This is a genomic window from Streptomyces sp. NPDC048192, from assembly GCF_043202415.1.
Classification (GTDB): domain Bacteria; phylum Actinomycetota; class Actinomycetes; order Streptomycetales; family Streptomycetaceae; genus Streptomyces.
This window is the reverse complement of sequence record NZ_JBIDAL010000021.1, coordinates 56,813-112,425: the sequence shown is the minus strand read 5'-3', so window position 1 is coordinate 112,425 and position 55,613 is coordinate 56,813. Positions and strand designations below refer to the sequence as shown.

The 55,613-nt window shown below is 70.3% G+C and carries 48 protein-coding genes and 5 pseudogenes (1 of these 53 cut by a window edge); 23 read left to right on the top strand and 30 right to left on the bottom strand.

Annotated features, from left to right (window positions below; genetic code table 11):
- Positions 1 to 5: 5 nt before the first annotated feature.
- Both ACGFZN_RS34860 and ACGFZN_RS34855 read right to left on the bottom strand, forming a co-directional pair.
- Entirely contained in the window at positions 6 to 1,094 is a 1,089-nt protein-coding gene (locus tag ACGFZN_RS34860; RefSeq protein ID WP_393862469.1) for an aromatic acid exporter family protein, read from the bottom strand.
- A gap of 98 nt (positions 1,095 to 1,192) precedes the next feature.
- A pseudogene (locus ACGFZN_RS34855) lies at positions 1,193 to 1,528 on the bottom strand (MFS transporter); the annotation flags it as partial.
- Between ACGFZN_RS34855 and ACGFZN_RS34850 the strand changes: the two are divergent.
- From ACGFZN_RS34850 to ACGFZN_RS34840, 3 genes are all read left to right on the top strand, one after another.
- Positions 1,518 to 2,585: an amino acid permease gene (locus ACGFZN_RS34850; RefSeq protein ID WP_393862468.1), complete on the top strand. Its 1,068-nt coding sequence runs from the start codon at positions 1,518 to 1,520 to the stop codon at positions 2,583 to 2,585. The pseudogene ACGFZN_RS34855 and the gene ACGFZN_RS34850 overlap by 11 nt on opposite strands.
- Before the next feature lie 231 nt (positions 2,586 to 2,816).
- Positions 2,817 to 3,491, top strand: coding sequence for an HAD family hydrolase (locus tag ACGFZN_RS34845; RefSeq protein WP_393862467.1), 675 nt, complete (start codon positions 2,817 to 2,819; stop codon positions 3,489 to 3,491).
- 105 nt (positions 3,492 to 3,596) lie between these two features.
- Entirely contained in the window at positions 3,597 to 4,169 is a 573-nt protein-coding gene (locus tag ACGFZN_RS34840) for an NADPH-dependent FMN reductase (protein ID WP_393862466.1), read from the top strand.
- Positions 4,170 to 4,826: 657 nt separating this feature from the next.
- Here ACGFZN_RS34840 and ACGFZN_RS34835 read toward each other — a convergent pair.
- The 3 genes from ACGFZN_RS34835 to ACGFZN_RS34825 form a co-directional block, all read right to left on the bottom strand.
- Positions 4,827 to 6,104 carry a hypothetical protein gene (locus ACGFZN_RS34835; protein ID WP_393862465.1) on the bottom strand — a complete coding sequence of 426 codons (1,278 nt, stop codon included), beginning with the start codon at positions 6,102 to 6,104 and terminating at the stop codon, positions 4,827 to 4,829.
- Positions 6,105 to 6,196: 92 nt separating this feature from the next.
- Complete coding sequence (locus ACGFZN_RS34830) at positions 6,197 to 6,502, bottom strand: hypothetical protein (protein ID WP_393862464.1); 306 nt, start codon at positions 6,500 to 6,502, stop codon at positions 6,197 to 6,199.
- On the bottom strand, positions 6,499 to 6,675 hold the full coding sequence (locus ACGFZN_RS34825; RefSeq protein WP_393862463.1) for a hypothetical protein: 177 nt from the start codon (positions 6,673 to 6,675) through the stop codon (positions 6,499 to 6,501). Before ACGFZN_RS34825 ends, ACGFZN_RS34830 begins: the two co-directional genes overlap by 4 nt.
- Before the next feature lie 206 nt (positions 6,676 to 6,881).
- Here ACGFZN_RS34825 and ACGFZN_RS34820 point away from each other — a divergent pair, with 206 nt between their 5' ends.
- The 3 genes from ACGFZN_RS34820 to ACGFZN_RS34810 all read left to right on the top strand — a co-directional run bounded on the left by ACGFZN_RS34820 (position 6,882) and on the right by ACGFZN_RS34810 (position 10,591).
- The gene (locus ACGFZN_RS34820) at positions 6,882 to 7,952 is read left to right on the top strand and encodes a sodium-dependent transporter (protein ID WP_393862462.1); all 1,071 of its coding nucleotides are present in this window, start codon (positions 6,882 to 6,884) and stop codon (positions 7,950 to 7,952) included.
- 594 nt (positions 7,953 to 8,546) lie between these two features.
- Positions 8,547 to 9,209 (top strand): response regulator transcription factor, encoded by a 663-nt coding sequence (locus ACGFZN_RS34815; protein ID WP_393862461.1) that lies wholly within the window; start codon positions 8,547 to 8,549, stop codon positions 9,207 to 9,209.
- Complete coding sequence (locus ACGFZN_RS34810; RefSeq protein WP_393862460.1) at positions 9,206 to 10,591, top strand: sensor histidine kinase; 1,386 nt, start codon at positions 9,206 to 9,208, stop codon at positions 10,589 to 10,591. Before ACGFZN_RS34815 ends, ACGFZN_RS34810 begins: the two co-directional genes overlap by 4 nt.
- Positions 10,592 to 10,768: 177 nt before the next feature.
- Here the strand turns inward: ACGFZN_RS34810 and ACGFZN_RS34805 are convergent, their stop codons facing one another.
- Entirely contained in the window at positions 10,769 to 12,235 is a 1,467-nt protein-coding gene (locus ACGFZN_RS34805) for a PHB depolymerase family esterase (protein WP_393862459.1), read from the bottom strand.
- Positions 12,236 to 12,671: 436 nt separating this feature from the next.
- Here ACGFZN_RS34805 and ACGFZN_RS34800 point away from each other — a divergent pair, with 436 nt between their 5' ends.
- The 3 genes from ACGFZN_RS34800 to ACGFZN_RS34790 all read left to right on the top strand — a co-directional run bounded on the left by ACGFZN_RS34800 (position 12,672) and on the right by ACGFZN_RS34790 (position 17,136).
- On the top strand, positions 12,672 to 13,499 hold the full coding sequence (locus tag ACGFZN_RS34800; RefSeq protein ID WP_393862458.1) for a 3-hydroxybutyrate dehydrogenase: 828 nt from the start codon (positions 12,672 to 12,674) through the stop codon (positions 13,497 to 13,499).
- 133 nt (positions 13,500 to 13,632) lie between these two features.
- Complete coding sequence (locus ACGFZN_RS34795; protein ID WP_393862457.1) at positions 13,633 to 15,030, top strand: MFS transporter; 1,398 nt, start codon at positions 13,633 to 13,635, stop codon at positions 15,028 to 15,030.
- A 153-nt stretch (positions 15,031 to 15,183) separates the two neighbouring features.
- Positions 15,184 to 17,136 (top strand): helix-turn-helix domain-containing protein, encoded by a 1,953-nt coding sequence (locus ACGFZN_RS34790; RefSeq protein WP_393862456.1) that lies wholly within the window; start codon positions 15,184 to 15,186, stop codon positions 17,134 to 17,136.
- 180 nt (positions 17,137 to 17,316) lie between these two features.
- Here ACGFZN_RS34790 and ACGFZN_RS34785 read toward each other — a convergent pair whose 3' ends face one another.
- From ACGFZN_RS34785 to ACGFZN_RS34760, 6 genes are read right to left on the bottom strand one after another with little or no spacing between them, the layout of a single operon-like run.
- On the bottom strand, positions 17,317 to 18,261 hold the full coding sequence (locus ACGFZN_RS34785) for an alpha/beta fold hydrolase (protein WP_393862455.1): 945 nt from the start codon (positions 18,259 to 18,261) through the stop codon (positions 17,317 to 17,319).
- Positions 18,258 to 19,391 carry a branched-chain amino acid ABC transporter permease gene (locus ACGFZN_RS34780; RefSeq protein WP_393862454.1) on the bottom strand — a complete coding sequence of 378 codons (1,134 nt, stop codon included), beginning with the start codon at positions 19,389 to 19,391 and terminating at the stop codon, positions 18,258 to 18,260. Before ACGFZN_RS34780 ends, ACGFZN_RS34785 begins: the two co-directional genes overlap by 4 nt.
- Positions 19,388 to 20,275: a branched-chain amino acid ABC transporter permease gene (locus tag ACGFZN_RS34775; protein ID WP_393862453.1), complete on the bottom strand. Its 888-nt coding sequence runs from the start codon at positions 20,273 to 20,275 to the stop codon at positions 19,388 to 19,390. Before ACGFZN_RS34775 ends, ACGFZN_RS34780 begins: the two co-directional genes overlap by 4 nt.
- Positions 20,275 to 21,078, bottom strand: coding sequence for an ABC transporter ATP-binding protein (locus ACGFZN_RS34770; protein WP_393862452.1), 804 nt, complete (start codon positions 21,076 to 21,078; stop codon positions 20,275 to 20,277). Before ACGFZN_RS34770 ends, ACGFZN_RS34775 begins: the two co-directional genes overlap by 1 nt.
- The gene (locus tag ACGFZN_RS34765; RefSeq protein WP_393862451.1) at positions 21,075 to 21,887 is read right to left on the bottom strand and encodes an ABC transporter ATP-binding protein; all 813 of its coding nucleotides are present in this window, start codon (positions 21,885 to 21,887) and stop codon (positions 21,075 to 21,077) included. Before ACGFZN_RS34765 ends, ACGFZN_RS34770 begins: the two co-directional genes overlap by 4 nt.
- A 4-nt stretch (positions 21,888 to 21,891) precedes the next feature.
- On the bottom strand, positions 21,892 to 23,127 hold the full coding sequence (locus tag ACGFZN_RS34760; protein WP_393862450.1) for a substrate-binding domain-containing protein: 1,236 nt from the start codon (positions 23,125 to 23,127) through the stop codon (positions 21,892 to 21,894).
- A gap of 293 nt (positions 23,128 to 23,420) precedes the next feature.
- On the opposite strand from ACGFZN_RS34760, the gene ACGFZN_RS34755 reads away from it, so the two are divergent.
- Positions 23,421 to 24,221, top strand: a complete 801-nt coding sequence (locus ACGFZN_RS34755; RefSeq protein ID WP_393862449.1) for a CoA transferase subunit A — start codon at positions 23,421 to 23,423, stop codon at positions 24,219 to 24,221.
- A gap of 2 nt (positions 24,222 to 24,223) precedes the next feature.
- Positions 24,224 to 24,901, top strand: coding sequence for a CoA transferase subunit B (locus ACGFZN_RS34750; protein WP_393862448.1), 678 nt, complete (start codon positions 24,224 to 24,226; stop codon positions 24,899 to 24,901).
- Positions 24,902 to 25,025: 124 nt separating this feature from the next.
- Here ACGFZN_RS34750 and ACGFZN_RS34745 read toward each other — a convergent pair.
- Positions 25,026 to 25,409: pseudogene (locus ACGFZN_RS34745) on the bottom strand (hypothetical protein); the annotation flags it as partial.
- Between the two features lie 8 nt (positions 25,410 to 25,417).
- Between ACGFZN_RS34745 and ACGFZN_RS34740 the strand changes: the two are divergent.
- Complete coding sequence (locus tag ACGFZN_RS34740; protein WP_393862447.1) at positions 25,418 to 25,591, top strand: hypothetical protein; 174 nt, start codon at positions 25,418 to 25,420, stop codon at positions 25,589 to 25,591.
- A 124-nt stretch (positions 25,592 to 25,715) separates the two neighbouring features.
- Positions 25,716 to 26,423: a hypothetical protein gene (locus ACGFZN_RS34735; protein WP_393862446.1), complete on the top strand. Its 708-nt coding sequence runs from the start codon at positions 25,716 to 25,718 to the stop codon at positions 26,421 to 26,423.
- A 4-nt stretch (positions 26,424 to 26,427) separates the two neighbouring features.
- Here the strand turns inward: ACGFZN_RS34735 and ACGFZN_RS34730 are convergent, their stop codons facing one another.
- The 4 genes from ACGFZN_RS34730 to ACGFZN_RS34715 form a co-directional block, all read right to left on the bottom strand.
- Positions 26,428 to 27,117, bottom strand: a complete 690-nt coding sequence (locus ACGFZN_RS34730; RefSeq protein ID WP_393862445.1) for a GNAT family N-acetyltransferase — start codon at positions 27,115 to 27,117, stop codon at positions 26,428 to 26,430.
- A 798-nt stretch (positions 27,118 to 27,915) separates the two neighbouring features.
- The gene (locus ACGFZN_RS34725; RefSeq protein ID WP_393862444.1) at positions 27,916 to 28,812 is read right to left on the bottom strand and encodes a carbohydrate ABC transporter permease; all 897 of its coding nucleotides are present in this window, start codon (positions 28,810 to 28,812) and stop codon (positions 27,916 to 27,918) included.
- Positions 28,812 to 29,834, bottom strand: a complete 1,023-nt coding sequence (locus ACGFZN_RS34720) for a carbohydrate ABC transporter permease (protein WP_393862443.1) — start codon at positions 29,832 to 29,834, stop codon at positions 28,812 to 28,814. Before ACGFZN_RS34720 ends, ACGFZN_RS34725 begins: the two co-directional genes overlap by 1 nt.
- A gap of 11 nt (positions 29,835 to 29,845) precedes the next feature.
- Complete coding sequence (locus tag ACGFZN_RS34715) at positions 29,846 to 31,171, bottom strand: extracellular solute-binding protein (RefSeq protein WP_393862442.1); 1,326 nt, start codon at positions 31,169 to 31,171, stop codon at positions 29,846 to 29,848.
- Between the two features lie 800 nt (positions 31,172 to 31,971).
- Here ACGFZN_RS34715 and ACGFZN_RS34710 point away from each other — a divergent pair.
- The 5 genes and pseudogenes from ACGFZN_RS34710 to ACGFZN_RS34690 form a co-directional block, all read left to right on the top strand.
- Positions 31,972 to 33,402, top strand: coding sequence for a non-reducing end alpha-L-arabinofuranosidase family hydrolase (locus ACGFZN_RS34710; protein ID WP_393862441.1), 1,431 nt, complete (start codon positions 31,972 to 31,974; stop codon positions 33,400 to 33,402).
- 244 nt (positions 33,403 to 33,646) lie between these two features.
- Positions 33,647 to 34,219 (top strand): TetR/AcrR family transcriptional regulator, encoded by a 573-nt coding sequence (locus ACGFZN_RS34705; protein ID WP_393862440.1) that lies wholly within the window; start codon positions 33,647 to 33,649, stop codon positions 34,217 to 34,219.
- Between the two features lie 409 nt (positions 34,220 to 34,628).
- Positions 34,629 to 35,018: a gas vesicle structural protein GvpA gene (locus tag ACGFZN_RS34700; protein ID WP_393862439.1), complete on the top strand. Its 390-nt coding sequence runs from the start codon at positions 34,629 to 34,631 to the stop codon at positions 35,016 to 35,018.
- 458 nt (positions 35,019 to 35,476) lie between these two features.
- Complete coding sequence (locus ACGFZN_RS34695; protein WP_393862438.1) at positions 35,477 to 37,762, top strand: PQQ-binding-like beta-propeller repeat protein; 2,286 nt, start codon at positions 35,477 to 35,479, stop codon at positions 37,760 to 37,762.
- A 122-nt stretch (positions 37,763 to 37,884) separates the two neighbouring features.
- Positions 37,885 to 37,980: pseudogene (locus ACGFZN_RS34690) on the top strand (hypothetical protein); the annotation flags it as partial.
- Between the two features lie 148 nt (positions 37,981 to 38,128).
- Here ACGFZN_RS34690 and ACGFZN_RS34685 read toward each other — a convergent pair.
- Genes ACGFZN_RS34685 through ACGFZN_RS34675 form a run of 3 tightly spaced genes read right to left on the bottom strand, consistent with a single transcriptional unit; the run spans position 38,129 to position 39,543 of the window.
- The gene (locus tag ACGFZN_RS34685; protein WP_393862437.1) at positions 38,129 to 38,497 is read right to left on the bottom strand and encodes a zinc-binding dehydrogenase; all 369 of its coding nucleotides are present in this window, start codon (positions 38,495 to 38,497) and stop codon (positions 38,129 to 38,131) included.
- A 4-nt stretch (positions 38,498 to 38,501) separates the two neighbouring features.
- Positions 38,502 to 39,044 carry an alcohol dehydrogenase catalytic domain-containing protein gene (locus tag ACGFZN_RS34680; protein WP_393862504.1) on the bottom strand — a complete coding sequence of 181 codons (543 nt, stop codon included), beginning with the start codon at positions 39,042 to 39,044 and terminating at the stop codon, positions 38,502 to 38,504.
- A gap of 10 nt (positions 39,045 to 39,054) precedes the next feature.
- Positions 39,055 to 39,543, bottom strand: a complete 489-nt coding sequence (locus ACGFZN_RS34675) for a nuclear transport factor 2 family protein (RefSeq protein ID WP_393862436.1) — start codon at positions 39,541 to 39,543, stop codon at positions 39,055 to 39,057.
- A gap of 193 nt (positions 39,544 to 39,736) precedes the next feature.
- On the opposite strand from ACGFZN_RS34675, the gene ACGFZN_RS34670 reads away from it, so the two are divergent.
- Positions 39,737 to 40,549 (top strand): LysR family transcriptional regulator, encoded by an 813-nt coding sequence (locus ACGFZN_RS34670; RefSeq protein WP_393862435.1) that lies wholly within the window; start codon positions 39,737 to 39,739, stop codon positions 40,547 to 40,549.
- A gap of 425 nt (positions 40,550 to 40,974) precedes the next feature.
- Positions 40,975 to 41,211, top strand: a complete 237-nt coding sequence (locus tag ACGFZN_RS34665) for an alpha-hydroxy-acid oxidizing protein (RefSeq protein WP_393862503.1) — start codon at positions 40,975 to 40,977, stop codon at positions 41,209 to 41,211.
- Here ACGFZN_RS34665 and ACGFZN_RS34660 read toward each other — a convergent pair.
- The 3 genes from ACGFZN_RS34660 to ACGFZN_RS34650 all read right to left on the bottom strand — a co-directional run bounded on the left by ACGFZN_RS34660 (position 41,196) and on the right by ACGFZN_RS34650 (position 45,148).
- On the bottom strand, positions 41,196 to 41,915 hold the full coding sequence (locus tag ACGFZN_RS34660; RefSeq protein WP_393862434.1) for a PhzF family phenazine biosynthesis protein: 720 nt from the start codon (positions 41,913 to 41,915) through the stop codon (positions 41,196 to 41,198). The two genes, ACGFZN_RS34665 and ACGFZN_RS34660, sit on opposite strands and share 16 nt — an antisense overlap.
- Before the next feature lie 515 nt (positions 41,916 to 42,430).
- The gene (locus ACGFZN_RS34655; protein ID WP_393862433.1) at positions 42,431 to 43,507 is read right to left on the bottom strand and encodes an SGNH/GDSL hydrolase family protein; all 1,077 of its coding nucleotides are present in this window, start codon (positions 43,505 to 43,507) and stop codon (positions 42,431 to 42,433) included.
- Between the two features lie 1,248 nt (positions 43,508 to 44,755).
- Entirely contained in the window at positions 44,756 to 45,148 is a 393-nt protein-coding gene (locus tag ACGFZN_RS34650; protein ID WP_393862432.1) for a transposase, read from the bottom strand.
- A 265-nt stretch (positions 45,149 to 45,413) separates the two neighbouring features.
- On the opposite strand from ACGFZN_RS34650, the gene ACGFZN_RS34645 reads away from it, so the two are divergent.
- Entirely contained in the window at positions 45,414 to 45,782 is a 369-nt protein-coding gene (locus tag ACGFZN_RS34645) for a hypothetical protein (RefSeq protein WP_393862502.1), read from the top strand.
- Between the two features lie 5 nt (positions 45,783 to 45,787).
- Here ACGFZN_RS34645 and ACGFZN_RS34640 read toward each other — a convergent pair whose 3' ends face one another.
- The gene (locus ACGFZN_RS34640) at positions 45,788 to 46,144 is read right to left on the bottom strand and encodes a hypothetical protein (protein ID WP_393862431.1); all 357 of its coding nucleotides are present in this window, start codon (positions 46,142 to 46,144) and stop codon (positions 45,788 to 45,790) included.
- Between ACGFZN_RS34640 and ACGFZN_RS34635 the strand changes: the two are divergent.
- A pseudogene (locus tag ACGFZN_RS34635) lies at positions 46,135 to 46,281 on the top strand (transposase); the annotation flags it as partial. The gene ACGFZN_RS34640 and the pseudogene ACGFZN_RS34635 sit on opposite strands and share 10 nt — an antisense overlap.
- A gap of 111 nt (positions 46,282 to 46,392) precedes the next feature.
- On the opposite strand, the gene ACGFZN_RS34630 reads toward ACGFZN_RS34635, so the two are convergent.
- On the bottom strand, positions 46,393 to 47,298 hold the full coding sequence (locus ACGFZN_RS34630) for a tetratricopeptide repeat protein (RefSeq protein ID WP_393862430.1): 906 nt from the start codon (positions 47,296 to 47,298) through the stop codon (positions 46,393 to 46,395).
- A gap of 128 nt (positions 47,299 to 47,426) precedes the next feature.
- Here ACGFZN_RS34630 and ACGFZN_RS34625 point away from each other — a divergent pair.
- Positions 47,427 to 47,682: pseudogene (locus ACGFZN_RS34625) on the top strand (transposase family protein); the annotation flags it as partial.
- Between the two features lie 400 nt (positions 47,683 to 48,082).
- Here the strand turns inward: ACGFZN_RS34625 and ACGFZN_RS34620 are convergent.
- The 5 genes from ACGFZN_RS34620 to ACGFZN_RS34600 form a co-directional block, all read right to left on the bottom strand.
- Positions 48,083 to 49,297: an MFS transporter gene (locus ACGFZN_RS34620; RefSeq protein WP_393862429.1), complete on the bottom strand. Its 1,215-nt coding sequence runs from the start codon at positions 49,295 to 49,297 to the stop codon at positions 48,083 to 48,085.
- 32 nt (positions 49,298 to 49,329) lie between these two features.
- A complete protein-coding gene (locus ACGFZN_RS34615) occupies positions 49,330 to 51,852 on the bottom strand; it encodes an amino acid adenylation domain-containing protein (protein WP_393862428.1) in 2,523 nt (840 codons plus the stop codon).
- Positions 51,853 to 51,869: 17 nt separating this feature from the next.
- Entirely contained in the window at positions 51,870 to 53,270 is a 1,401-nt protein-coding gene (gene glyA, locus ACGFZN_RS34610) for a serine hydroxymethyltransferase (protein WP_393862427.1), read from the bottom strand.
- Between the two features lie 130 nt (positions 53,271 to 53,400).
- Positions 53,401 to 54,732 carry a condensation domain-containing protein gene (locus ACGFZN_RS34605; protein WP_393862426.1) on the bottom strand — a complete coding sequence of 444 codons (1,332 nt, stop codon included), beginning with the start codon at positions 54,730 to 54,732 and terminating at the stop codon, positions 53,401 to 53,403.
- Positions 54,719 to 55,613: the 3' end of an amino acid adenylation domain-containing protein gene (locus ACGFZN_RS34600; RefSeq protein WP_393862425.1), read on the bottom strand. It continues 953 nt past the right edge of the window; the window shows 895 of its 1,848 coding nt (coding positions 954-1,848); its start codon lies off the right edge, out of view — the gene reads right to left on this strand; it ends in the stop codon at positions 54,719 to 54,721. Before ACGFZN_RS34600 ends, ACGFZN_RS34605 begins: the two co-directional genes overlap by 14 nt.

Sequence of the window (55,613 nt, the reverse complement as noted above, 5' to 3'; positions counted from 1 at the left end):
CTCCCTTACGGGTGCGAGCCGTGCCGTCTGTTCCGCAAGCGTGCCCACAGGGTCGGCGGAGGAGCGGGGACGGCCAGTTCCCCCAGGTCAGCCTGCGCGGCCCGGGCGAGGTCTGTTGCTCGTGCCGGGTCGACACCGGCGAAGGCCATGAGGTCCGTGGCGGCCATGCGTACCGCCACCTGAAGGGCGGCGAGGCGCCCGTCCCCACCCGTTCCGGGTGCGGCACACCGGTGCACGACGTTCAGCGCGTGCCGGGCAGCGCGCCGACGGGTTTCGTGATCTCCCGGAGCGCGAGCGAGCTCTTCGAGCACGACGGCCAGCTCGCGCACGTCCGGGGCGCAGTCCGCGAGTTCGCCGCTGTCAGCCATCCGGTGGGCCGTGGCCAGACGGGCAAGCATGAGGCAGCTGCTTCCCAGCAGATCGAGTCGCTCAGCGTTGTGTCGCTCTAGCGAAATCGGAGTGACCCGCCCCCACCAGAGGGGCGAGTGCCGAATGGTGCGGCGGCTGCTCTCGCGGGCCCGAGCGAGATCCACCAGCAGGTCGCGGGCGCTCCGTAGGTGCTGAGCCACCTCACCGTCGAGCGAGTCGTCATCGCGTTCCAGGGCCTGCGCGGTGAGGCGCAGGACGCTGCTGATGCTCTCCAGGACTGCGGATTCGGCTCGGCGCAGCAGCACGACCGGTTCCGCCGGGAAGACGAGCTGGCTGAACACCAGGGCAACACCGGATCCGATCGTCGCGTCGACCAGTCGTTGCGCGCCGGCCGCGCCTCCCACTGCCACGGCGAGGATGGCGCCCACGGCCGCCTGCGCGATCACGATGCGTTCGCCCCCCAGCGCGAGCGCGACCATCATGGCCAGGAAAGCTGCTGCTGCCAGGGCTCCGTACCCGTGGTGCAGCACCGTCATCGCCAGATCCGCGGCGAGGATGCCGACAATGACTCCAAGCACCAGCCGCACCGCGTTCGTGCCCCGCTCCCCACGCGTGGCGTTCAGAGCGACGACGGCGGCGACCGGGGCAAAGAACGGCTGCCGGTGGTGAACGACGTGCCGGGCGATCAACCATGCCGTGCTCGCGGCGGCCGTCTGCTGCGCCACCGGCCATGCACCCGCAGTCACCCGTGCCCACGCCCTGGACCCGGCGCCCGCTGCACCGCGCCGCCACCGCTCCATGGCACCGAGACGTGGACGCGGCGTCAACCGGCCTCCGCTCCGGCCCGTGGGCGCGTGCGGAAGCGTGCCTGCAACGCGATGTCGACCTGCTCGAAGTCCCGGTCCCGCGTCTCGGGGACGTACCGGCCGACGAACCACAGCCCGAAGGCGCACACAGCCGCGAAGACCCAGAAAGTCTGCCCCTGGCCGATCGCGTTCGCCACCGGCAGGAAGACCAGACTGACCACGAAGTTCGAGATCCAGTTGACCGCGGTGGAGGCACTGGAGCCCGCGGCACGAGCAGGCGGGGGGAAGATCTCCCCGATCAGCACCCAGAAGACGGGACCCAGACCCACGGCGAACGCGGCGATGTACACCACCGTGCTCGGTGTGCTGCTCGGCGTCCTCCTGATCGGCCTCTCGGTGCTGATCCGCCGCGATCATGTGACACCGCACAGCGGGGTGATGATCCTGGCCCAGTTGACGGCCGCCGCGTTCGGCACCGGCTGGCCCTACTACGCCACCAGCCTCGTCATCACCCTCGTGCGGGGGCTGGCCGCGAACACCAGTTTCGGCGGGCTGCCCGTGCTGATGAGCCTGCTGGCCCAGGACAACCGGTTGCCCCACCTCTTCGCCCTGCGCGCCGAACGGCCCGTCCACCGCTACGGGGTCGTCTTCCTGGCTTTGCTGTCCCTGCTTCTGCTGATCGCCGTCAACGCCGACACACAGCGGCTGATCCCGCTCTTTGCCATCGGTGTATTCGTGGGCTTCACCATCAGCCAGCTGGGACTCGTGCGGCACTGGATGACCCGACGCCCCGAGGGGTGGGTGCCCCGAGTGCTGGTCAACGCCACGGGGGCTGTTCTCAGCGGCGTCGCGGGTGCCGTCCTGCTCGCCACGAAATTCCTCGCGGGCGCGTGGTTCGTCGTGGTGATGCTGCCGCTGCTCATGCTGCTGTTCGCCCGGATCCAGCGTTACTACACCGAAGTCGGCACGGAGCTCGCCCTGGGCAGGACTCCACGGCCCCCGACGAGGGTTCCCAGCCTGGTCATCGTCCCGTTGGGACGGGTCGACGCGGTCGCGGAACGCGCTGTTGCCGCCGCGCTCTCGCTCGGTGACGCGGTCGTCGTCGTTGCCGTCTTCTCCGATCGCACGGGGGCCGAGGCCATGCGCGCCGCCTGGGACCAGTGGAGCCCCACCGGTGTACGGCTCGACATCGTCGACAGCCCCCACCACTCCCTGGTTCACCCCGTCGTCTCGTACGTCGAGCGGGCCTGCCGCGGCGGCAGACAGGTCGCCGTGCTCGTCCCGCAGGTCGAACCCCGCCACCGTCGCTACCGCATTCTGCAGAACCAGCGGGGCATTCTGCTCGCCACGGTGCTCAGCTCCCGGACCGACGCGGTGGTCTGCCTCCTGCCGTATCGCCTCGGCCTGTGACCGGTCGACAGCGCCACACCTCCCCGCGACGGACAGACGAATCCCGTGCATCACCCGCTCCAACCGGAGTCGAGTCGCTGCCACGGTGAACAGCGTGCACCCTGGTACCGGCGGCACGAAACCGAGTGCAGAACAATCGCCATCGTGCCAGAGACGGGTCAGCCCGCACCCATGACGCTGCCCGGGCTGCAGCGGCTTGCAAAAACCGTCCGTGATCGCAGGAGAACAGATATGGCAGCACCGATCGCCGTGCTGTTCGACATCGACGAAACCCTTGTCCACACGGGAGGAGCGGGAGCGCGCAGCTGGGCGTGGGCGTTCGACCGGCTCCACGGAGTTGCCGCCGACATCGGCAAGCACACGTCAGCCGGGGAGACCGATCCCGAAGTCGGCTGGCAAACCTTCCGTGCCGTACTCGGCCGCGATCCGACCCATGACGAGATGGCCCGGCTGTACGCCGCATACCTGTGGCACCTGGCGGACGACATCCGGACGTCGGAGCACTACCGAGTCCTGGACGGCGTCGAAGAGACGCTGACGCGGATCGCGGACGCCGGGGTGATCCTGGGCGTCCTGTCCGGAGCCATGGAAGGTGCCGCACGGACCAAGCTGGAGCCCGCGAATCTGGGCCGCTACTTCGTCTTCGGCGCCTACGGCTCGGACTCCCCGGACCGGGCGGAAGTGACCCGGTTGGCCATCGCCAAGGCAGCCCGGCTGCACGGAAGCGACTTGGCGGTCCAAGACGTGTACGTCGTCGGCGACACCCCGCTCGACGTGCAGGCCGCACACGCCGCGAACGCCACAGCTGTCGCAGTGGCCAGCGGTCACTACAGCGCTCAGGCCCTGCAGGTGGTGAAGCCGGACCACGTGCTGGGCTCCCTGCGCGAACCGTTCCCCGGCCTGTGACAGAACTCCGAGGAGGAGTGTCAGAGGTAAGTCAGGCCTCTCGTGGTTCGAGCACTGGATACGAAGAGAACGAGGAAAGTGGATGAGCAAAGAAACGAGGCACCGATGACTAAGTACTCCGTCGGCTACTTCGTGGGAAGCCTGGCAACTCATTCCATCAACCGGACGCTCTCGAAGGCTCTGATCCGGCTGGCCCCGCCTGATCTGGAGTTCTTCGAGATCCCGATCAAGGATCTCCCTCTCTACAGCTACGACTACGACAGCGACTACCCTGCCGAAGGCAAGGCACTCAAGGACGCCATCGCGTCCGCCGATGCCATCCTCTTCGTGACTCCGGAATACAATCGATCTATTCCAGGTGCTCTGAAGAACGCGATCGACTGGGCCAGTCGCCCCTGGGGGAGCAACTCATTCACGCATAAACCCTCCGCTGTGATCGGAGCATCACCCGGCGCCCTCGGCACCGCCCTCGCCCAGCAGAGTCTGCGCGGCGTCCTAAGCTACTGCGACTCACCTCAAATGAATGCGCCGGAGGCGTATGTCAGATTCAACTCCGATGTCTTCACCAGCGAGGGCGAAGTCATCGACAAGAACACGGAACGCTTCCTCCGGGACTTCATGGAGGAATTCCGGGACCACGTTGTCCGGGTTCTCACGGTGCTCCCGCGAAAATCCTGACCAGCGCACTTCGGGTTCGCCGCCCTCGATGAGCAATGCAAGGAGGGGTTCATGTGGGCCGGCCACGAGTAAACGAAGAGCGGTTCTACCTCTATCCCATGAAACGTGTGGCTGCCGTTCTGGATGACGGGGAGCGGTGTTCGGCCGCCTGTCACGACCTGGAGCAAGCCGGCATCAACCTGTCTGAGGTAAACCTGCTCAAGGGGGCGGAGGGGCAGCGTCTTCTGGACAGTGAGGGAACCTCTCATGGGCGTCTCGGCCGCTTCGCACGCTGACTGCAGCACGGTGGCTGCGAGAGCGAAACGCTGGCGGCGCACTGTGCCGCTCTGAGCCGGGACAATTTGCTGGTTTTCCTACCGGCCCGAGGCACGAGCGAGACCAGGCAGGTGGTCGAGACCCTACGCTCGCATGGAGGATGCCAGATTTTTCACTTCCGCCGGTGGGCCGTGCAGTTCTTTCCCTGGAATTATCGATTGAATCCGTAAGCGCGACCCCATCGCAGGGACGATGCCGGCCTGGCCAAGCGTGCGAGCCGCGGCCCGGTCGGCGCGGTCGGCCATCCACCGCGCCGACGATCAGCGGACCTGGAGGCGCGCCTCGTCGCCGAGGGTTGCCGCGCGCCGACGGCGACCGCGGTCCCGGCGCCGATCAGGTATGTCAGCGCATATCTGTGAGGAGGGTGGTGAGTTCGGCTTCCTGCCGGGCCGGCGACATCGGCGGGTTGGAGTGGTCGATGCCGAAGGTCTTCAGGACTTGGTCCATCTGGGCGTCGATGAACGTCCATCCGGTGTTGTCCAGCGGCTGCAACGATGCCTGGTCGGCATCCCAGAGATCACGCAGGGACTGGGCGGCGGCGTGGGCCCCGGCCGCGTTGCCCGACCGTGCGTCCTTGAGCGAGGTGGATGCGAGTGCCTTCAGCGCGTCGACCTTCGCGGGCGGGAACTTCTTCACGGCCTGGCCGGGGGCGAGCTGAACGGTTGATGTGGCGTCGGTTTCCGGCGCCGGGCCGACGTGCGGCTGGCTGTGGGCCCAGACCAGCAGGCCCCCGGTGGCGACGGCGAGGAGGCCGAAGCCGGCCAGCGCGATGCGCTCCCGGTGCGGGTCGGCGGTGACCTGCGGGGTGTGCGTGGCCTCGTAGGTCTCGGTCACGTCGGAGCGCGTCACCGTCAGGTAGACGACGGTCGCCAGGATCAGGCCCAGGAAGATCAGGCTGGTGGTGAAGGTGCCCAGCGCAAGACCGGTCGGGTCGCCCGGGTTCTGAGCGACCTTCGGGGAGGCGAGCCAGTCGCCGATGTTGGCGCCGAGCGGCCGGGTCAGGATGTAGGCGAGCCAGAAGGACAGCACCGGGTTCGCGCCGAACTTCCACAACACCGTGATCGCCGCGATGAGGCCGAGCGGCAGCAGGACCGAGACTCCCGGACTCCAGCCGGTGAGCTCGAGGGTCCAGTCGCCGGTCGCGGTACCGAGCGCGAAAGTGACGAGAACGGCGAGCCAGTAGAACGACTCACGAGGCAGCGTCGTGACCGAGTGGATCGAGAGGGTGCGCTCGCGCAGCCACCACACGCCGAAGACCACGGCGAGCAGGACCGAGAACACGGCAGAGCTGATCCACAGCGGCACGTTGAGGTGGTCGGTCAGGATGTCGGTGTACAGCGTGCCCGTGACACTGACAACGACCACGGTCAGCCAGTACGGGAACGGCACGTACCGCTTCAGCCGCAGCTGGACACCCAGGACCACCACGAACACCGCGGTGAAGATCCAGGCCGTGTTGACCAGGCCGACACCCAGCTTCATGTTGATCCAGTCGGCGAAACTCTCACCGACGGTCGTGCACAGGATCTTGATCACCCAGAACCAGATGGTGACCTCGGGAACCTTGTTCAGCATCAGCCGCCCGCTGCGGCGCGTGAGTGCCTCGCTTGTCGTTGTCATGCGACGAGACTGGCTCAACCAACCTGTACACATCCTGACTACGTGGGTCGCCTGGGGCAGGGGAGGTCTCGCCTCGACGTGATTGCGGCACCTCATGCCGGGGATACTTCTGCCTTCTCCGGTTCGGTGACGTCCTTGCGGGTGACGGAGAGGTGGATGATCAGGCTGATGATCACCGCCAGGAACAGGACGCTGGTGACGACGGTGCCCAGGGCCAGTCCGCCGTCGCCGGTCGGCTGGGAGAGGCAGTCGCTGAGGAAGGCTCCGAAGGGGCGGGTGAGGAGGCAGACGATCCAGAAGCTCCACACCGTGTCCAGGCCCAGCGCGAAGTGCGCGAGGGCCACCGCTGCTACGGCAGCAGCGGACAGGACGGCGGACTGCCAGTGCCCGAGGTTCACCTTCTCGTTGACCAGGCCGCCGGCGGAAGCGCCGAGGTCGAGTGGATCGTCAGGGTGCGCTCGATGCGGTACCAGGCAGCGAAAACGATCACCAGACCACTCGCGAAGACAGTGGTGGTCCCCAGCGCCATGCCCACGGTACCGGTAAGGTCGTCGCTGATCAGGGTGCCCACCTTCGGGGCGCCTGTCCCTCCGACGTTTCATGGGTCACGCTGCCCGACCGTGTCTCCCGGCACCTGAACACATCCTGACCACCGTCGTGGATCAGCCGCCTCACGTGTCGCGTACGAGCAGCATGGGGCCATGCACACGCACGCCCACCCTCCCCTCATAACGGCCCTCCGTCCCGCCCCTGCCCCCGCGACGGAAGAAGACCGCCTTGCACACCACGACTCCCGCCCCGGCGCCCACTGACAGCGCCACCGCCTGGCTACGACGCCGACTGGGCCGAGCCGTCGTCCTTTCCTACACCGCTGCCCTGTTCCTGCCGGGCCCCGGCCTGTGGCTACGCCACATCCACGCTCTGGCGCTCGGGCCACTGATCCGGCTGCCGGTGTCCACAGCTCCGTGTCTGCTGTGGCTGGTGCTGTTCTCGGCCGGCCTCCAGGTTCCCGTCCGTGAGCTGGGACGGGTGGTGCGGCGCCCGAGCGCACTGCTCGCGGGGCTCGCGCTGCACCTGGCGATCCCGCTCCTGGTCATCCCCCTCATCGCGATCCCGCTGCATGCCTCGCCCGACTCCGACGGCGGCAGTGGTCTGCTCACCGCAATGATCATGATCGTGGCCATGCCCGTCGCGGCCGGGGCCACAGTGTGGACCGGCAAGGGCGACGGCGACCAGCCCACCATGGTCGGCCTGGTCCTCGCCTCCACCCTCCTCAGCCCACTCACCACACCGCTGGTGATCGAGCTTCTGTGCCCGCTGCTGAGCAGCGACCACGCCGGCCTGCTCGCCGCGAGCGCCCGCACCGCGGGCGGCGGTTTCACCCTCGTCGGCGTGGCGCTGCCGTGCGCGGCGGGCATCCTGCTCCGCCTCACCCTGCCCCCGTCTCCGCTGGACCGGGTGCTGGGCACCGTCCTACCCGTGGCCCTGGCCGGCTCGCTGCTCCTGACGTACGTCAACGCCAGCGGCGCCCTCGGCTCCTTCGTCTCCCAGCCGCGCCCCCTGCTGCTGGGCGCCGCGCTGGTCGTCGCGGCGCTGGTCTGCCAGCTGTCGTTCGTGCTCGGCCGGGGCGCGGCGTGGCTGCTGCGTCTGGACCCGCCCGCTGCCTCCTCGCTCACCCTCGCCTGTGGCATGAACAACAGCAGCGCCAGTGCCGTACTGATCACCGCTGCGCTCCCGGACAAGCCACACCTGCTGCTCCCGGTCCTCGCCTACGGCCTGCTGCAGAAGACAGCCGCCAACCGAGCCGTACGGGGCCGACCCCCCAGGACCGCGCGTGCCGTCGTCTAGAACATCGCGGTCCTCGGCCCGATGCCGGGACTCAGGGCTCGCAGACGCGGCCCCCACACTGTGTCTGCTCACCGGCGCCTCTCGGATCTGACTCCCGTCTTCGCCCTCGGGGCGGCAGTTCGTCTACAGTTCCATAGACCGTCTACTTCCTTGTAGTCGATCGTGCCCAGGTGTTCGTTCGCCCCCTTCAGATCCACGGGAAGGCCCCTATGACCAGTCCGCCGCCGCTGACCGTCAGCGTGCTGGACGCCTCTTCAGAGTCTGCACGTGAGGACGCCGCAGTCGTATCCGGCGCCCGATGACTGGTCCTTCCTCAGCAAGCACGCGGTCCTCCCGGCCGCGGTCGCCGTGGCCCCGATGCTCGTCTCCCGTCGCTCGTGGCGGTCGCGGTTGTCGGGACGCTGATGGCACCAGTTGCGACGCGTACAGCACGGCAGCAGTGGCAGGCCGTGGCGCAACGGCTCACCGCCGGGCGCCCGGGTGCCCCGCATCTGACCTCGTCAGTAGCGGGTGTGCCACTGGGCGACAGCCGTGCGGCCTCCCCGAGTCAGTTCATCCAAGGCACGACCCCGGCCGGAAGGCCCATGGAGGATCATGCGTCCCAAAGTCCTGATTGTTGAGGACGATCACGCGCTGCGGGATGTGCTGCGCCGGGGCCTCTGTGACGAGGACTTCGAGCCCGTTCTCGCCGCCGACGGCGCCACCGCCCTGCGGCTGGCCACCGTGGACATCTCGGCTGCCGTCCTGGACGTCGGCCTGCCCGACTCGGACGGGCGCGACGTGTGCCAGGCGATGCGTGCCAACGGCTTCCTCGCCCCGGTGATCTTCCTGACCGCCAGGCAGCAGCTCGCCGATCGCCTGTCCGGCTTCTCCGCGGGCGGTGACGACTACCTGCCCAAGCCGTTCCACCTGGCGGAACTCGCCGCCAGGCTCAGAGCCGTCATCAGACGGGCCGCCCCCACGGCGGTGGCCTCGGCCGGTGACCTCGTTCTGGACGCGGTGGACCACAGCGTGACCGTGCACGGCGCGCGCATCGCCCTGTCCCCCACCGAGTTCCGGTTGCTGGCCAAGCTGCTCACTGCGGACGGCACTCTCGTGCGCCGCCGCGACCTGGTGCGGGCCGGCTGGCCCGAGGGCGCGCAGGTGAGCGACAACACCGTGGACCAGTACCTGAGCCGGCTGCGCCGCAAGCTCCGGGCGGCGGGCAGCAGTCTCACGATCAGTACGGCACGCGGGATCGGACACCGCCTGTCATGAAACGTACGGTTCGAATGTTCCACCACCTCGCCCCGCGCACCCTGCGCGGCCGGCTCTCCCTCGCGGCGCTGACGACCGCCGCCCTGCTGATGACGATTCTGACGGTGGTGTTCAACGCCGTCATGGACCGGCACCTGCAGCACCAGGCCGACGACGAACTTCGCAATCGGGCGGCAGCGGTCGCCACGACCGTCGATACCAGCGGCCGTCGGGTACGCGTCGTGGAAACCGCCAACGACCGTCTTCTCGACACCAACGTGTGGATCTTCGCCGGAACCCACCTGCTGGAAAAGCCGCCGTCCGCCTCGGACGGCAGCGCCTTGACGCAGACCGCCGACAAGCTGGCCGGACGGTCCGAGCACGCCTGCACGACCATCCAGGCCGACGGCCACTCACCCGTCAGGTTGTGCTCCCACCGCCTCCGCGGCCGCCATGCCTCCGCCACCGTCGTCACGGCCCTCGACCTGGCACCGTACCGCAGTTCGGCCGACACCCTGCTGCTGGGATCGCTGATCCTCGACGCCGTGATGCTCGGCTGCACCTATGCGCTCACCCGTCTGTCCGTCGGCCGGGCCCTTCGCCCGGTGCGGACGATGACCGACCAGGCCACCAAGTGGAGCGCCACGGGCTCCGACGAGCGTTTCGGCACAGAGGACCATCCGGTCGAACTCGCTCGTCTGGGGGCCTCGTTGGACCAGCTCCTGGACCGCATCCGCACCGTTCTGCGCCACGAGCAACAGCTGACGGGAGAGCTGTCCCACGAACTGCGCACGCCGCTGACCCGGATCATCATGGAACTCGACTGGTGGAGGACTCGCCCCCGCACCGACGCCGAGACCCGCGCGGCCCACGAGGTGATCGCCGACGCCGCCCAGTCCATGCGCACCATCTGCGACACCCTTCTCAACGAGGCCCGCGAGAACGTGCGGAACCCGTCGACGCTCCCCGGAACCACCGATGTCGTGCCCGTCCTGCACCGACTGCTCGAAACCCTTCGCACCCCGGACGCCGTGAAGACCGAAGTGGTGACTGAAGCGCCGGTTCTGGAGGCAGGGGTAGCACCCGCTCTCCTCGAACGTATCGTCAGCCCCCTGCTCACCAACGCCGCCCGCTACGCCCGCTCCCGCGTGACCGTGTCCGCCCGACGGGTTTCCGGCGCCGCGCGGATCGAGATCGTCGACGACGGCCCCGGCGTACCGGAGGCGTTCGTGGCAGAGCTGTTCCAGCCCGGCCGACGCGCCGACGTTGGCGACGGACACGACGGCGCGGGCCTGGGCCTGCCGCTCGCGCGACGCCTGGCCCGCGCCGTCAGCGGCGAGGTTTCCTACGACCCGAGGCACACGGCGGGAGCCAAGTTCACCGTCACCCTGCCCGCCGGGTGACCGGTTCCGCACTCCCTGTACCTGGCCGCCATCGGGCCGCACCTGGGGGCGAACCGCTCGCTGCGCCGCGCCGGCGGCTGCCGTAACGTCACCTCAGCCCTCGTCACACGCAGCCGCCGTCAGCCCCGCCTGCGCCGGGCTCGTCTCTCCGGCGCGGGCCTGGTGTCACCTGGCGCTTCAGCAGCCGGAGTCGGCGATGACGAAGTAGCCCGGGGAGGTCTCCTTCAGGGTGTGGGTGATGGCGACGTTGTACAGGCCCATGTTCTGGTTGGAGCCGTTGGCATAGGTGTAGCCGCCGCTCTGGTGGGCACGTCCGGCCTGTACCTGGTTGTAGTTGTTGTCGGTGTAGCACTGGGGCGCGGCACCTGTCGTCGTCGCCGTGACCGGCGCGGACGACGCGCCGACGGTGCCGGATGGGTCGACGGCGGCGACCGCGTAGGTGTAGGAGGTTCCGGCGGACAGGCCGCTGTCGGTGTACGTGGTGCCCGTGACGGAACCGACCTTCGTACCGTTGCGGTAGACGTTGTACGAGGCGGCGCCGCTGACGGAGTTCCAGGACAGTGTGGCGCCGGTGTCGGTGGTGCCGGTCACCGTGAGGCCGGACGGGGCGGGCAGCGAACCGGTGCCGCCCTGACCGCCGCTGCCGTCCAGGCCCCAGAACTTCGCGGTGTAGTAGCTGGAGCAGATGTAGTTGAGGTAGTAGGTCCCGGTGCTGCCGCACTGGTCCGCGCCGGAACCAGGGTTGACGGCGAGGCCGTGCGCCATGCCGGAGACCGAGAACAGTGCGACGGCGGGCTTGCCGGCGGAGTCGTTGTAGGTGGTTTCGGTGGTGCCGCCGGTCAGGCTCTGGGTGCTGGAGGCCGTCTGGCCGATGCCCCAGACGTTGGTCCACTGGTCGCGCAGCTCGGTGCCGTTGACCGGGGCCACGGTGGTGTCGGAAGTGCCCTGCCAGATGGCGACCCGCGGCCACGGGCCGGAGTACCCGGGATCGGAGTTGCGGACCTTGTCGCCCCACTGCGCCGGAGTGAGGTTCTGGTTGCTGTACTGGCAACCGGAGGCGGCGCTCTGGGTGGTGGCGCACTGCGCGGGGAGGCCGGAGTCGACGGCGCCGCCGGCGAACACGTCCGGGTAGTCGGCGAGGAGGTCCGCGGTCATGCCGCCGCCGGCGGAGAGGCCGGTCACGAAGATGCGGCTGCGGTCCGAGCCGTACTGCGCCACGGCCGTGTCGACCATCTGCTTGATGGAGGCCGCCTCGCCCTTGCCCCGGGTGTCCTTGGTCGAGTCGAACCAGCTGAAGCAGGACAGGCTGTTGTTGGACGAGCTGGTCTGCGGGTAGACGACGGCGAAGCCCCACTGGTCGGCGAACTTCTGCCAGCCGGAGTGGGTGTGGTAGTCGCTCGCCGACTGGGTGCAGCCGTGCAGCGCCACGACGAGCGGTGCGCCGGCGGGGAGGTTGGACGGCGCGTATTCGTACATCGCCAGGTTGCCCGGGTTCGAGCCGAAGCTCGTGACCTGCTGGAGAGTGCCTGCGGCTTCGGCGGTCGGGGCGAGGGGGGTGACGACGGTCAGTCCCGCGGCGAACGCGCCCAGTGCGGCTGCCAGTGCGGTGCGCCGGAAGAATCTGCGCCAGGTGACATGAAGCATGCGTGCGGCTCCGATGTGTGTGGGGAGACAGCAGGGGCGGGACACGGCACGGCGCCCGGCGGTCCTGACTCGTCGGTCTGACCCGTGCCGGCCCCTTTGGCCGGGCAGGACGCGCAGCCGCGCCCGGCTCGTTGGCGTTCCGACTTGCTGGAAGCGGACGGTACGACCGTCCTGCTCGTCCAGCACATGTGGGAGGCAGCCAGGAATGTGACGGCCGACGTGGCCCGCGCAACCATGGTGTCGGCGGTGACGCCGTGACACGGGCGGGCTACGCGGTGGCCCGCGCGCACCCGCGCATCGGGGGCTTAAGGTGCGCAGGGCCGCCGGGAGCGGGTGTCGGCCACCCGAACATAGCGATGGAACCCATCTGGCGTGCCACAAATGTATATGCGGACCACATGTCTCGCCCCATGGTTCCTACCTACCGTGTTCGGCCATGGACAGCGCCAAGAGTTCCCCCGAGGGCTCGCCCCAGCATCCCGGGACCGGTCACGCCACCGCGTCCGACCTGGCCCGGACCCGCTTCCTCACCGGGCGCAGAGCCCTGGTCACCGGTGCGGCCAGCGGGATAGGCCGGGCCTGCGCCGAGGCCCTCGCCGCGGCCGGTGCCGAGGTCTACGTGGTCGACCGGGCCGCGGAGGCCGCCAAGGAGGTGGCCGAGACGACCGGCGGCATCGCCGTCGTGGCCGACCTCTCCGGGGCCGACGCCGTGGACGCGTTGCCGGACGACGCCGACATCGTGGTCAACAACGCCGGCCTGCAGCACGTCGCGCCCGTGCACGAGTTTCCCCCGGAACGCTTCACGCTGATCCAGAAGGTGATGGTCGAGGCACCGTTCCGGATCCTGCGCCGCACCCTGCCGCACATGTACGCGCAAGGGTGGGGCAGGGTCGTCAACATCTCCTCGGTGCACGGCCTGAGGGCCAGCGCCTACAAATCGGCGTACGTCACGGCGAAGCACGCCCTGGAGGGGTTGAGCAAGGTGGTCGCCCTGGAGGGCGCCGCACACGGTGTGACCAGCAACTGCATCAATCCCGGCTACGTCCGCACTCCGCTGGTGGAGGAGCAGATCGCCAACCAGGCGCTCGCCCACGGCATCCCGGCGGCGGATGTGATGGACCAGGTGTTCCTGGAACGCACCGCGATCAAGCGCCTGATCGAGCCGGCCGAGGTCGCCGAGGCGGCCCTGTGGCTGTGCAGCGATCGCAGCAGTTACATCACCGGCAGCTCGATCCCCCTGGACGGCGGCTGGACGGCCCACTGACGGGCCGTCACCCACCGGCCGGCGTCCTGCCGGCGCTCCGCACCAACGAACTCCCCCGGCCTCCCCGTTCGTCCCCCAGCGTCGGCCGGTCCGGCGGCTTCCGCTCAACTCTCACTCCGAAACGGTGACAACCATGCCCAGCGCTCACAACGCCGTGAACGACACAGGCACCTCGGCAAGACCGGCCGCCCTGCGCAAGATCGTCGCGGCCAGCCTCATCGGCACCACCATCGAGTGGTACGACTACTTCCTCTACGGATCGGCCGCCGCCCTGGTCTTCGGCCACGTGTTCTTCCCCGAGTCGGACCCGCTGACCGGCACCCTGCTGTCCTTCCTCACCTATGCCATCGGCTTCGCCGCCCGCCCGATCGGCGCCGTGGTCTTCGGTCACTTCGGCGACCGCCTCGGCCGCAAGAAGCTCCTGGTGATCAGCCTGTTGATGATGGGCCTGTCCACCGCCCTGATCGGCTGCGTGCCCGGCTACGACACGATCGGCGTCGCCGCCCCGCTGCTGCTGACCACCCTGCGCCTGATCCAGGGCTTCGCCCTGGGCGGCGAGTGGGGCGGCGCCGTACTGCTGGTGTCCGAACACGGGGATGCCAACAGGCGCGGCTTCTGGGCGTCCTGGCCGCAGGGAGGCGCACCGGCCGGCAACCTGGTCGCCGTCGGAGTCCTCTCCCTGATGACCACCGTGCTCAGCGACGACGCGTTCAACTCCTGGGGCTGGCGGGTGCCCTTCCTGCTCTCGGCCGTCCTGGTCATGATCGGTCTGTGGATCCGGCTGTCCGTCGACGAGTCCCCGCTGTTCAAGGAAGCGCTCGCCAAGGCCGAGCAGCGCAAGGCGGAGCAGCGGGCCGAGCAGCTGCCGTTCGTCGCGGTCCTGCGCCACCACTGGCGGGACATCCTGGTCGCGATGGGCGCGCGGATGGCCGAGAACATCTCGTACTACGTGATCACCGCCTTCGTCCTCACCTACTGCGTCGACCACCTCAAGATCGACAAGCAGACGTCACTGAACGCGGTTCTCATCGGCTCGGCCGTGCAGTTCTGCCTGATCCCGCTGTTCGGCGCGCTCTCCGACCGGGTCGGCCGCAAGCCGGTGTACCTGGTGGGGGCGGTCGGTGTCGGCCTGTGGTCCTGGGCGTTCTTCGCGCTGCTGGACACCAGGTCGTTCCCCGCGCTCGTGCTGGCCGTCACCGTCGGGCTGATCTTCCACAGCGCCATGTACGCGCCGCAGGCGGCGTTCTTCTCCGAGCTGTTCGCCACCCGGATGCGCTACACCGGCGCCTCCATAGGCGCCCAGCTCTCCTCGGTGGCGGCCGGCGCACCGGCCCCGCTGATCGCCACCGCGCTCCTCGGCTCCTACGGCGACTCCACCCCCATCTCGGTGTACGTCGGCCTGGCCGCCCTGATCACCGTGATCGCCGTCGTCGCCGCCCGCGAGACACGCGGCCGGGACCTGGCCACGATCGACCCGGACGGCTCCGCGGTACGGCCGGTCCCGGACCAGCAGACGACCGCGTCCGCCTGACGGCCCGGCACCGCCGGCCGGCCGAAGGCCGCGGTGCCGCGCCGCTGACCGGCTGAGGAGGCCTGGGTCCCACCCCGCCCCGGGGGAAGCCCCAGACCTCCTCGGCCGCGCACCCATTCCACCGCCCACCGACGTCGCAACGGTTGCCCGCCCATGCCGCACAAGCCCACCTCAGTCACCCCCCATCTGCGCCGGCTGCTCGAGCTCCTCGCCGCAGGCGCCCCCGCCGAGGACCTCGGCGCAGTCGCCGTCGAGGCCCGCCGCAGCGGTGCCGCCGCCGAGGATCTCGCGGAGGTCGAGCAGGCCACCGAGGCGGCGCTGCGGGTACAGAGCACACTCCGGCAGCACCGGCGCAGGGAGACGGAGCTGACCGCGCTCTTCGACACCGCGGGCGACCTGGCGGCCCTGCGCGACCTCGACGCCGTGCTCCGCTCCATCGTCCGGCGGGCCAGGATGCTCCTGGGCACCGACACGGCCTACCTCACGCTGCCCGACGAGGAAGCCGGGGACACGTACATGCGCGTCACCGACGGCTCGGTGTCGGAGCTGTTCCAGAACCTGCGCCTGCAGCTGGGCGAGGGCCTGGGCGGCCTGGTCGCGCAGACCGCCCGCCCCTACGCCTCCCCGGACTACCGCACCGACGACCGCTTCCTGCACACCGGCAGCATCGACGCCGGTGTCCTCGACGAGGGCCTGGTCGCGATCCTCGGCGTGCCGCTGCTGCTGGGGTCGGGAAGCGGCGGCCAGGTCATCGGGGCGCTCTTCGCCGCGGACCGCACGCCGCGCACCTTCGCCCCGGACGAGGTCGCCCTCCTATGCTCGCTGGCCGACCACGCCGCCATCGCCATCGACACCGCCAAGGCCATGGCCGACGCACGGGCGGCGCTGGCCGAGCTGGCCGAGGCCAACGCCGTCATCCGGGAGAACTCCGCCGCCATGCAGCGCGCCGAGTCGGCCCACGACAGGCTCACCGACCTGGTGCTGCGCGGCGGCGACGTCTCGGACGTGGCCACCGCCGTGGCCGCTCTGCTGAACGGGGACGTCGCGGTCCACGACAGCTCCGGCCGGCCGCTCACCGCGGTCGGCGAGCACGGCGGCGCGGTCGCCGGCACCAGGGAGGACACGGGCCGCGCCGAAGAGGCGGCGGCACTGGTCGAAGCGGCGAAGAGCTCACGCGCCGCCGCACACGCGGTGTTCCGCGACGGCCGCTGGGTCTGCGCGGTGCTGGCCGGGCAGGAACTGCTGGGCTGTCTGGTCCTGTACGGGCGGCCCCATCTGGACGGCCCCGACCTGCGCCTGTTCGAGCGGAGCAGCGTCGTCACCTCCCTGCTGCTCCTGCTGAGGCGTTCGGTCGCGGAGACCGAGAACCGGGTCCGCGGCGACCTGATCACCGATCTGCTCACCGCACCCGGCCGCGACCCGGCCGGCCTGGTGGCCCGCGGCCGCCGCCTCGGCATCGACCTCGACCGGCCCCACATCCTGCTCGTCGCCCGGACCGGCGAGGCGGCCCGGCAGCGGCTCGCCGACGCCGCCGTGCAGTACCTGTTCGGATGCGGCGGCGTCAGCGCGGAACACGACGGCGCCGTCGTGCTGCTGCTCCCGTGCGACGGCACCGCGCCCGGCGAGGCGGCCGGCGTCGCCGCGGGACAGCTCGGCCAACTGACCGGCGCGCCGGTCACGGTGGCCGGCGCCGGGCCCGCGGCCGGGCCGCAGGCCCTCGCCGACGCGCACGCCGAGGGCCTGCGCTGTCTGCGGGCCCTGCAGGTCCTCGGCCGGGACGGACACGGGGCGAGCGTCGCCGAACTCGGCTTCCTGGGCGTGCTGTTGGGCGATCACCATGACGTGGACGGCTTCGTCACCGCCGCCCTGGGACCGCTGCTCGAGTACGACGCCCAGCGCGGCACCCAACTCGTCCGCACCCTGAGCGCCTACTTCGGCTGCGGCGGGAGCCTCACCCGGGCGAAGGAGGAACTGCACGTCCATGTGAACACCGTGGTGCAGCGTCTGGACCGCATCCAGGCGCTGCTCGGCCCCGACTGGAACACCCCCGAACAGGCCCTGGAACTCCAACTCGCCCTGCGCCTGCATCTGCTGTCGGGCACCTGACGCCCGGCCGGACGCGGGCGCACCGCTCCTCGCCGGGCCCCTGCCTCCTGGACACGTCCGGACACAGCGACTCGGCCTTGCGACAGGACAGCGCAGGGCTGCACCCGCTGTTCCGGTGCGAGGCGGGATGCGCCGGACGGGAACCGGCGCGTTTCGCCGTGACGGCGTACGGCCCGGCCCTCAGGTTCCTGCCACACCGGCCGCGGCCAGCAGGTGCTGCGCCACGACCCGGGCACCCTCGTCGCCGATGAGGATCGTGTAGTGGTTGGTGCCGGGGACGAGCCGGGTGCGCACGAGTTGCGGGTCCAGGCCGGCGGCGGCGAGCCGCTGCTCGTCGTACAGGCCCTGCGGCTCGCCCATCAGACCGCGTTCCGCCCACAGCAGTACGGCCGGGAGGGGCAGCCGGCGCACCGCGCCCGGCACCTCCCCGCCGAGTTGGTCCACGCCGTCGGTGCGCACCGCCTCCAGGCTGCAGGAGGAGCGCAGTTCGGGCTCCTCCCCCACCAGATCGCGCTGGATGTAGGCGTCCACCCACGGCGACCAGGAGCCGGCGAAGGCCGGATGCCCCTGCCAGAACGCCCGGTAGGCCGCACGGTCCGGGAACGTCATCGACAACCGCCGCATGGCCGGACCGATCACCGCGGTGATCAGCTCGTCGGGGTCGACGCCGGCCGGAACGGGGAAGCCCACACCGCCGTCCACCAGCACCAGGCCCGACAGCAGATGCGGGTGGCGCACCGCGGTCAGCGCCGCCGTGAAGGCCCCCATCGAGTGGCCGGTCAGCACCACCCGCTCCACGCCCAGGGTTTCCACCACGGCGGCCATGTCGTCGGCGTGCACGGCGATGCCGTACGGACCGGGCACGCGCCCGCTGCGGCCCCGGCCGCGCAGGTCGGGCGCCACCAGGGTGACCCGGCCGGCCAGGTGGTGGGCGACACGCGCCCAGCTCAGGCCGTTGGCGGTGATGCCGTGCAGCGCGAGCACCACCGGCGCGCCCGGGTCGTCGGCCGGCCAGCGCAGCACGGCCAGCTCCCCGCCCCGCACCGGCACGTGCAGCTCGTCGTGAGCGGGCACCGCCGCGTCCTGGCGGGTCGCCGTCGTGTCGTTCCGCGGAGTGCGGCTCATGGCTGGGGGACCTCCTCGTGGTCGGCGGCCGCGTGGGGCGCACGGGCGGCACGCAGCCGGGCGGGCAGCCGCGCCACGCCGCCGGGCAGCAGGTATATCACCGCGACGAACAGGGCGCCGAGCAGGAACAGCGGCTGCGAGAGCGGCACCCGCAGCACGGAGGGCAGGCCGGCCACCGCGCCCGAACCGGCCAGGTCGCCGAGCCGGTGGTCGGCCCAGGTGTAGAGGACCCCGCCGACCAGGGGACCCCACCGGGTGCCCGAACCGCCCAGCACCACCATCACCAGCAGCGACAGGGTGAAGTCGGAGGTGGTCGTCTGCGGGGTGGCGCCGCCGGTCAGCAGCAGGTACACGATGCCGCCGAGCGCGGCCAGGGTGCCGGCCAGGACGAACGCGGCCAGTTTGAAACCGTACGGGCGCAGGCCCAGCACCTCCACACGGCGTTCGTTCTCCTTGATGCCCTCCCAGACCCGGCCGATGGGCGAGCGGACCGTCCACTGCACGACCGCCAGCACCAGGACGAGATAGGCCAGGGCGATCCAGTACAGGTTGGCGGTGTGCTCGATGCCGACCAGTGAGGCGGGCAGCCGGTCGGCGGGCGCGGCCCTGCCCTCCTCACCGCCGGTGACGCCTCCGGGGTCGCGCTGCACGAGGATCGACCCGGCCTGCGCGAAGGCCAACGTCACCATGGAGAATCCGATGCCGCTGGCCCGCAGGCCGACCGCGCCCAGCAGGGCGGACAGCGCCACGCCCGTGAGCAGGCCGAGCAGCGCGGACGCGGCGAACGGCAGGCCTGCCTCCAGCATGACGGTGTTGGTGACGTAGGTGCCGGCGGCGAAGTAGAGGGCGTGCCCGAAGGACAGCAGTCCGGTGCGGCCGAGCAGCAGGTCGTAGCCGGTGGCCAGGGCGCCGAACACCAGGCACAGGGCGAGCAGTTGCAGGTTGCCGGGGCTGCCGATGGGGCCGTCCAGGAGACCCGGCAGCGGCAGCGCGCTGTAGGGCGCGGTGAAGAGCACCACGAGCAGCAGGGCGGGCCACCAGCGGGTGGCGCGCCGCAGCCGTTCGGAGCGCGTGGCGACGGGGTGGTCCGCGGTGCGGGCCCGGCCACGCGGCTGGGTGGCGGTGGTCATGCGAGCCTCCCGGTGAGCCCCCGCGGCCGGACGAGCAGCAGGGCGGCGAGCAGGACGACGACGGCGAGGTCGCCGAGCCCGGCGGTGGTGTAGTAGTTGGCGAACTGCTGGACGAGGCCCACGGCGACCGAGGCCAGGGCGGCGCCGGTGAGCGAGCCCATGCCGCCCGTCACGACGACCACGAACGCGAAGATCAGCAGCGAGGTGCCCTGTTCGGGGTCCACGGAGCCGAAGTAGAGGCCGCCGAGGGCACCGCCGAGGGCCGCCGCCGCGCCGCCGATGGCGAAGATCAGCGTGAATGCCTTGCGCACGTCGATGCCGAGCGCGGTGACCATCGCCCGGTCCTCCACCCCCGCGCGGACCACGAGCCCGTGCCGGGTGCGGCCGAGGAACAGCTTGAGCGCGGTCAGCACCGCCAGGGCTGCGGCGATCAGCACCAGCCGGTTGAGCGGTACTTCGGCGCCCAGCAGGCCGAAGGTGCCGGACAGCGCCTTCGGCCCGGGGAAGGTCCGCGCGTCGGATCCCCAGATCGCGGACAGCAGGGCCGGGACGGCAAGGCCCACGCCCACCGTGGCGAGGATCTGCTCGCGGGGACGGGTGTAGAGCGGGCGGATCACGGCGAGTTCGAGGAGTACGGCGGCGAGGGTGCCCACCGCGGTGCCGAAGACGACGGCGAGGGCGAAGCCGGCGCCGCCTGAGCCGGCGCCGGGCAGATGGCCCGAGGCGGCCCACCAGGTGCCGTAGGCGCCGAAGGACAGCAGGGCTCCGTGCGCGAAGTTGAGCACGTCCATCAGCCCGAAGATCAGCGACAGGCCGGAGGCGATGAGGAAGTACAGGGCGCCCAGGCCGAGCCCGGTGCAGGTGAGCAGCACGACGGTGGACATCAGGTGTCTTCCTCCGTGGTCCGGGCGGCGCGCGGCGCCGCGGTGCGAACGGACGGGCGTGCGGGCCCTGTCGGAGTGCGGCTGTGGCCGACGCTGCCGACGCCGAGCAGCCGACGCGCCGCCTCGGCGTCGGCGAGCAGGCCGGCGGCCGGGCCCCGGTGCGCGGTGCGGCCGTCGGCGAGGACGACGCAGTGGCGGGCGAGACGGCGCACCACGGCGAGGTTCTGCTCCACGAGCAGGACCGGCACCGCCTCGGCGGCCCGCTCCAGCGCCTGGGCGACCTCGGTGACCACCTTGGGCGCCAGGCCCTTGGTGGGCTCGTCGGCGATGATCAGCCGGTTGCCGTTGAGCAGGGTCCGGGCGATGGCCACCATCTGCTGCTGTCCGCCGGAGAGGGTGCCCGCGGCCTGCCGGGCGCGTCGCCGCAGCTCCGGGAACAGCTCGTACACCAGGTCGTAGGCCGGTTCACCGGCGCCGGGCCGCTCGGCGAGGCGCAGGTTCTCGGCCACGGAGAGGGTGGCGAACACGCCGCGGTCCTCGGGGGCGTAGCCGATGCCCCTGCGCACCAGGGCGTGGGTGGCCAGCCGTACGGTCTCCTCGCCCGCCAGCAGCACGCTGCCGGTGCGCGGAACCAGCCCGAGGATGCCGCGTACGGTGGTCGTCTTTCCGGCGCCGTTGCGGCCCAGCAGCGCGGTGGTGCCGGAGGCGGCCACCTCCAGGTCGACGCCGTGCAGGATGTGCCTGCCGCCGATCACGACCCGCAGATCGCGCACGGTGAGCAGGGGCGCAGGGGCATCGGTCACAGCTCCTCCCCCAGGTAGGCCTGTTGCACGGTGGGGTCGGCCATCACGGCTTCCGGAGTGTCCAGCGCCAGCAGCGTGCCGTGGTGCATCACGGCCAGCCGGTCGGCCAGGTCCAGCAGTACGTCCATGTGGTGCTCGACCATGAGCACGGTGCGCCCCTCCTCCTTGTGCAGCGACCGGATCAGCTCGGTCAGCGCGGGCACCTCCTCGGCGCTCACGCCGGCCATCGGCTCGTCCAGCAGCATCAGCCGGGGCTCGCCGACGAGCAGGACCGCGAGTTCGAGCTTGCGCTTCTCGCCGTGCGAGAGGGCGTCGGCGCAGGTGTCGGCGCGGTGCGTGAGCTGGGTGCGCGCCAGCACCCGGTCGACCTGCTCCGGATAGGTGTCGGCGCGGCGCCAGACCCGGTACGACCCTCCGCCGGCGGCCTGCGCCGCCAGGCCCACGTGGTCGGCGACCGTCATGCCCGGCCAGAGGCTGGAGGTCTGGAAGGTGCGCCCGAGGCCGCGCCGGGCGCGGGCGTAGGCGGCCTCGGCGGTGATGTCGCGGCCGTCCAGTTCGATGGTGCCCCGCGAGACCGGGCTGAGCCCGCTGACGAGGTTGAACAGGGACGTTTTGCCCGCGCCGTTGGGGCCGATGAAGGCCAGGAACTCGCCTTCGCGGACGTCGAAGGTCACCGAGTCGACGATGGTCGCGCCGCCCACCGTCCAGCCGATGTCCCGCAGCCGGAGCACCGGCGCCGGGGAGGTGCGGGCCTCCCCCGCGTCCGGGGCGCCGGCGGCGCTCGGTGACGTCGTGTTCGAGGAGGACATCCGCTCAGCCCGCCGTCTTCGTGGCCGGTGGTGCGACCTGTGTCATCGGGATGCTGTCGATCAGCTCGGGGCGGGCGGCCTTGCCGCTGCCCTTGAGGCGGGCCGTGAACATCGGCTGCAGCAGGGCGTGGTCCGTCGCGCGGATCTGCTCCTTGCCCTTGGGTCCGTCGAAGGTCCAGCCCTGCAGCGCCTTGGCCATGGCGGCGGTGTCGGTCGCGCTGCCGGACTCGATCGCGTGGACGATCATCTGGGCGGCGGTGAAGCCGTCCGGGCTGAACAGGTCGGGGGTGCCGCCGGCCTTGGTAATGGCGTCGAGCATGGCCTTCTCCACGGGGTTCCCGCCTCCGGCGCCGGGGAAGTAGTGCGCGAGGAAGGCGACCTTGGAGCCCGCCGTACCGAAGATCGGGTACGAGGCGGTGCCCGCGAGCCCGGTGACGACCTTGCTCGCGTCCAGCACGCCCTGCTGGCCCAGCGCGGTCCACAGGGCGGGAGCGGTGGTGCCCGCCCAGGCGACGAACACCAGGTCCGGCTTGCCGGCCCTGGTCTGGCGGGCGAAGGGGGTGAGGTCGGTGGCGCTGGGCGGGGCGAGTACGGAGTCCACGTGCGCGCCCTGCTTGCCGAGGACGGCCTTCACCGCGGCCACGTTGGCCTGTCCGAACGCCGAGTTCTGGGCGAGCACGGTGACCTTCTTGCCCTTGGCGTCGCCGAGCAGGGTGCCGGCGGTGAGGATGTCCTGGTAGGACTGGCGGCCCGAGCGGAAGGTGTAGGCGTTGACGCCGGTGACCGCGTCGGTGGCGGCCGGGCCGCTGACGTACAGGACCTTGTTCTGCGCGGCCAGCGGCGCCAACTGCAGTGCGACACCGGAGTCGGTGGTGCCGGCGAGGATCTTGTAGCCCTTGCCCACGAGGGTCTTGGCCGCGGCGACGGCCTTCGCCGGGTCGCCCGCGTCGTCCTGTTCCGTCACCTGGATCGGGTGGCCGCCGGCCTTGTTGGTGCCGTGCGTCGCGTAGGCGAGGCCCGCCTTGAAGCCTTCCTCGTACTGCTTGCCGTAGGCGGCGAGGAGTCCGCTGCGGGAGTAGACCAGCCCGACCTTCACCGGGGCGGCCTTCCCGCCCGAGCCGGCGGACGCGGTGCCGGCGGTGCCGGCCGAGGAGCAGCCCGCGACCAGGGCGCCGACCGCGAGCAGGGTGAGTGCGCGTACGGATCTGCTTCTGAACGTGTCCGTGAGGCTGGAACGCATGACGATCGGCTCCTGACGGTGTGTCGTGCGCCCGCCGCCGGCCCGACCGGCCCTGTCCATGACGGTGACCGGGTACGCGACGGCGGGAGCGCAGTGCGTGGTGGCCGGAACCCTAGGAGCGCCGTACGACGGGCGGCATGTTGTCAATCACTGCTCTTTGCGGCCGAGTCATGGCATGGGCACACATGGTCCGCGCGTGGCCCTCCAGGCAAGGGTGAAAAGCGGCTGGCCTTGGCCGCGCTGCGGGCGGACTGCGCCGGCGAACGCAACGGACCCCTGGAGAAGGAAACGGCATGGACAAAGTGATGGCCGCGGCCGCGCCGGCAGTGGCGGACATCCCTGACGGTGCGACACTCGCGGTCGGCGGGTTCGGGCTGTGCGGCATCCCCTCGACGCTGATCGCCGCGCTCGCCGAGACGAGCGCGTCCGGCCTGCGGGTCGTGTCCAACAACTGCGGCGTGGACGACTGGGGGCTGGGGCTGCTGTTGCGGGCGGGCCGGATCGCCCGGATGACCTCTTCCTACGTGGGCGAGAACAAGGAGTTCGCCCGCCAGTACCTGGCCGGCGAGCTGGAGGTGGAACTGACTCCGCAGGGCACGCTCGCCGAGCGGCTGCGGGCCGGCGGCACCGGCATCCCCGCGTTCTACACGCCGGCAGGGGTGGGCACCCAGGTCGAGGAGGGCGGCCTGCCGTGGCGTCATACCGCCGACGGCGGCGTGGCGGTGGCCTCCCCGCCCAAGGAGACGCGGGAGTTCGGCGGCCGCCGCTACCTGCTGGAGGAAGCCATCATCGCCGACTTCGCCCTGGTGCGGGCCGCGGTCGCCGACCGGCACGGCAACTGCCTCTTCCACGCGGCGGCGCGCAACTTCAACCCGCTGTGCGCGATGGCCGGGCGGGTGACCGTGGTGGAGGCCGAGCAGATCGTCGCCGCCGGCGACCTGCCGCCGGACGCCGTCCATCTGCCGGGCGTGTACGTGGACCGCGTGGTCCCGGTCGACGGCTCGCTGGCCAAGCGCATCGAGCGCCGCACCGTCCGCCCCGCGCCCGCCGGCACCGAAGCAGCCGTGTCGCGCGACGACTCCGAGGAGCAGTGACCATGCCGCTCGACCGCAACCAGCTCGCCGCCCGCGCCGCCCGGGAGCTGCGCGACGGCCAGTACGTCAATCTGGGCATCGGCCTGCCGACCCTGATACCCAACCACCTGCCGGACGGCGTGCACGTCGTGCTGCACTCCGAGAACGGCATCCTGGGCGTGGGCCCCTACCCGTACGAAGGCGAGGAGCACCCGGACCTGATCAACGCGGGCAAGGAGACCGTGACCACCATCCCCGGGACCTCGTACTTCGACTCGGCCTTCTCCTTCGGCATGATCCGGGCCGGCCGGATCGACGTCTCCGTGCTCGGCGCCATGCAGGTGTCGGCCCAGGGCGACCTGGCCAACTGGATGATCCCCGGCAAGATGGTCAAGGGCATGGGCGGCGCGATGGACCTGGTCCACGGCGCCCGCCGGCTGGTGGTCGTGATGGAGCACGTCGCCAAGGACGGCAGCCCGAAGATCGTCGAGGAGCTGAGTCTTCCCGCGACCGGCCGTCGGGTCGTCGACCGGGTCATCACCGACCTGGCCGTCATCGACGTCACCTCCGAGGGCCTGCGGCTGGTGGAGACCGCTCCGGGCACCACCGTGCAGGAGGTGCTGGCCGCCACCGGCGCCGGACTTCTGGTCGACGAGGACCACGGAGGCACCGGCGCCGGCGCCCGCGTCCTGACAGGGTGACCCCGGAGAGCCGATGCAGTCGCCCCGTCCCCGGCTCGGCGATCCGGGGACGGGGCGTCTGCTGGTGCCTCGGCCTCCGGTCGGGCGACGTGCTGACCGATACACCCGGGCCGAGCGTGCTGTGCTACCGAAGGCCGTGCAGTCGTGTGCCGATTGCCGTGGCCAGTTCCGAGATGCCGTGCTGCTTCAGGACGCTGTAGTGGTCGCCGGTCAGCTCGACGACGGCCGGCGGGGTGGCGGAGTAGCCGGTGTGGGACTCGATGAAGGAGTAGTCGTCGCCGGCGGCCTTGAAGATGGTGACCGGTGTGGTCAGGCGGCGTTCGGTGAGTTCGCGGAACGTGTATTCGAACTCGTAGGTTTCCGCGACGATGCGGATGATGCGGCGGATCAACTGCTGGTCGAGGTCGGGCAGCCGGTCGTGGACGAAGCTCGTGAAGCTGTCCTCGTCCCGCGTGGCCTTCAGGCAGGCCTTGACGCCGGGGCCGCTGACGGTGCCGGTGAAGACTGATCCGCCACATGACACACCGCGCCCTGGTGCTACGCCGGGGAGCCGTCGTGGAAGAAGGCACCACCGACCAGATCACCACCCATCCCGCGCACACCTACACCCGTGCCCTGCTGGCAGCGGCAGAGCACGCGACACCACCAGACAGAGGACTCACGTCTCAGCGGTTGCGGACCAGGCGGTGACGGCGCACTGCGGCCATGACCGACCACACCTGCGAGCTGGTTGATCGGGTTGTCGGTGGGTCCGGCCTTGGGCGAGGAGAAACCGCCGGGACACACGTAAGCGCCGCAGTAGCACCGTGCGTCGATGCGGATGGTGGCGGCTTCGGCGCGGGCGCGGCGCGTCGAGCGGCGCACCGGCGCAAGGCCGGACAGATCCTTGAAGGCAAGCGGCGTCCGTCAGTTGGGGTTGCTGCAGGAGACCGTGGCGGAACGCTCGCTGCGTCCGGTGAGCCGGATCTTCCACGTCCTTGCGGGCACGCGCTCGGTGGGGGTTGAAGGCTGCGCGACCGTCACTGCGGGGCTGTCCGTTCGTTCAGGCGCGTTGTCACTCCGCTGTGGCACCCGCAGGCCATGGGGACAGCCGGTTGTTACGGGGCCATGCGATTCAGGCGGCGAGTCGCTGTGCCCGCCGGGCGTTGGCCGGATGCCGCTGTGGGAGCATTTTGCGGCAGTGAGTCGGCAGGACTGCATCCGGCATGCCTGCGATGACAAAGCCGCCGAGCTGCTGCGGCGCACGATGACCGAGTTGGGCCGAGGCCATGCCGGCCTGGAACCGGGTCGTGCTCACCGCTGCCGCCGACGCCGGCTGGCCGACAGACGGGTGCGCGTGATTCACACGCCGGGCCATCCCCTCGGCCACATTGCGCTGCTGCACGAACCCACCCGCACGGTGATGCCTTCCAGGCATTCCTGGACCAGCAACGCTGACCGCGATCTCGCGCAACTCGTGCTAGGAGGCCACTACACCACGCTCAGGTTGGGCAAGGTCGCGGGAACCAAGCGCGTCGTATGACGATCTACGGCTGGAGTATTGGAGAAACCATCGGTCCCCGGGCGATCAGGACGTCGGCTTCGTGGCGCCAGCCGAGGGAGGAGTACAGGCGCTGGCCTTCCTGACTGGCGATGAGAAGACCGGTGCGGGCGCCTTGGGCCACGGCGGCCTCCGCGAGAGCACTCATCATGGCGCGGCCCAGGCCGCGACGCCGGTGCGCCGCGTCCGTCTCGATGCGATCGGCGACCGCGTCGGCGCCGACCACGGCGATGGTGCCGCGCGCCGCCACCTCTCCGAAGGAGTCATGAAGGGAGACGACCGTGACCGGTCCCTCCGTGCGGACCTCACGCTCGTACGGCGGGGTGGGCGCGTGCTGCGGATGCTCGGTCAGATCGGTCGTCATGAACCACTCGGACCGGTGGAGCAGTTCCAGTCCGGCGGCGCGGACGACGGCTTCGACGGTGCCGGCGCGCAGCGTGGGTACCGTGAGCCAGGTGGTCTGCGTTGCGGCGGCGACGGCGGCCGCCAACCGTGCCAAGGATTCCGGCTCCTCGTCCGCACGGAGCGCGAACACGTCGACCTCGCGGCCAGGTTGGTCGCACTTGGACCGCAGGCCGTCCCCGGCGGACCCGACCGGCTCGGCCTCGGGCAGCGAGCGAGCCACGGTCCAGCCGTCCACCCAACGTCGTATCAGCTCTGGTTCGGTCTTCGCCATCCGGCGATTACAGCATGACCGCAACCGGTGGACGGGCGAATAACCATCCCCCGTCGTCACCAGGCGACGCAGCCCTCCGTTTGCCGGTCAGTCTGAACCGGCGTAGGTGGCAGCGGGCAAGGGGGGCGTCCTGGACGCGTCGCGGGCTGTTCCGTATCCCCACGCCATGCCGCGAAGACCTCGTCACCCCAGCCAGGCGGTGGAGTGCCGCATCAGGGAGTGCGCGCGCATCGCGTCGGGCGGCCGGGTTGGCGATGCGGTTCTGCCGGGGTCCGGGGCCGGCGGGACTGCCCGGTGACGAAGCGGCGGCGGCCGGCGTTCTGAAGCCGACGTCATTGCTCTGGCACCTCACGCTTCTTCTGCGGGTGCTTCTCGGTATCCGGGGCCTCTTGCGGATCGGATCCCACGGCGGCGGCCAATACGCTGTGGCCCGCGCATGGGCGCTGTGCCCCAGGCGGGCGGGAGTGTCCTGAGGTCCCTCGGAGCGTTCAGGTGACTCCTCCGGTGGGGGTCCGGCCGGGCTGAGCTCGGGGCTGCTGGGTGTGCGGTCGCCAAGACGTCGCCGGAGCGGGTTGAGGCCGGAGACCGGGGGCGACGGCGCGGTCTCGGGCACCGTCGTGGAGCTTGGCGGCCATCGCGGCGGCGGCCTCGAACGCCCGGCGAGTCTGCTCCCTGCACGTCCGCTCACAGGCCCAGTGCGACGGCCATCCGACAGTGGCCTGCCCTGCCGTAGACACGGCAGGGCAGGGGCCGGGATGAGAGTGCCCGGTGTCGATTCTGACACTTGAGCTGCTCGTTTCATCCCTTCACAGCGCCGGTGAGGCCGCCGACGATCCGCTTCTCGAAGATCGAGAAGAAGACCAGTGCGGGCAGCATGGCGAGTGAGGTGAACGCGAGGACCTTCGCGGTGTCCGAGGAGTACTGCGAGGAGAAGGCCTGGACGCCGAGCGGCAGTGTGAAGTTCGCGTCCGAGTTGAGGACGTACAGGGGCAGGACGTAGTTGTTCCAGCTGCCGATGAACGCGAGGACGCCGACCGTCACGACACCGGGCAGTGACAGCGGGATCACCATGCGGAAGAAGAATCCGAGTCGGCTCGCGCCGTCGATCGCGGCAGCCTCCTCGATCTCGTGGGGAATGGCTCTGAGGAACGGCACCAGGATGATGACGGTCGTCGGCAGGCCGAAGGCGATCTGCGGGACGATCACACCGAACAGGTTGTCGACCAGACCGATGTTCTTGATGACGATGTAGAGCGGGGTGATCGCGATGACCATCGGGAACATCAGGCCGGCGGCGAACAGGGCGTACATCGCCCCCTTGAGCCTGAAGTCGTAGCGGGCGATCGCGAAGCTCACCATCAGTCCGAGAAGGACGATGCCGGCGGTGCTCAGCAGCGCGACGATGACGGAGTTCGCGAATTCGCCCCAGAACGTCCTCGACGTGAGGACGCCGGTGTAATTGCTGAGGACCCACGGATGCGGAAGGGCTGCCGGGCTCGTGGTGAACTGCGCGTTGGTGCGGAATCCGCCGAGCACGATGTAGAACACCGGTGCGATGCAGACCCCGATGAAGCACAGCGCGATGAAGTAGGTGAGGGGACTCCCCCACTTCTGTGGCCCGTCCCGGTGGCGGTTGGCGGGTGTGTCCGGTTCCGTACGGGACGAGAACCAGGAGTTGGCGGTCGTCGCGCTCATCAGGCGGCTCCTTCGGTGACGGCGCCCCGGAGGTCGCGACGCAGGACGAAGCGCTGGTAGATCAACGCGACGACGAGCGATATCAGGAACATGACGACCGCGATGGCGCTGCCGTAGCCGTAGTTGCCCGCGTTGCGGCCCTGGACGACCATGTAGATCGCCATGGTCGAGGTGCCTGCCGTGCCCGCGACGTAGGGACCCCAGACGATGTAGACGAGATCGAACAGCTGCAGTGAGCCGATGATCGACAGGAATGCCCAGATGCGGATCGTCGGCCCCAGCAGCGGCATCGTGATGCGGCGCTGGATCTGCCAGAAGGAAGCGCCGTCGATCTGAGCGGCCTCGAAGAGCTCCTCGGGGATCGACTGCAGGCCGGCGAGCATCAGTATCACCGCGAAGCCGATGTACTTCCACGAGATGATGCCCATCAGCGTCCACATGGCCAGCTTCGGGTCGGAGAGCCATTCCGCCTGAAGGGAACGCAGGCCGATGTGGCCAAGGAGATCATTGACGGCGCCGTTCGTCTGGAGCATCAGGCTCCAGCCGGTCCCGACGATGACCTCGGAGATGACGTAGGGAACGAAGATCAGCACGCGGATGACCGAGCGGCCGCGAATCTTCTGGTTGAGCAGGAGTGCGAGGACGATGGCCAGCGGGCCCTGGATGACCAGGGAGAGCACCAGGACCAGGAAGCTGTGCCACAAGGCCTGCTGGAACGCGGGGTCGGTGAGGATCAGCTTGTAGTTGTTCAGGCCGACCCAGTCGGTGGGCGCCCCGTACCCCTTCCAACGGTAGAAGCCGTAGAACGCGGCGAGCGCAACGGGGAAGATGACGAACGTCAGGAACATGATGACCGCCGGCCCGGACAGGACCGCGATCTCGAGTCGCGTCTTGGCACGGCCGCGGCGGCGCGCGGCCGCTCGCGGCGGAGCCGGAGAAGCGGACCTGGCCGCGCCCCCGGCTCCAGGCATGCCCTGCGACTGGCGGCCGGTGGCCGCGTCAGTACCCAGGGTGTTGCTCATCGTCGGTTCACTCAGCCCTTCGCGGCAGCGGCGTTGGTGTCCTTGACGATGTCGGCGGCGGTGCCCTTGCCGGCCATCAGGTTCACGACGGCTGTGTTCATGGCGTTGCCGACGTTCTGGCCGTACTCGGTGTCGAGGAACTGCACGGAGTAGGCGGCCTTGTTGAAGGCCTGCAGCGCCGAGACGTTGTAGGACTCGGTGACGACCTCCTGGGCATCCTTGTTCACCGGGATCGTGTAGAACGCCTTGGCATAGGCCTTCTGCTGGTCCTTCGTCACAAGGAACTCCAGGAAGCCGAGGGCCTCCTTCGGCGCGTTCTTGGACAGCGAGAAGCCGTCGAGGCCGCCCATGATGGCGGTCGGGTCGCCCTGGCCGCCGTCCACGGCGGGGAAGGGGAACCAGCCGAGGTCGGGGAGCGGCTTCTTGTCCGGGGTCAAGTCGGCGATCACACCAGGGTCCCAGTTGCCCATGAGCTCCATGGCCGCCTTGTGGTTCGCGAGCATGCCCGCCGACGAACCGGCGCCCTGCTGCGACGAGTTCGTGAGAAAACCCTTCTGAAACGGTTCGGTCTTCAAGAACGAGGCCAGGTCTTCGCCGGCTTTGGTCCAGCACGGATCGGTGAACTTGAGCGACTTGGCAGTCGTCGTCATGGTGTCCTGGCCGCATTCGCGCAGGGCGAAGTTGTAGTACCAGTGCGCAGCCGGCCAGGCGTCCTTGGCGCCGACCGCGATCGGCGCGACGTCGATCGCCTTCAGTTTGGCGACATCCGCCCGCAGTTCGTCCATCGTCGTCGGCGGCGAGGTGATGCCGGCCTTCTTGAACAGGTCCTTGCTGTAGTAGATGCCCTCGGGCTGTGTGTCGACCGGCATCGCGTATACCTTGCCGTCGATCGAATAGCCTGCGACCGCTGCCGCGCCCGCATTCGCCTTGTCAGTGCCGGTGAGGTTCAGCGGCTGGACCTGACCGGCGTCCACCATGGCCTGCATCTTGCCGCCGCCGCGCTGCAGGAAGATGTCAGGCGCGGAGCTGGAGTTGAGCGCGGTCTGCAGCTTGCCGTCGAAGTCTTCGTTCTGGATCGCCTGGATCTTGATCGTGACGTTCGGGTGCAGTGAGTGGTACGCCGTCGCGGCGGTCTTCCAGTACTCCGCGCCGGGCCCGGGCCGTGCGTTCTCCCACAGGGTCAGTGTGACCTTGCCATCGGACGAGCCGCTTCCGCTCTCCGTGCTGCCGCCGGCGCAGCCGGTGGCAGCAAGTGCGATACCCAAGCCGATCGCGACAGTGGTCGCGCCCCGCGCTTTCCTCGTCATCTTGCGCTCCTGATCCTTCATCACGTACATGGGGACATGTGGGCGTTCCGCGCGAAGCAACGAACTGACGGCTGCCGGATGCCTTCTGCAACCCGTGCTCCCGCCCCTCCGGCTATGGGTGTGGGCATGCCAAGTAGACCGGTGTGGCCACACGGAGTCATCTCCGTTACGGGAGGGCTTCGATCGCTCGAGAGTATGCGGCCCCGCACAGGCGGCAGTCAACGACGCGTTTACGAAAGTGGCTTCGAACTTTCAGAGCGAATGCCGGGGTAAACCGTCGAAATATTTCGGAGACCACCGACCCAGCAGATTGGCCCACGTCGGCACACTTCCCTGTCGGACACGACTCCACTACACCGTTGGCCGACCGCGCTTCCGACGTCCGAAACAGCTGCCTGGCGCCATCACTGCGCCATGGCGGGTCGTCCGAACCTTTCGGACTTGCGCGCGCATCATGCGTGGAGGGTTGACGCCGTTCACCGGTTCCCTATGATCCGAGTTGCTCGATGCTCCGACCGCTGTCCGATATAACGAACGCGCGATCCATCCCTAGTCACACCGCACACACCAGGGCGCGTCTCGTGTCAACGCTCAGGACGACCCCGAGGGAGTACGCCGTCCGATGCATATGTCATGCGCCCATCACATCTGTCGGCACCGGGGGCGTGCCGACGGCTGCCTGGCCCGCTCGATGCCCTGTCCGCGTGAGGCTGAGGCCATAAGAGGTCCGCCCGGTGTCCATGCACCGCTGCGAACCGCCCCTCCTCGACAGTCCGGCCTGCCTCTGGCGGACCAGGCCGGAACCGCTTACTCAAGATGACGAGGTCCCCATGCACAGAGGAAGTTTCAGCCGCAGACGTCTGTCCGGGGTGCTTTCCGCCGCGGTCGCGGTGCTGGTCACGTTGGCGGCGACGCTCGTCGCCAACCCTGCTCAGGCGGCCACCAGCGGCGCCTTGCGCGGTGTCGGTTCCGGCCGGTGTCTGGATGTGCCGAACGGCGACCAGGCCGACGGCACCTACATGCAGATCTGGGACTGCTCGGGCGGGACCAACCAGCAGTGGACGCTGACGGACAGCAACCAGCTGACCGTATACGGCAACAAGTGCCTGGACGTTCCGGGCCACGCCACCGCAGCCGGTACCCGGGTGCAGATCTGGACCTGCAGCGGTGGTGCGAACCAGCAGTGGCGGGTGAACTCCGACGGGACGATCGTCGGCGTGGAGTCCGGGCTGTGCCTGGACGTCACGGGCTCCGGTACGGCCAACGGCACCGCGGTGGAGCTCTGGACCTGCAACGGCGGCAGCAACCAGAAGTGGACCGGTCTGTCCGGGACGTCGGCCCCTCCCGCGGGCGGTACCTGCTCGCTTCCGTCGACGTACCGGTGGACGTCGACGGGCGCCTTGGCACAGCCGGCGAACGGGTGGGTCTCACTCAAGGACTTCACCGACGTGGTGTACAACGGCAAGCACCTGGTCTACGCGTCGAACGTGTCGGGCTCGTCGTACGGCTCGATGATGTTCAGTCCCTTCTCCAACTGGTCGGACATGGCATCGGCCGGCCAGAACGGGATGAGCCAGGCCGCGGTGGCGCCCACGCTGTTCTACTTCGCACCCAAGAACATCTGGGTGCTGGCATACCAGTGGGGCGCGTGGCCCTTCGTCTACCGCACATCGAGCGACCCCACCAACCCCAACGGCTGGTCCGCGCCGCAGCCGCTGTTCACTGGCAGCATCTCCAACTCCAGCACCGGCCCGATCGACCAGACCCTGATCGCTGACGGCCAGAACATGTACCTGTTCTTCGCCGGGGACAACGGCCGTATCTACCGGGCGAGCATGCCGATCGGCAACTTCCCGGGCAGCTTCGGCTCGTCGTACACGACGGTGATGAGCGACTCGACGAACAACCTGTTCGAGGCGCCGCAGGTCTACAAGGTCCAGGGCCAGAACCAGTACCTCATGATCGTCGAGGCGATCGGGGCGAACGGGCGCTACTTCCGCTCGTTCACGGCCTCCAGCCTCAGCGGTTCGTGGACCCCGCAGTCCGGCAGCGAGAGCAATCCCTTCGCGGGCAAGGCCAACAGCGGGGCAACCTGGACCAACGACATCAGCCACGGTGACCTGGTCCGCAACAACCCGGACCAGACCATGACCATCGACCCCTGCAACCTCCAGTTCCTCTACCAGGGCAAGTCCCCCACCGCGACTGGCCCCTACGACCAGCTGCCGTGGCGGCCCGGTGTCCTCACCCTTCAACACTGAGTTGCCCGGCCCGCGCTGACGGCGATGCGGTGCCGTCTGCCGACGGGTGAACGAGCGGTTCCCGGCCTGGGCCGCTTCACCTGATGACGAGCACTCACCGCCTCGGGAACCCCAGCCGTGCCTCGGCTGGGGCCCTCTCGTCGCGGACGGTGCGGCAAGATTAAACGGAAGCCCTTCCGGTAATCCTCCGGGAACGTAACGGAGGCCCTTCCGCTTTGCAGCCGGACCAGTGAGACCAGCAGCCATGAATCCGCCTTCCGGCCGTGCCACCCGCAGCGACGCGCTGAGTAACCGAGCCCGCATCCTCGCCGTCGCCGGCGAGGCCTTCGCCGCGTCCTCGACCCCGTCCATGACGGCGATCGCCAAACAGGCCGGGGTGGGCGTGGGCACGCTGTACCGGCACTTCCCCACCCGCGAGGCCCTGATCGTGGAGCTCTACCACCACGAGATCCAGAAGATCATCGACCTCGCACACACCCTGGCCGCCGACCTGCCTCCCCTCGACGCCCTGCGCCGATGGTTCGAGGTCCTAGCCCACTACGGTCGCTTCAAGTACGGCGTCTCCGAGGTCATCCACGCGGCGACCAACGGCGGACTCGACGACAAGAATTACGAACCCTTCCTGCAGGCCATCGCCGCTCTCCTGGACGCCGGTGTCGCCTCGCAAGAGCTCAAACCGGGCATCGACCCGCAGGACGTACTCCTCCAACTCAGCGTCCTGTGGCGAATCCCGCCCAGCGACGACGCAGCGGCCCGAGCAGCGCGTCTGCTCGACCTCATCCTCGACGGCCTCCGGACCCGGCCCCCCGGAGCCTGAGGCCCGCCCGCCACGACCGCGGCCGGCAGGCAGACCGCATCTGGGGCTCGGCAGAAGCCTGTCGCGATCTTGACGGTGAAGCCGGGACGATACGGATTTGCCGGACCCTGGGCCGGCGGGACTGCCCGGCGACGAGACCCGGCGGCAGGCGTTCTGAACCCGTTGTCGCTGCACGCGCAGCTCCGCCGTGAACAAACCCACGCCTGCCGCGCGCGGCCCCGCACGCGTGGCTGCCGCATACACCACCGACAAGCCGACCCGCTCGGACAAGCTCGCACTGGTGTTTGATCGTAGGTCGTGGCGGCTACTCGCACCCGGAAGCCCGTAGCCGGAACACCAAGGCCGACGCTCCATTGCCGGCAGTCCCAGTGACGGGACGGGTCAAAGACACATCACAGGGGTGGTTGCGATGACCGTGGCAACGACACAGCAGGGCGGCGGGGGCGGTACCAGCGGCCTGTACGACGTTCTGGAACTCATTCTCGACCGCGGGGTGGTGATCGACGCGTTCGTGCGGGTCTCCCTTGTCGGCATCGAAATACTCAAGATCGATATACGGGTCGTGGTCGCCAGCGTCGACACTTACCTCCGCTTCGCCGAAGCGTGCAACCGCCTCGACCTTGAAGCGGGTCCAGGCAAGCCGGCCGGGCTGACAGAGCTCACGGGGAAAATGACGGAGTCCGGCGCCCGCGGCAAGACCAAGGGAGCCCTGTCCGGCGCCGCGGAGACCATCGCCGATGCCTTCAAGCAGGCACGCGATGAGGGCCGGGAGCGCCAGGGTGACCAGACCGCCCGTTAGAAGACGGGACTGAGCATTGAGCATGTGTGTCCACACGAGCGGTACATGCCTCACACCCCGCTCCGTGAGGACTTGAACGGCATCGGGGCCCCGCGGCCGGTACGCCGGCTGCACCAGAGCGGGCTGGCCCCGATCGCCAGTGGCGCCCCCGAGGACCTCCAGCCCAAACGCCGGGATCTGCCGGGCCCACGAGAGCGCCTGGGCGCACCGGCGCGGGTGGCTTGGTCCTGCCATCGGCCCCGCCCGGGCCGTACTCCTGCCGGGCTGGTGCGGCAACGTCCTCCTCACCTCCGCCGAGGTACGCGAGACGCTTCCTGCTGTCGAGCAGGCACCGGGTAACGGGCTGCACCCTGCCGGTGAGGGGGGTGCTCCATCCCGGGTCCTGTGTCATCGAGGGGGCGCGGTCTACGATCGACGCGGCCGAGTGAAAACCCCTTACTGCCGGGAGACTTGAGGCTGTGGACGACCGGGATCTGATACTCGCTGGCCGCTACCGCCTGGTGCGCCCGCTGGGGCGCGGCGGGATGGGGGAGGTGTGGGAGGCGCAGGACACCCGTCTACGGCGGCCGGTCGCGGTCAAGGTGATATCGACCCTCGCGGGTGGCGGCAGTCGGGCCGACGAGGCACGCGCCCGGTTTCTGCGGGAAGCGCGCATCACCGCCGCGCTTCAGCATCCCCATATCGTGACCGTCCACGACCTTGGTGAGGCGACCACCGATCAGGGCACGACGCCGTTCCTCGTGATGGAACTGCTCAGGGGCGAGGGCCTGGACGCCGTTGTCCGGCGCGGGCCTGTCGGCGAGGAGCAGGTGGCGCGGTGGGGGGTGCAGGTGTGCGATGCACTGAGTGAGGCGCATGCCGCCGGAATCCTCCACCGCGACATCAAACCCGCCAACCTGTTCGTCGCGGCCTCGGGCAGCCTGAAGGTGCTCGACTTCGGGATCGCCCGCGCCGCCGACCCCTCGGCTACCGGCGACCGCCTGACCCACACCGGGTTCATGGTGGGCACGGCCGCGTACATGGCACCGGAGCAGGCACGCGGGCGCCCGGAACAGCCCAGCGACCTGTACTCCCTCGGGTGCGTGCTGTTCGAACTGCTCACCGGGCGGCTGCCGTTCGACGCCCCGGACACCCTCGGGTATGTCACGGCGCACCTTCACGATCCGCCCCCCGCACCGAGCAGCCTCGTGCCCGGCGTCTCCGCTTCGTGGGACCACCTGGTCGGCCGGCTACTGGCCAAGGACCCTCGCGAGCGATACGAATCCGCCGCCGTGCTCGCCGACGAGCTGCGGCGCCTCGGTGGTGTGCGGCACGACATACCCGCGGTCGGCTACACCCCCACCGCCGCCGACCGGGCGGAGCATGGGACGAGTACACCGCCTTCTGCCGCCTCCGTGACCGACGATCTCGCGGCGGCGTCTACGGCTCAGGCGCCTGCCGCGCCGTCCGGTGAAACAGGCATGAGCCGACGCAGCCTGATCCTGGGCGGTGCAGGCGTCACCGCGGTCGCGGTCGCCGGAGGGGCTGCGGCGATGTACCTGGCCGGCGGCCCCAAGCGGGACCCGGTCGCCTGGTCACAGAAAATCCCAGACGTCGACGTGATCAACTCCGGCGGTCCGGACGTCGCCCTGGCCGACGGCCGCTGTCATGTGGCCACTGGCCACTACTACAAGGCGACCGCCGCGCTCCACACCTTCGACCTGGCCACCGGTAAGCGTCTGTGGAAGGCGTCCCTCAACGCCGCCTGGGCCCGGGAAGCACGCTTCACGGTCATCGGCGGCACGGTACTCGCCCTGACCCAGGACTCCGATCACAAGGGCGGACAGCTGCACGCCTTCGACGCTGCCACCGGCGAGCGCCGGTGGCAGCAGCCCGTCTCCAACAGCGCCATGGGGCTGGATGTGCACCGGCCCAGCGGCCTGCTGATCAGTGGAGAGGACGGTCGGGTGACCGGAATCGACCCGCGCAGCGGCCAGGAGCGATGGGCGATCGACGTATCATCCCCCTATGACGCCACATGGATCCTGGGCGGCGACCTGATCCTCTGCAGCGGCGGAACCGCGGTGCTCGGCAAGTCGGGCGAGAAGCTGTGGACACGCTCCGGCTTCCAGCCGCAGGGCGGCCTGGCACAGCCCCTTGGTGAGGGCATTCTCTGTTACGAGGCCGGCAAGACAGTCCCCGTCGACCTCGTCTGCCGCAAGGCGGACACAGGTGAAGTGCTGTGGCGGAGCCCGTTCCAGAAGACCAAACCGGACACTCTCAGCAATGGTGCCTTGCAGCCGCTCGATCAGCTGGTGTCGGGCACCACGGTCTTCCTTCCGCTGGCCGCGGGGTCCCGCCGGAAACCGACCGCACTGAACGGACTGACCGGTGAGCAGACCTGGACCTACGGCAGTACCTACCAAGAGGCTGACCTGAAGGAACGGGCCACGACCAGCGTGGCGGGTGGGTTCGTCCTGCCCACGGGATCGGGAACGGTGTGCCTGGCCGCCACCGACGGCGCGCGACGGTGGCATGCCGATGCACAGAGAGTGCAGACCACCAGCAAATACGCCCTGCTCTCCGATACAAGGCAGGTACGCGTCTTCCAGCACTGGACCAGCGTGCGGATCGTCGAAGTGGAGCACGGCCGTACGCTCTGGACAGGACAGTTCGACAGCACGGCCATGAGCGAGCCTGCCTCGAGCGGCGACTCGATCGTGGTCCTCGACGGCCACGGCACCCTGTGGGCGGTGCGCGTGTGACCTTTTGGACCAGGCCAGCAGCGGCCCGCTGGAAGTGTTCGACCGCGACGTCCGGCGAAGCCGGGCTGCCCACCCGCCAGGAGTGACGTGCAGGGACTGCGACCTGCCGGACGGAACTCACCGCGCTGGTGGCAGCAACCTCCACCGAGAAGCTCGAGCGGGCCGCCATCGCGGTCTACGGCAGCCGCAAGGCGGTCAACCGTCTCACGGGCAGCCGACCGCTACTGCGCTCGTCGCCGTGCGGGCCTTGCGCTGCGAGGGCCCGCACGGCGACCAGCTCATGCGGCGAAGGGCCAGCGCCACCCGGAGGGGCTGGCGCCCTGGCCCTGCAGCGTTCGCCGGCCAAGCCCGGCGTGAGCGGGCGGGTCAGTCCGCGACGGTCACCACGATCTTCCCGCCGGTGCTGCCTGCCGCGAGCACGCGCTGTGCGTCAGCGGCCCGTTCCAGCGGGAAGATGGCGCCCACCCGTACGGAGAGCCGGCCGGCCGTAGCCAGGTCGGCCACCGCTCTGAGGTCGTCCGCGTCGAGCCGGCAGAACACCGGGGTGACACCCGGCAGGCCGACGTCCGCCACCGAGGCAATGCGGGCGCGCGGCCGGGCTGCGGCAGCGGATGCGGTCACCACGCCCTTGCCGACCGTGTCCAGGACGGCGTCCACGCCGGCGGGCACCAGATCGAGGACGCGTGCGGCCACGCCGTCTCCGTAGACGACCGGCCCGACTCCGAGGGAGCGCACATAGTCATGGTCGCGCTCGGAGGCCGTGCCGATGACCTGGGCGCCGCGCGCGGCCGATCTGCGCGGCGAGCGAGCCGACACCGCCGGCCGCGCCGTGCACCAGCAGGGTCTCGCCGGGCCTCACATGCAGGGTGCGCACCACCGCCTGGTACGCGGTCAGACCCGCCAGCGGGAGTCCGGACGCCTCGGCGAAGCCCATGGTCCGGGGCTTGTGCACCAGGGTGCGCACATCGGCGGACACCACCTCGGCCAGTCCGCCGTGCGCGTGCTGCGCGTCGCCGCGGATGTAACCGACGACCTCGTCGCCGGGGGCGAACTCGGTGGCGACCGGGCCGGCGCTCTCCACCACACCGGCGATGTCCCAGCCCGGCACCACCGGGAAGTAGGTGGCGACCGCGCCGTCCAACGCCCCGGCCTGCAACGCGAGGTCGGCCGGGTTGAGCGCCGCCGCCTCCACCCGGACGACGACCGAGTCGACGTGCGCCTTGGGCAGCGGCAACTCCGCAAGTTCGAGTACCTCCGGACCGCCGTAGGAGCGGTAGACCATCGCCTTCACGTCACGCCCCCGGAACGGCCATCGGCATGTCCATCAGGACGTCGTGGCGTACGATCTTCCACTCACCGTCGATGCGGCGCAGGTCGGTGTCGTAGTAGCCCGACTCGATCGGCTCCACGGTGCCCTGGGCGCCGACGGCATCGTCCCGCCAACCCGTCTGCGGACGGCTTCGGCCACGCACCCGGAACACGATGAACTGGGCGTTCAGGTGGGCGCGGTCACCGTCGACCTCGATGACGTGGTCGGAGGTGATGTGATGACTGGAGCCACCCTCGGGATGCGGCTCCATGAAGTGCTCCACCGCGTACTGCACCGCCGTGCCACCGATCAAGGGCTCGCCGAACGGCTCGTAAGCGCCTGAAGCCGTTCTGGTCTGGATCTGCACCACCGCGTCGTCGGTGAACAGCGCACCCTGTGCTCTGCCGTCCCGGCGGTCGGTGGCGCGGACGTAGCGGGCGAGCACTTCCTGCACCTCGCGCTCGTCATTCATGATTCGGCTCTTTTCGTCCAGGGCGTGACTCGCGGTGCCTTCCGCATGGCTCAACGGTCCGCGAGACCGCGTGGGGTCCGGAAGTCAGGAGCACGGCCGGATCGACGTGGCCGCGTCCCAACGACGTTCAGTCGACCAGATGGGTGCCGGCCTTGGCGATGACCGATCTGACATGCGCCGATACCCTGGAAGCATGGATCGCCTGGAGACGCGGGAACTCGTCTACTTCTCGGCGCTGGCCGACGAACTGCACTTCGGCCGGGCAGCGGAGAACCTCGGCATCACCCAGCCGGTGCTCTCGCGTGCCGTCGCTCGCCTCGAGCGGCGTATGGGCGTGCGGCTCATGGACCGCACGAGCCGGAAGGTCGAGCTGACGGAAGCAGGCCGCACCTTCCGTGATGAGTGCCGGCGCCTGCTGCGCCAGCTGGACGCCGCGGTACGGCGCACCCGGCAGTCGGCGGACCATGCCCGCCTGGCCATCGCCGTACGCCCCGGAACCGGCAGCGGGTTCCTTCCGCAGGTACTGCGACGGTACGAGGGGCCCGAACCAGAGCTGGTCTTCGCGCACGACACCACGGGTGCGGTGCGAGACGGGATCGCGGACGCGGCCCTGGTGTGCCTCGAAAGCGAAGAGCTCGGGGGCCTGCAGGCCATCAGGATCGGGGCGGAGCAGCCGGTCGCGCTGGTGCCCCGAGAGCACGCCCTGGCCGGTCGCGACGGCGTCGTCGTCGCCGACCTTCGCGAGCTGAAGAGCTACCGCGCCCAATGCCCCGAGGCCGGCCTCGACGAGATCCTGGACCGTGTCGCACTCGGCCGTCTCGTCACCGTGGTGGGATCGACAGTCGTCGACCGCCTGCCCAGCGATGTCGCGGCCGTACCGGTCACCGACCTGCCGGCCACCACGCTCGCCTTCTGCTGGTCTCCCGCGACGAGGAACCGACACCTGCAGGCACTGGCGCAGGGTCTGGCCACAGATGCGCTGCCGGGCTCAGGGACATCGGCATAGGACACATGGCTGGCCCGCGCCCGGCCGTCGCGCCCGTACATTGGACGGCAACGCGGCTGGAGTTGACGGCTCGGGGAACAGGCGAAGGGTGTGCTGCGGGGTGACGATGCGCCAGGTGTCGGAGTCCGACTGCGGGGCGGTGTCGACAGAGGCGAGCTGCGCACTCGTGCCCGCAGCGAACTCCGGCCGTACGCCTCCGTATACGTTCCGCTCGGTAGCGAACGCGGTTGTGAGCTCCGGCACTTGCTGCGGAAACGTGGACGCCGTGAACGTCGTCGGCACCGAGCTGGGCGCAGCGTACGCAAGCTCGGCCAAGGCCCCATCACCATCCGAACGAGCTGCCCAATGGCCCCCAAGTGCGCGGTCTCGTGTGGACATGAGGCGCTGCCCTCCGTCGCCGCGCGGGTGGACGGCCGGGTCCCGTCATCCTGGACGGCGGAATACGCCGGGGCACGGATGTGCTCAAGGCGATCGCCCTCGGCGCCACGGCCGTGGCGGTCGGCCGGCCGTACGTGTGCTGCCTCGCCGCCGACGGGTGGGCAGGGGTGCGGGACGTGGTGCGGGCGCTGCGCAGACAGACGGAGCTGGCCATGGCTCTGACCGGGGCCGCGCGCCTCGCCGATCTCACGCCCGACCTCCTCGTGCCTCACCCGTCGGCATAGAGCGCGGCCACCGCGTCGCGAACCTGCGCCGCGGGCCGCTCCACCGCACATCGGCCGCCCAACTCCACCCGGCTGTCGTCCACCGGCCGGGTGCGGATGACAGCGCGATGACGGCCGTGCAGCACCTCCAGAGCGCGGCCCAGCTTCAGGGTCAGCAGCATGGAGGCGCTGCCGCACGCCTCGTCCTCGCCCTTGCCGATCCTGGGCGCCCACAACCGGGCGCGCACGCGACCGGCCGCCTCGTCCTCCCAGGCCCACACCTGGGTGAAGTCCTCGCCGTCCGGCAGGCCGGTCAGGGCGTCGATCTCGGCCGCGTCGGCCATCCGGTAGTGGCGCCAGGGCTTCGACCAGGCCGCGGGCGCGGTCAGCCAGACCGTGCCGTCGGCGTCCCTGCGGCACGGCACCGGCCCCGCGTCGGGGAGCAGCTCCCGCGGGGCGCGGCCGATGCCGTGCAGGGCCTCGACGGTGGCCAGCAGCGGATGGCCGCCGAAGCGGATCGACTGACCGTAGGAGCTGTGGATACTGATACGGCCCTGGTCGGCGTCCCGGACGAACACGGTGGCCGGGACACCCAATCGGGTCGCCAGTTCCTGACGTTGTGCGGAGGTGACCGAAGCCCCGTCCGGTTCGGCCACCACCAGAGCGGGATTGCCGTACATCCCCTCGGCGTTCACGAACGCCCTCACCATCCAGCACGCAGTCATGCCCAGACCGTACCCGCACCCCGAAGTGCTCGGCGCAGGCCGGTATGCGACGCCGAAAAGTGCAGGCTGACACCGTCGGGCGCACACACCGGCCTGTCCCGCCACGCGGTCCCCGCCCGGGCAGAGCAGGAACGGCCTCGGGGCCGCAACCACCACGCCTACGAAGACTGTTGCTATCCCGCACAAGATCAGCCCAGCTCCACTCGGACGGGCTCCCTGTTGAACTTCGCCGTACGAAACCCCCCGCTCGTAGCGCCGCTGCGGGCCCTGGTCAGGGCTGGCTGACGGGCGTAACCAGCACAGCTGATGCACGTTCCGCCGCGTTGGATGAGCTTCTCCATCCCACGATCGGTATGCGCGCGCTGCACGCGCCTGATGCTGTACATGCTGACGGAGGCGCACATCCACCAGCTGGTGGCCGCAGTGATCGCGGCATCCCGCTGCCAGGTGAGGCGGCCCGGTTGGTCAGCACTGCCCCCTGAACCCAGCGCCCCCGAGGGCCCGAACCGCCTGCTTCAGCGGCCGGCTGGTCGGGGGAAGTCGTGCCTTATGCGTCGGGTGAGCTCTTCGGCGACGTACCGGTGGTAGCGGCGATTGGGGTGGATCAGCGCCGGCTCTCCCCACCCGCCCGACCCGACCGTGCCCGCCTTCTCGGTGTAGCCCTCCACCCACTTCACATCGCGTGCAGCACAGGCGTCTCTTCCGACAGTAGCCCGCTGGGTGTCGACGAACTGGGCCGGCACGCCCTGCTGGTTCGCGCGGGCCGTGGCGGACGCGATGGCCGCGTTGACACCGTCGAGTATCCGGCGCAGCCAGACGAGGTCCCCTGGATTGAGGGTGAACAGCTCCTGAGAGCTGCGGGCACAGGTGCGGACGTCTTCAGGGATCACCGTCGGATAGCCAACCGTGTAGATCCGCGCGTGCGGCGCCCTGGTGTGCAGTTCACCCAGCAGCGCCTGGTAGTGGGCGGCCAGTGCGCGCCTGTGCCCGTCCAGGTCCGGGTCGTTGGCGGGCAGGCCGAGGACGGCGTACGTACCGCTCTTGAGGTTGTCCTGGCACTGCGCGGGACGGCTGCCGGTGCTGTCGGCTTTCAGGCACAAGGACGCCAAGGGGCCGAAGTAGTCGTTGCCGCCGATGCCGACTGTGATGACGTCGGTGTCGGCAGACACTGCCCTGATCTGCGCCGGGCGCGCCGGGAAGGGCGCCAGCGGGTCGCTGTGGGGCGTTGCGAACCTGTCGAGTCGGGCGTGGCCCGTCGGCGTCTGCGGCGTGTGGCGGACGTCGTCGGTGGTAGCTCCCCCGCAGGTGACGTTCACGGCAGTGGCCAGACGTGAAGCCAGTTGCCTCTTCACCACGTACGGATACGAGCCCAGCGTCTGCTCACACCCCGATTTGCCAGGCGCGTCCGGCTCCGCAGGCTCTCCGGCCAGGCGGGTGTACCCCGCCGAATAGGAATCGCCAAGACTGACCATCTTCAGCCTCGGAGCCCGTTCCAGGGGCTCGTGCGCGTCGGCACGCGCCTTGACCTCAGCCGTGCCCGCGAGCAGGAGGGCCGCACATCCCATTGCTATCGCCGTCGTCCTGGAACGCATCAGCCGCCGACACCCTCCGCCAGAGGCCGCGCCCGCCGCGCGGCCCTCCTACCAGACCTTGTCCCCGTATCCGAGGCAGACGCACCCTGGCGCCACCCGGACAGAGGAACCCGATCACCACAACGGTCGGTGGTACACGGCACACAGCCCGGCAGCCGTGGGCGTCCCTACCTTCTCGAGAGTGTTTGATGCGGCGTGAACGAAGCTGGACACGAGGCGTTCAGTACGGCGTAGCGGGCAATGATCCCAACTTCCAGTGAGGATGAATGAGATTCCATGAGAAGGACGCTTCGAGGGCGCGTGAAGAGGAGACCTGTGGTGTCGAACGATCCCATGGCGGCGGTGGTGCAATACGCCGATGCCTTCAACCGCGGTGACGCGAAGGCGATGGCCGCGGCATGCGCCGACCCGATGCAGATTCATCACCCTCGGTAAGCCATGGCATGTCGATATCTCCGGTGATCATGCCTATGTCGTTGTTCCCGCGACCATGACATTCGACCTGTGGGGCAGACAGGTCACCCAGACCGGCTCGGTCTTCACGGTGGCGCTTCGCAGGGCCGGCACGGAGTGGCGACTCACGGCCTGGGCGTGGACAAAGGGCTCTTGGTACTCCAGTGTGACTTCGCGATCCAAGTGTCCGACTGGCTGGTGAGCCGCCGTCGGTAGCGGGAGCGTCTGGCTGTGCCTGGTGGAGCATGCGCCGGATTGACCAGGCCAGAAGGTGGTGCGGCGGTGTGGCCGGTGGTCTGAAGAGCGTGCCGGTGAGGCGGCGGATCTCCGGGACGGTCAAGTCGATCGGGTCGCAGCTGCGGACTGGGGGGTTCGGGTCGGTGCTCCGGTCCGGCTTCGCGCTGGCGGCAACGGCGGTGAGGAAGGTCAGCGCGAACATGGCAAGGGTGATGGGGCGGTGCCCGGAGGTCCAGTGGCGGACCTGGTACTGGTCCAGCAGACCTGGCCTTTTGCGGCTTGGAAGCACGCTTCGATGCACCACCTGCTCCCGGCAACGCGAACCAGCGCGGCCAGGGCCACCTGACCCGGTGACCAGCACCGGTAAAAGGCACGTTCGCCGGTTGCGGGGTTGCGGCGGATCAGCAGAAACCGGTTCTTGTCGGCTCCGGTCTGCGCCCACACCCATTCGTAGCAGCGCGGGCGCTTCGCTCCGGCGCCGGCGCTCTGCCGGTGCCAGGCGTAGGTCTACGGCCACGACCCGCGCCTTCGGTCCGCCCTTGAGGCACGTGGAATCGGCTACGTCCTCGCAGTCGCCTGCACCACCAAGGTGCGGCTCTTCGAGAACCGCACGGTGGTCCAGGCCGCCACCGTGGCCGCCTCACTGCCCCGGGACTTCGGAAACCCTGTCTCGTCCACGATCAACACGCCGTCCCCGCCGAGGTGGTCCAGCACGTAGGAGCGGACCTCGTCGCGCACCCCGTCGGCATCCCAGCGTACGCTTCGCAGCAGCCTCTGCATCACGCCGGGGCGGGCATGGCCAGCCTCTTCGGCCGACTGCCGGCAGTTCTTGCCTTCCACGCCGGACAGCGGTCCAAGGATGCCCGTACCGTCGCCTGCGGTTCCACTCGGCGAAACCAGCCGCGATGCGGGCCATGGCCTGCTCGAACATCGCCTGCCAGCGGGCCGCATAGATGTTCTGGCCCGCGGTCATCACACGATCTTCGGAAGGCCACACAACCCCTGATGATCAGGCGTTGGCCGTTCTCATACTTACCCGGGTCCAACGCAAAATCGCGAGGGCCGACCGGATGGGGATGGCGCGCTCTCGCTCGAGGCGGATCCACCTGTCAATCCCTTTGCGCGACCGAGCAGGTCACCCCTAGCGTGCAAGCGCGCAGGAACCGTGCGCCAGGGCAGCGCGCCACACGAATGAGGAGCAACCGCCGTGGGAACCATGGTCTCGGTCAGGGGCTGGCTGCAGTGTGACGACGGACAACTGGCCCAAATCAAGGAGATCGTGGAAGCCGACGATCCGGAGCGCACCTACAGCGGGGGCTGGGCCTTCCCCGCTCGGCAGTACAACGACGTCAGGTGGGCCTTCTACGGTGGCGACATCCGCGCGGTGTCCCTCGGCTGGTTCGAGGAGAGGTTGCGTCAGATCGCCCAGATCTCCGCCTCCTACCAGGATGACGAGTACGACGAGAGGCCCCGGGGGCTGTTTCTGGTCAGCCACGACGTCGACGGCATGACCGAGTGGAGGGTCCACAACGGCGGCCTGGTGATCGGCCTCCCGGATGGGGATTACCACTACCTCGACGCCTAGCTAGATCACGAAGTCCGCAGTGGAATATAGAGCGCTTCTGATCTGGATAGTTGCTGTTCTGGGATGATTTCTTGACGTGTGGCGTTGTTGATCGTTGCACGGTGCGTGAGTGTTCGTCGTCCGTACTGCAGTGACGTGTCCGATGCCCGCTGAGCCTTGATCAAGCCGGTCTTCACTGCGTCTACGACTGCTACGCCGAGCGGGAAGCCGACGGCACCACTCAGCAGGTCCACGATCTGTAACGCGACAAGGGCCGCCGAGCCCACGGCCGCAGCTTCCAGCCGACCGCGGCCCTGGTGGACGCGCAGAGCGTGATGACCTCGACAAACGCCGCCGAGACCCGTCAGGGTTGCAGCGACCACGGGAGGAGGGGTTCGAGCCGCTACCGAAGCGGTGGGTGATCGAGCGGACCTTCGGCTGGTTGATGCCGCATCGCCGCCTGGCGCGGGACTACGAAGCCCTGCCCCGGCGATCACGGGCGGTGATCCACTGGGCGATGGATAAGGGCGTGGATGCCGTAGCCCTGCAGTGGCAGTCGCGCCGCAACTCAGGCTCCGGTCGCCCTGCTGGGCACTTGCTGCGGAGTTGCTGCTCGTGGCGGAGCGGAGCCTCAGCTGTTCCGGAAGCGCCGGGCCGCAGCCGCGAGTTCCTCAGGCAGCGCCGGGCCGGCACATGCGTGATCAATCAGCAGGTCCCGGTACGAGTCGTTCGGCAGATTCGGCGCCAGTTCGATGAGTTCGCTCAGATCGACACGCGAGCCCGTCAGCCGTGCACGGTAGGCAGCCCCGGCGGCGCGAAGTGAGAGCTCAGTCGGCTCGTACCTCATCCCCTGATCGATCAGCCGGACCGCAGAGGCGAAGTCGCCCTGCTCAGCACGCACATCGGCCAGGTCCAGGTAGAGCGACCAGTTGGCCGGTTCCAGGGCAAGAGCGCGCTCGAACGCAGCCACGGTCTGCTGAAGATCACCCAGCTTGCGCCACGTGCCCGCTCGGACCACCTCCGTCAGCATGATCCGTTCGACGGAGTCTGCCTGATCGCAGAGGGCAAACGACGTATCGGTGAGACCGCATGCCCGCAGCAAGATCGCCATCTTGGCCAACGCCTCCGGCAACGGCTGGCGGGCAGAGACCGCGTCGACGGCTTCGAACCAGGGCCGAAAACGTTCCCGCATGCTCTCGGTGTCCAGATCATGGCCATAGTCCATCGTCCGCATCGCGGCCTCGGCCAGCGCATCGGCATTCACCACACCGAGAAATCGTTCATCGCTGAACCAGGGAGCTTTGGCCCAGGCAATGTCGGGTCGCACACCCGTCACCGATCCGATCGCCAGCGCCGCGCCGTCCATCTCGCCCTGAAGGAAGCTGATGTACGACTGCGCCAGTACCGTCCTCAAGGAGTTGGCACCCTGTACGACCTCGGCCAGCTCCGACGGGTTGTCCCTCCACAACTCGGCAAGAACCGCATAGGGCTCGGGGTTGTCAGGCGCGGAGGCGATGGCGCCCGCCAGATAGTGCACGGCTGCTGATGGGCTGTCCCCGCAGTGCGCCATCACCCGCGCGAGACCTACTCCAGCTGCTACCGCCCGATTCGACATCGTCCGAGGGTATCGCGGCCCCGAACTCTCTCTCAGCCGTGCCCCATGGTGAGGGCGCGGACCCGGTCCTTGAGGGCCTGCCCCGGGGACTGCCGTACGAGGACCGGGTTCTGTCGGCCGCCGCGTACTTGCGCACGAACCTGACACTGCAGCCCCCCACCACTTCTCGGGATCTCAAAAGCCGTGGCCGATCGCATCATCGGGCATCTCGGCCCCCTGCTCGCCCTCCGGCCGCGCAAGCGGTTCCGCAAGGACGCCGTGCTCCCTGTGGACGGCATGGTCGCCCCGGCAGCCCGCCGGACAGTACCCGTGTGTTGCCGTCGAGGGCTCGCTCGGGCGTTGGGCGGCCGGCATGCGATGGGTCGGGCGGCACCGTGCGCCGGCCCTGAACCGCTCGAACTGCGACAGTTCGCCCAGAGGTCGGGCATGCCACTTGCTCTGCACGGATGGGGAGAAGACGGAGCGATCGTTCATGAGCAGTCCGGGTGAGCTGCGCGCACGCGCCGACGATCTGGAGGCCGGGTACCTCCCGGCGGAGGGCCGGCCGTACGACAGCGGCAGCTCAAGCGCTGTCGGCGGGCTCGCAACGGCGACCGCGCCTTCGGCGACCGGCCGCGGCCGTCGGGACCGCGGGGACCGGCGAGTCGTCGTGGACGACGACGGAGGACCATGCGGCGGGGCTGCGTTGCCGAGCCCTGCCGTCCGGTCACTTCCCGTCCGGTCCGCGGGAGTCGGGCCTCGGGCCCGAGGGCACGACGGCCAGGAGGGCGATGGCCAGGCAGGCCAGCAGGGGGGCGGCGTAGGCGATGTGCACGCCGAGCGGGAGCATGGCGGCGACCGCGAAGCCGGCCAGACCGTAACCGGCGCCGTTGGCCGCGTAGAGGGAGGAGAAGCCCGCGCTCCACGCCGACTCGGGAAGGTCGCGCTGAAGGGTGAGCGCCCGCGCGGTGATCTGGGGCGCGGCGAACAGCCCGGCCGCGATCACGCTGATCGCGATCACGGGCAGGCTGGGCACGAGCGCGGAGGGCAGCAGGGCCGCACATAGCAACGCCAGGAACAGGGCCGCCTGACGGTGGATGCGCCCCGGCCAGCTGCGCAGTCCGTACATCAGACCACCCAGCACACTGGTGATCGAGTAGCCGGTGAAGAGCACTCCCGCCAGGGATGCGGGGGACCCCACGGTGTCCAGGGACGGTGGTACCCCTGTGTCCAGGCAGCCACCGGCGAACCCTCCGACAATCCCCAGGGCGAGGGAGGGCGCGGCGGCGCGTAACAGTGTGCGGTGCGAAGACCGCTGCGTGGTCCGGTCGGTGTGCGCATGGGTGGGTGCGGTGTGCAGGCGTACGGAGGTCAGGGCCGAGGCGGCGGCGAGTAATGCCATGGCAGTGACCGCGAGGCGTGGATCGCCCAGGGCGACCAGGCCGGCCACCGCTGCGGGGGCCACCGTCCACGCCAGTTCCAGCAGCGTGGTGTCCAGACTCATCGCCTGATGCAGCAGGGGCCGCGGCATGCTGCGGGCGAGCAGCGCCCGTAGCTGTCCTGGCGTCCCGGCCCCGACACCGCCGGCCACGCCGGCCAGCACGACGAGTGCCGCGGCGGGCAGGGCGGTGGCGGTAGCCGCGAGCAGGGCGTACACGACTGCGCGGACGGTCAGGGCCACCCGAAGACAGCGGTGGCCCGGCCAGCGGTCGGCGAGGGCGCCCAGCCAGGGAGCCAGTACCGCCTCGGTGATCGCGTGGGCGCCGGAGGCGAGGCCACCGATCGCGAAGGAACCGGCTTGATGACCCAGCAGGACCAGCGCGAGCGGTGCCATGGCGTCCGGCACCCGGCACAGCAGAGTGGTCACGGCCCAGGGCCGCCAGCCTGGCGCCGTCATGACCTGCCGGTAACCGGTCGGCCGTGCGCTCACCTGGGCGTCCACCCGTCGTCTCCTCTCCCCTGTCGCTCCGCCCGTCAGCGGGCGTGCCCCGTCGACCCCGGGGGTACCGGGTTCCCCGGGGCGTCGGCTTCATCGATGGTGCACGGTTGTCGCAGCGCCCGCAGCCTGGCTGCCAGCGCCTCGACGGTGCGGTGCTTGAACAGTTCCGCGGGCGACAGGGTGGGGGCCAGGGCGCTCATGGCCCGTATGGCCCGGAAGGAGTCGCCGCCCATGGCGAAGAAGTCCGCGTCGGGGCCGGGCGACGGCACCTCCAGGATCCGTGCCCACACCTGTGCCACCCGTTCCTCCTCGGGGTCGCGGTACCTGTCCCCCGCCCTCGGCGGGTCGGACTCGACTTCCTGAGTGTGCGTCAGCCGCCGCCGGTCGACCTTGCCGTTGGGGCTCAGAGGCAGCTCGTTGGTGACGACGACAACGCCGGGCACCATCGGCGCCGGCAGCCGCGCCGCCAAATGCGTGCGCACCGCCGAGGAGTCCACCACCGCGGTCGGGTGCGGCACGACGTATCCGACGAGTCGGCGCTCTCCGGGGCCGGCGGTCGCCACGGCGACGGCCTGCCGGACGCCGGGGACGGCGCGCATGTGGTGCTCGATCTCTCCCAGCTCGACACGCACTCCGCTGATCTTGACCTGGAAGTCGAGTCTGCCCAGGAGTTCCACCAGACCGTCGGGGTGGTAGCGGGCGAGGTCGCCCGTGCGGTAGAGGCGGTCCTCCCCCACCGCCGGATGCCGCCAGGAGCGGAATCGCTCGGCGGTCAGGTCGGGGCGGCCCGCGTAGCCGCGGGCCAGGCCCGCACCGGCCAGGTGCAGTTCGCCCGGCACGCCGATGGGGACGGGTGCGCCCTCGGGGTCGAGGATGTAGAGCCGCTGATTGGCCAGGGGCCGGCCATAGGGCACGCTGGGCCAGTCGGGTCCGCCCGTGGCGGGCACTTCGTAGAGCGTGGAGTGGATGGAGGACTCGGTGGCCCCGCCGAGGGCGGCCACCCGCACGTTCGGGGCGATCGCCCGCAGCCGTCCGGGCAGGGTCACACCGATCCAGTCGCCGCCCAGCATCGCCACCTTCAGATCCGGAAGCTCCAGGCCGCCGCGCTCGGCGTGCTCCACGAACAGCTCCAGCAGGGCGGGGGCGGAGTTCCACACGGTGACGTGGTGCGCCTGGACGAGGTCCGCCCAGTGTGTCGGGCGCTGGAGCCCCCCGGGGTCCGGTACGACGACGGTGCCGCCGGCGACCGTGATGCCGAGGAATTCGTACACCGACATGTCGAAGCCGGGTGACGACAGCGCGAGGACCGCGTCACCCGGTCCGATGCCGAAGCGCCCGTTGAGGTCGGTGAGATTGTTGACGACGCCCCGGTGGCGCAGCTCGATGCCCTTGGGCTCTCCGGTGGAACCGGAGGTGTGGATGACGTAGCAGAGGTCGTCCGGGCGTGCCCTCGCCGGCAGGTCGCGGCGGGCGGCGCGAGCCGCCTCGTCCGGGTCGACCGTGTCGGCTGCCGCGTCCTGCCACGGGTCGTCCGGGGGCGGGGGGAGGATCAGCAGCCGACCGGGTCCCTCGGGCAGGGCCGTCGCCGTGGCCGGTGTCGCCAGGACGGCATCGCAGGCGCCGTCGCGGCGCAGGAAGGCCAGCCGCTCGGCCGGGTAGGCGGGATCCATCGGCAGATAACAGCCGCCCGCCTTCAGCACCGCCAGCAGGGCGACGAGCAGGTCGGCGGAGCGTGGCAGGGCCACCCCGACGACCGACCCGGGAGCCACGCCCAGCCCGGCCAGGTGGCGGGCGAGGCGATTGGCCCGGGCGTTGACCTCGGCGAAGGTGGTGGCCTCGCCGCCCTCCCACACGGCCACGGCGTCGGGCTGCGCGGCCGCCCGGTCCTGGAAGTGTTCGTGCAGGCACCGGTCGTGCGGCAGATCGGCGGCTGTACGGTTCCACTCCACCAGCATCAGCTGTTCCTCGGCGGGCGTCAGCAGAGGCAGCCCTGTCACGGGAAGGTCCGGATCGGCGGCCGCCGCCGCGCCCAGTACACGAAGGTGGCCGCACAGCCGCTCGGCGGCGTCGGCTGACAGGGTCCCGGGCGGCACCACAAGCCATGCGCCGCCCTCGGGCCCGAAAACGTCGACGGCGAGGGTGAGGCAGCCTTCCTCCGCCGCGGTGTCGAGCTGCCCTGGCCGGCACCCGATCACCCGCACACGCAGCAGGCCCTCCGCCCGGCCTGCGCTGTCGGCGTCCGCATGCTCGAAGGGAGTGCCTGGCGAGCGCAGGACGGCTCGGACGTCCGCGAGCAGCGTGCGGTACGAGGGCCGTCCGGCGAGGTCGAAGGGTATCCGTGTGGTCCGTCCGCCGGGGCCCTCGGGAAGCACGGGGAGGACGAAGTCCTCGGCGCCTGCGTACCGGGCCAGGACGACCGCGCAGATCGCCGCGGCCGCGGCGAGCCCGGCCGCGTCGTCCCGCTCGAGGGGGCCGGGCAGCATGACGGCGTGGACGCAGGGCCGGTCCCCGCGGGCCGCCTTCGCCTGGGGAGTCACGGCAAGGGTCAGGGCTTGCATCGACGTGTCCTTCCTCGTCAGCGCGCGGCCGGGTACTGGGGCACCGGGAAGCGGTCGCACAGTTCTCGCACGGCTGCACGCACCCGTAAGGCGAGCGCAGGGTCGAGGCCGTCCCGCCCTCCCCTGCCGCCCAGGCCGCGTACGACCGTGTCGACCAGGTCGGCGCAGGTGTGCATCTCGGCGGGCCCCAGACCGCGCTGCGCGAGGATGTTGGTGCCCAGCCGCAGCCCGCTGGTGACCAGAGGCGGTCGGGTGTCCCCGGGCACCCGGTTGCGGTTGGCGAGGATGCCGCACTCTTCCAGCGCCCGCTCGGCATCGGCTCCGCTCACTCCGGCGGCGGTCAGGTCGAGGAGGACCATGTGGTTGTCGGTGCCGCCGCTGACCAGGCGGTGGCCACGCGCCGTCAGGGCGTCGGCCAGCACGCGGGCGTCCGTCCGGATCCGCCGTGCGAGCGCGGTGAACTCGGGGCCGGCCGCCAGCCCGAGAGCGCGTGCCTTGGCCGCGATCGCAGCGGCGTTCGGCGTGCCCTGGGTGCGCGGGAAGACCCCTCGTCGTATCCGCTCGGCCAGCGGCGTGCCGCTGTCGGCGCCGGCTCGCTCGTCCGCCGCGGCCCCGAGAAGGATCAACCCGCCGCGGGGTCCGCCCAGTTGCTTGTAGGTGCTGGTGGTCGTCACGTGCGCGGTGTCCACGGGGTTGGGGTGGAGGCCGGTGGCCACCAGCCCGGCGACGTGCGAGATGTCCGCGAGCAGCCAGGCGCCCACCTCGTCGGCGACGGCCCGGAAGGCGCCGTAGTCCCAGGTACGCGGATAGGCACTGGCGCCGGCCACGATCACTGTCGGCCGGTGCCGGCGGGCGAGGGCGGCGACCTCGTCGGGGTCGATGCGGCCGTCGGAGCCCAGGCCGTAGCGTACGGCCCGGAAGTACCTGCCGGTCACCGAGGCAGGGGCGCCGTGGGTGAGATGGCCGCCGGCGTCCAGGTCGAGGCCCAGAAGGGTGTCACCCGGCCGCATCAGGGCGAACAGCACGCTGAGGTTCGCAGACGAGCATGAGTGGGGCTGCACGTTGGCGTGGCGGGCGCCGAACAGCGCCGCCGCCCGCTGAGCCGCAAGTCGCTCGACCTCGTCGAAGAAGCGTGCTCCTGGATGGTAGCGAGCGCCGGGGTAGCCCTCGGCGGTGACGTTGGACAGGGCGCTGCCCGCTGCCGCGAGGACGGAGGGGTGGGCCAGGCTGGCGTAGGCGACCATCGCCAGGTTCTGCTGCTGGAAGCGGACTTCGGCGTCCAGCAGCCCGTTCAGCGCGGGATCGTCGCACGGCAGGGCGCCGGCGCCCTGGTCGAGGAGTTGCCGGTGGGTTCCGGGCGCGGTGAACGGCTGGGGTGCCGGTCGCGATGCGGTCAGGGGCGATTGTCCAGTGATCATGGCGGGTTCCCAAGGGCGATGACGGGGTGAGGCAGGGTCCGAGCCGCGCACTATGGCCCGGAGCAGGACCTGGCGTGGGCCACGGCAGGCAGGCCGCTTGGCGGCGCACGGTGGCCGGACACGGGCCGCGTCAGTCGGTGCCCTGCCGAGTGGGGGCCGGGCACGCCTGGCGGCGCCAGTGCTCGGCCAGGGTCTGCAGGCGGTCGGCCCATACGGACGTGTCCGGCGCCTGGAGGACGCCGTGCACCGGCCCGTCACCGTCGTCGTACAGCTCCAGCAGCACTTCCGCCTGGGGGGCGGTGGGCGGGACCGGTCGCGTTCGCACGGTGACGGGGCCCGCGCGGTGCGCCTGGCGCGGCCAGTTCTGGAGCAGGAAGGTCGCCTGGTACAGCGGCATGCGGCGGCCGCGGCCCCGGCCGGTGACGCGCACGATGTCCTCCAGTGGCAGCGCCGCGTTCAGGACGCAGTCGACGACGGTGTCCCACAGTCGTGTCACGCAGTCCTCGGCGAAGGGGTCGTGCACTGCCACGGGCACCATCGTGAAGCGGCAGCCGACCTCTTCCTCCGTGCCGGCGGGCCGGTCGGCGACCGCTGTGCCGATCGCGAAGTCCCGGGCGCCGGCGAGCCCGGCCAGGGCGCGTGCGTAGCAGGACAGCAGCACGGCGAAGGGCGTGACCGCCGCGGCGCGGGCCCGCTCGCGCAGGGCTGCCGCTTCGGCCCGGTCCAGGCTGACGGGGCACTGCGCGAGACGGCCGGTGAGGATGTCACGCCGGGTCAGGCCGCGTCCGTCGTCCGGCAGGTCGCCGACGCCGGACAGGGCGTGGCGCCAGTGTTGCTCCAGTGCCGCGCGGCAGCCCGGATCGAGGGTCGGTGCCGGGCCGCGAACTGCGATCGGCAGTTCGGGGCGGCGCCCGGCCAGTGCGGTGGCGTAGGCGCGGGCCAGGTCGGCGGCGAGCACCTCGCCCGAGGCGCCGTCGAAGGCGATGTGATGGACGGCCAGGTGTACGTCCGCCCCGTCGGGCAGCGGTACGACGGCCCAGCGCAGCAGATCGGCGGCTGCCGTGTCGAAGCCGACCGCGCGCCGCAGGACGCCCACGGCCTCGTGCGGCGCGGTCCCGGACGGCAGGAGCAGCGGTTCGTGTTCCGGCGGACGGTCGGTGACCTGGGCGACCAGGGCTGCCCCCTGGACCGTGTACGCGGTGCGCAGCGCCTCGTGGCGTTCGCGTACCGCACGCAGGGCCAGCGTCAGGGCGGTGAGGTCGAGCGGTCCGGTCAGCCGGAAGTGGGCGAAGGTCGCGGCGGCCGCGCGCTGACCGGAGGTGCGGTCCACAGCCCAGAACCGGCGCTCCGCAGCCGTCGCCGGCCGGGCCGACGCCCTGCGCCCGGTTGCCGCCGCGTCGACGGGGCCGGCGGCCTGGGCGCGTTCGGCCGGGGCCACGGCCGTGACATCAGGTTCCGGCACGGGGAGCCTCCTGCAGTACGGCGGCTATGCCGGCCGGCGTGGACGCCTCGAACAGGGTGGCCAGGGCGAGGTCGCGGCCCAGGCGTTTGCGCAGCCGGTTGACGAGCCGTGCGGCCTGCAGGGAGCTGCCGCCGAGGTCGAAGAAGTCGTCGTGCGGGCCGATCGCGGGGCGGCGCAGTACTTCGGCGAACACCTCGACGACGGCCCGGGCGGTCTCGTCGCCCGGCTCGCCGTCCGCCTGCGCCGCTCCGGTCTGCTGGTCGGACGTGTGGGTGACGGCTCGCCGGGGGTCGGGCAGAGCCGCGCGGTCGGTCTTCCCGGTCGGGCCGAGCGGCAGCCTTTCCAGAGCCACGATGTCGGCCGGGACCAGGGGCGCGGGCACCCGCTCGGCCAGGGCACGGCGCAGGGCGCGCGGGTCGATATCGTTCGGACCGGCCACCACGTAGCCGACCAGGACGGTGTCCTGCCCGTCCGGATCGGTGAAGGCTCGGGCCGCCGCGGCCCGTACTCTGGGCAGGTCCAGCAGGTGCGCCTCGACGTCTCCCAGTTCGATCCGGTGGCCGCGCACCTTGACCTGGTCGTCCCCGCGGCCGATGAACTCCAGGGCGCCGTCCGGGCGCCGCCGCACCAGGTCGCCGGTGAGGTACATGCGCGTGCCGGGCACGAACGGGTTGTCGGGGAAGGCGCGGCCGGTCGCCTCCTCGTCGCCCAGGTAGCCCAGGGCGAGCTGGTCGCCGGCGATCGCCAGCTGGCCGGTGGCGCCGTCGGGTACGGGACGCAGGGCTTCGTCGAGGACGTACAGCGCGGTGCGGGCCAGGGGGTGCCCGATGGGTACCTCCTGCCCGGGCGGCAGGGGCCGGCAGGTCCAGTAGGTGGCGTCG

What these genes read in the sequence shown, in the direction of transcription:
- ACGFZN_RS34850 (WP_393862468.1), top strand. Translation starts at nt 1,518, where the DNA reads ATGTACACCACCGTGCTCGGTGTGCTGCTCGGCGTCCTCCTGATCGGC.
- ACGFZN_RS34845 (WP_393862467.1), top strand. Translation starts at nt 2,817, where the DNA reads ATGGCAGCACCGATCGCCGTGCTGTTCGACATCGACGAAACCCTTGTC.
- ACGFZN_RS34840 (WP_393862466.1), top strand. Translation starts at nt 3,597, where the DNA reads ATGACTAAGTACTCCGTCGGCTACTTCGTGGGAAGCCTGGCAACTCAT.
- ACGFZN_RS34835 (WP_393862465.1), bottom strand. Translation starts at nt 6,104, where the DNA reads ATGACAACGACAAGCGAGGCACTCACGCGCCGCAGCGGGCGGCTGATG.
- ACGFZN_RS34815 (WP_393862461.1), top strand. Translation starts at nt 8,547, where the DNA reads ATGCGTCCCAAAGTCCTGATTGTTGAGGACGATCACGCGCTGCGGGAT.
- ACGFZN_RS34810 (WP_393862460.1), top strand. Translation starts at nt 9,206, where the DNA reads ATGAAACGTACGGTTCGAATGTTCCACCACCTCGCCCCGCGCACCCTG.
- ACGFZN_RS34805 (WP_393862459.1), bottom strand. Translation starts at nt 12,235, where the DNA reads ATGCTTCATGTCACCTGGCGCAGATTCTTCCGGCGCACCGCACTGGCA.
- ACGFZN_RS34800 (WP_393862458.1), top strand. Translation starts at nt 12,672, where the DNA reads ATGGACAGCGCCAAGAGTTCCCCCGAGGGCTCGCCCCAGCATCCCGGG.
- ACGFZN_RS34795 (WP_393862457.1), top strand. Translation starts at nt 13,633, where the DNA reads ATGCCCAGCGCTCACAACGCCGTGAACGACACAGGCACCTCGGCAAGA.
- ACGFZN_RS34790 (WP_393862456.1), top strand. Translation starts at nt 15,184, where the DNA reads ATGCCGCACAAGCCCACCTCAGTCACCCCCCATCTGCGCCGGCTGCTC.
- ACGFZN_RS34785 (WP_393862455.1), bottom strand. Translation starts at nt 18,261, where the DNA reads ATGAGCCGCACTCCGCGGAACGACACGACGGCGACCCGCCAGGACGCG.
- ACGFZN_RS34780 (WP_393862454.1), bottom strand. Translation starts at nt 19,391, where the DNA reads ATGACCACCGCCACCCAGCCGCGTGGCCGGGCCCGCACCGCGGACCAC.
- ACGFZN_RS34775 (WP_393862453.1), bottom strand. Translation starts at nt 20,275, where the DNA reads ATGTCCACCGTCGTGCTGCTCACCTGCACCGGGCTCGGCCTGGGCGCC.
- ACGFZN_RS34765 (WP_393862451.1), bottom strand. Translation starts at nt 21,887, where the DNA reads ATGTCCTCCTCGAACACGACGTCACCGAGCGCCGCCGGCGCCCCGGAC.
- ACGFZN_RS34760 (WP_393862450.1), bottom strand. Translation starts at nt 23,127, where the DNA reads ATGCGTTCCAGCCTCACGGACACGTTCAGAAGCAGATCCGTACGCGCA.
- ACGFZN_RS34755 (WP_393862449.1), top strand. Translation starts at nt 23,421, where the DNA reads ATGGACAAAGTGATGGCCGCGGCCGCGCCGGCAGTGGCGGACATCCCT.
- ACGFZN_RS34750 (WP_393862448.1), top strand. Translation starts at nt 24,224, where the DNA reads ATGCCGCTCGACCGCAACCAGCTCGCCGCCCGCGCCGCCCGGGAGCTG.
- ACGFZN_RS34740 (WP_393862447.1), top strand. Translation starts at nt 25,418, where the DNA reads ATGACACACCGCGCCCTGGTGCTACGCCGGGGAGCCGTCGTGGAAGAA.
- ACGFZN_RS34735 (WP_393862446.1), top strand. Translation starts at nt 25,716, where the DNA reads ATGCGGATGGTGGCGGCTTCGGCGCGGGCGCGGCGCGTCGAGCGGCGC.
- ACGFZN_RS34730 (WP_393862445.1), bottom strand. Translation starts at nt 27,117, where the DNA reads ATGGCGAAGACCGAACCAGAGCTGATACGACGTTGGGTGGACGGCTGG.
- ACGFZN_RS34725 (WP_393862444.1), bottom strand. Translation starts at nt 28,812, where the DNA reads ATGAGCGCGACGACCGCCAACTCCTGGTTCTCGTCCCGTACGGAACCG.
- ACGFZN_RS34720 (WP_393862443.1), bottom strand. Translation starts at nt 29,834, where the DNA reads ATGAGCAACACCCTGGGTACTGACGCGGCCACCGGCCGCCAGTCGCAG.
- ACGFZN_RS34715 (WP_393862442.1), bottom strand. Translation starts at nt 31,171, where the DNA reads ATGTACGTGATGAAGGATCAGGAGCGCAAGATGACGAGGAAAGCGCGG.
- ACGFZN_RS34710 (WP_393862441.1), top strand. Translation starts at nt 31,972, where the DNA reads ATGCACAGAGGAAGTTTCAGCCGCAGACGTCTGTCCGGGGTGCTTTCC.
- ACGFZN_RS34705 (WP_393862440.1), top strand. Translation starts at nt 33,647, where the DNA reads ATGAATCCGCCTTCCGGCCGTGCCACCCGCAGCGACGCGCTGAGTAAC.
- ACGFZN_RS34700 (WP_393862439.1), top strand. Translation starts at nt 34,629, where the DNA reads ATGACCGTGGCAACGACACAGCAGGGCGGCGGGGGCGGTACCAGCGGC.
- ACGFZN_RS34680 (WP_393862504.1), bottom strand. Translation starts at nt 39,044, where the DNA reads ATGGTCTACCGCTCCTACGGCGGTCCGGAGGTACTCGAACTTGCGGAG.
- ACGFZN_RS34675 (WP_393862436.1), bottom strand. Translation starts at nt 39,543, where the DNA reads ATGAATGACGAGCGCGAGGTGCAGGAAGTGCTCGCCCGCTACGTCCGC.
- ACGFZN_RS34670 (WP_393862435.1), top strand. Translation starts at nt 39,737, where the DNA reads ATGGATCGCCTGGAGACGCGGGAACTCGTCTACTTCTCGGCGCTGGCC.
- ACGFZN_RS34660 (WP_393862434.1), bottom strand. Translation starts at nt 41,915, where the DNA reads ATGACTGCGTGCTGGATGGTGAGGGCGTTCGTGAACGCCGAGGGGATG.
- ACGFZN_RS34655 (WP_393862433.1), bottom strand. Translation starts at nt 43,507, where the DNA reads ATGCGTTCCAGGACGACGGCGATAGCAATGGGATGTGCGGCCCTCCTG.
- ACGFZN_RS34650 (WP_393862432.1), bottom strand. Translation starts at nt 45,148, where the DNA reads ATGCGGCCCGCTGGCAGGCGATGTTCGAGCAGGCCATGGCCCGCATCG.
- ACGFZN_RS34645 (WP_393862502.1), top strand. Translation starts at nt 45,414, where the DNA reads ATGGTCTCGGTCAGGGGCTGGCTGCAGTGTGACGACGGACAACTGGCC.
- ACGFZN_RS34615 (WP_393862428.1), bottom strand. Translation starts at nt 51,852, where the DNA reads ATGCAAGCCCTGACCCTTGCCGTGACTCCCCAGGCGAAGGCGGCCCGC.
- glyA (WP_393862427.1), bottom strand. Translation starts at nt 53,270, where the DNA reads ATGATCACTGGACAATCGCCCCTGACCGCATCGCGACCGGCACCCCAG.